64 protein-coding genes (2 of these 64 only partly in view) are annotated in these 51,604 nt (G+C 62.5%); 26 read left to right on the forward strand and 38 right to left on the reverse strand.

What is annotated here, in order from left to right; genetic code table 11:
• Window positions 1-103, forward strand: the final stretch of a protein-coding gene (locus ACTIGF_RS12775) for a DsbA family protein (protein ID WP_439637242.1). 626 nt of this gene lie to the left of the window's left edge; the window shows 103 of its 729 coding nt (coding positions 627-729); the start codon falls outside the window, past its left edge; the stop codon is at window positions 101-103.
• A gap of 94 nt (window positions 104-197) precedes the next feature.
• Entirely contained in the window at window positions 198-1,109 is a 912-nt protein-coding gene (locus ACTIGF_RS12780) for a hypothetical protein (protein WP_439637243.1), read from the forward strand.
• On the opposite strand, the gene ACTIGF_RS12785 is transcribed toward ACTIGF_RS12780, so the two are convergent.
• From ACTIGF_RS12785 to thiS, 3 genes are read right to left on the reverse strand one after another with little or no spacing between them, the layout of a single operon-like run.
• Window positions 1,110-1,538, reverse strand: coding sequence for a VOC family protein (locus ACTIGF_RS12785; protein WP_439637244.1), 429 nt, complete (start codon window positions 1,536-1,538; stop codon window positions 1,110-1,112).
• A 56-nt stretch (window positions 1,539-1,594) separates the two neighbouring features.
• Window positions 1,595-2,389 (reverse strand): thiazole synthase, encoded by a 795-nt coding sequence (locus tag ACTIGF_RS12790; protein ID WP_439637245.1) that lies wholly within the window; start codon window positions 2,387-2,389, stop codon window positions 1,595-1,597.
• Window positions 2,390-2,392: 3 nt separating this feature from the next.
• Window positions 2,393-2,602, reverse strand: a complete 210-nt coding sequence (gene thiS, locus ACTIGF_RS12795; protein WP_430430070.1) for a sulfur carrier protein ThiS — start codon at window positions 2,600-2,602, stop codon at window positions 2,393-2,395.
• A gap of 111 nt (window positions 2,603-2,713) precedes the next feature.
• Here thiS and aroQ point away from each other — a divergent pair, with 111 nt between their 5' ends.
• Genes aroQ through aat form a run of 4 tightly spaced genes read left to right on the forward strand, consistent with a single transcriptional unit; the run spans window position 2,714 to window position 5,714 of the window.
• Window positions 2,714-3,169, forward strand: a complete 456-nt coding sequence (gene aroQ / locus ACTIGF_RS12800; RefSeq protein WP_273019910.1) for a type II 3-dehydroquinate dehydratase — start codon at window positions 2,714-2,716, stop codon at window positions 3,167-3,169.
• A gap of 23 nt (window positions 3,170-3,192) precedes the next feature.
• Window positions 3,193-3,687 (forward strand): acetyl-CoA carboxylase biotin carboxyl carrier protein, encoded by a 495-nt coding sequence (gene accB, locus ACTIGF_RS12805; RefSeq protein ID WP_022699680.1) that lies wholly within the window; start codon window positions 3,193-3,195, stop codon window positions 3,685-3,687.
• Between the two features lie 10 nt (window positions 3,688-3,697).
• On the forward strand, window positions 3,698-5,047 hold the full coding sequence (accC, locus tag ACTIGF_RS12810; protein WP_375548894.1) for an acetyl-CoA carboxylase biotin carboxylase subunit: 1,350 nt from the start codon (window positions 3,698-3,700) through the stop codon (window positions 5,045-5,047).
• 16 nt (window positions 5,048-5,063) lie between these two features.
• Window positions 5,064-5,714: a leucyl/phenylalanyl-tRNA--protein transferase gene (gene aat, locus ACTIGF_RS12815; protein WP_439637246.1), complete on the forward strand. Its 651-nt coding sequence runs from the start codon at window positions 5,064-5,066 to the stop codon at window positions 5,712-5,714.
• Here aat and ACTIGF_RS12820 read toward each other — a convergent pair.
• Genes ACTIGF_RS12820 through ACTIGF_RS12830 form a run of 3 tightly spaced genes read right to left on the reverse strand, consistent with a single transcriptional unit; the run spans window position 5,681 to window position 7,089 of the window.
• On the reverse strand, window positions 5,681-6,142 hold the full coding sequence (locus tag ACTIGF_RS12820) for a DUF2155 domain-containing protein (protein ID WP_439637247.1): 462 nt from the start codon (window positions 6,140-6,142) through the stop codon (window positions 5,681-5,683). The genes aat and ACTIGF_RS12820 overlap by 34 nt on opposite strands.
• A gap of 56 nt (window positions 6,143-6,198) precedes the next feature.
• Window positions 6,199-6,672 carry an outer membrane lipid asymmetry maintenance protein MlaD gene (mlaD, locus tag ACTIGF_RS12825; protein WP_375548891.1) on the reverse strand — a complete coding sequence of 158 codons (474 nt, stop codon included), beginning with the start codon at window positions 6,670-6,672 and terminating at the stop codon, window positions 6,199-6,201.
• A gap of 3 nt (window positions 6,673-6,675) precedes the next feature.
• Window positions 6,676-7,089, reverse strand: coding sequence for an NADH:ubiquinone oxidoreductase subunit NDUFA12 (locus tag ACTIGF_RS12830; protein ID WP_439637248.1), 414 nt, complete (start codon window positions 7,087-7,089; stop codon window positions 6,676-6,678).
• Window positions 7,090-7,332: 243 nt separating this feature from the next.
• Between ACTIGF_RS12830 and ACTIGF_RS12835 the strand changes: the two genes are divergently transcribed.
• From ACTIGF_RS12835 to ACTIGF_RS12845, 3 genes are all read left to right on the forward strand, one after another.
• Window positions 7,333-9,933: a TSCPD domain-containing protein gene (locus ACTIGF_RS12835; RefSeq protein WP_439637249.1), complete on the forward strand. Its 2,601-nt coding sequence runs from the start codon at window positions 7,333-7,335 to the stop codon at window positions 9,931-9,933.
• Between the two features lie 54 nt (window positions 9,934-9,987).
• Window positions 9,988-10,479: a pentapeptide repeat-containing protein gene (locus ACTIGF_RS12840; protein ID WP_439637250.1), complete on the forward strand. Its 492-nt coding sequence runs from the start codon at window positions 9,988-9,990 to the stop codon at window positions 10,477-10,479.
• 67 nt (window positions 10,480-10,546) lie between these two features.
• Window positions 10,547-12,040 (forward strand): pentapeptide repeat-containing protein, encoded by a 1,494-nt coding sequence (locus ACTIGF_RS12845; RefSeq protein ID WP_439637251.1) that lies wholly within the window; start codon window positions 10,547-10,549, stop codon window positions 12,038-12,040.
• Between the two features lie 69 nt (window positions 12,041-12,109).
• Here the strand turns inward: ACTIGF_RS12845 and aspS are convergent, their stop codons facing one another.
• Window positions 12,110-13,927 (reverse strand): aspartate--tRNA ligase, encoded by a 1,818-nt coding sequence (gene aspS, locus ACTIGF_RS12850; RefSeq protein ID WP_439637252.1) that lies wholly within the window; start codon window positions 13,925-13,927, stop codon window positions 12,110-12,112.
• 150 nt (window positions 13,928-14,077) lie between these two features.
• Here aspS and ACTIGF_RS12855 point away from each other — a divergent pair, with 150 nt between their 5' ends.
• The 5 genes from ACTIGF_RS12855 (at window position 14,078) to rnd (ending at window position 19,039) form a co-directional block, all read left to right on the forward strand.
• Window positions 14,078-14,797, forward strand: coding sequence for a lysophospholipid acyltransferase family protein (locus tag ACTIGF_RS12855; RefSeq protein ID WP_439637253.1), 720 nt, complete (start codon window positions 14,078-14,080; stop codon window positions 14,795-14,797).
• 371 nt (window positions 14,798-15,168) lie between these two features.
• On the forward strand, window positions 15,169-15,783 hold the full coding sequence (locus ACTIGF_RS12860) for a TetR/AcrR family transcriptional regulator (protein WP_439637254.1): 615 nt from the start codon (window positions 15,169-15,171) through the stop codon (window positions 15,781-15,783).
• Window positions 15,784-15,820: 37 nt separating this feature from the next.
• On the forward strand, window positions 15,821-16,534 hold the full coding sequence (locus tag ACTIGF_RS12865; RefSeq protein WP_439637255.1) for a lysophospholipid acyltransferase family protein: 714 nt from the start codon (window positions 15,821-15,823) through the stop codon (window positions 16,532-16,534).
• Window positions 16,531-17,838, forward strand: a complete 1,308-nt coding sequence (locus tag ACTIGF_RS12870; protein ID WP_439637256.1) for an MFS transporter — start codon at window positions 16,531-16,533, stop codon at window positions 17,836-17,838. Before ACTIGF_RS12865 ends, ACTIGF_RS12870 begins: the two co-directional genes overlap by 4 nt.
• 46 nt (window positions 17,839-17,884) lie before the next feature.
• Window positions 17,885-19,039 (forward strand): ribonuclease D, encoded by a 1,155-nt coding sequence (gene rnd / locus ACTIGF_RS12875; RefSeq protein ID WP_439637257.1) that lies wholly within the window; start codon window positions 17,885-17,887, stop codon window positions 19,037-19,039.
• 909 nt (window positions 19,040-19,948) lie between these two features.
• Here the strand turns inward: rnd and ACTIGF_RS12880 are convergent.
• The 5 genes from ACTIGF_RS12880 to crcB form a co-directional block, all read right to left on the reverse strand.
• Complete coding sequence (locus ACTIGF_RS12880; protein WP_439637258.1) at window positions 19,949-21,481, reverse strand: acyl-CoA carboxylase subunit beta; 1,533 nt, start codon at window positions 21,479-21,481, stop codon at window positions 19,949-19,951.
• Window positions 21,482-21,728: 247 nt separating this feature from the next.
• Window positions 21,729-22,469 carry an ATP12 family chaperone protein gene (locus ACTIGF_RS12885; protein ID WP_439637259.1) on the reverse strand — a complete coding sequence of 247 codons (741 nt, stop codon included), beginning with the start codon at window positions 22,467-22,469 and terminating at the stop codon, window positions 21,729-21,731.
• Complete coding sequence (locus ACTIGF_RS12890) at window positions 22,466-23,155, reverse strand: HAD-IA family hydrolase (protein ID WP_439637260.1); 690 nt, start codon at window positions 23,153-23,155, stop codon at window positions 22,466-22,468. Before ACTIGF_RS12890 ends, ACTIGF_RS12885 begins: the two co-directional genes overlap by 4 nt.
• Complete coding sequence (locus ACTIGF_RS12895; protein WP_439637261.1) at window positions 23,152-24,129, reverse strand: RluA family pseudouridine synthase; 978 nt, start codon at window positions 24,127-24,129, stop codon at window positions 23,152-23,154. Before ACTIGF_RS12895 ends, ACTIGF_RS12890 begins: the two co-directional genes overlap by 4 nt.
• Window positions 24,126-24,512, reverse strand: a complete 387-nt coding sequence (gene crcB / locus ACTIGF_RS12900; RefSeq protein ID WP_439637262.1) for a fluoride efflux transporter CrcB — start codon at window positions 24,510-24,512, stop codon at window positions 24,126-24,128. The genes ACTIGF_RS12895 and crcB overlap by 4 nt, the downstream gene beginning before the upstream one ends.
• Window positions 24,513-24,610: 98 nt before the next feature.
• On the opposite strand from crcB, the gene ACTIGF_RS12905 reads away from it, so the two are divergent.
• On the forward strand, window positions 24,611-25,204 hold the full coding sequence (locus tag ACTIGF_RS12905) for a hypothetical protein (RefSeq protein ID WP_439637263.1): 594 nt from the start codon (window positions 24,611-24,613) through the stop codon (window positions 25,202-25,204).
• Here ACTIGF_RS12905 and ACTIGF_RS12910 read toward each other — a convergent pair.
• Window positions 25,201-26,517 (reverse strand): replication-associated recombination protein A, encoded by a 1,317-nt coding sequence (locus tag ACTIGF_RS12910; RefSeq protein ID WP_439637264.1) that lies wholly within the window; start codon window positions 26,515-26,517, stop codon window positions 25,201-25,203. The genes ACTIGF_RS12905 and ACTIGF_RS12910 overlap by 4 nt on opposite strands.
• Before the next feature lie 63 nt (window positions 26,518-26,580).
• On the opposite strand from ACTIGF_RS12910, the gene ACTIGF_RS12915 reads away from it, so the two are divergent.
• Entirely contained in the window at window positions 26,581-26,997 is a 417-nt protein-coding gene (locus tag ACTIGF_RS12915; RefSeq protein WP_439637265.1) for a VOC family protein, read from the forward strand.
• A 3-nt stretch (window positions 26,998-27,000) separates the two neighbouring features.
• Here ACTIGF_RS12915 and ACTIGF_RS12920 read toward each other — a convergent pair whose 3' ends face one another.
• Window positions 27,001-27,204 (reverse strand): hypothetical protein, encoded by a 204-nt coding sequence (locus ACTIGF_RS12920; protein WP_439637266.1) that lies wholly within the window; start codon window positions 27,202-27,204, stop codon window positions 27,001-27,003.
• A 106-nt stretch (window positions 27,205-27,310) separates the two neighbouring features.
• Here ACTIGF_RS12920 and ACTIGF_RS12925 point away from each other — a divergent pair, with 106 nt between their 5' ends.
• On the forward strand, window positions 27,311-27,685 hold the full coding sequence (locus tag ACTIGF_RS12925) for a 6-pyruvoyl trahydropterin synthase family protein (protein ID WP_439637267.1): 375 nt from the start codon (window positions 27,311-27,313) through the stop codon (window positions 27,683-27,685).
• 109 nt (window positions 27,686-27,794) lie between these two features.
• Here the strand turns inward: ACTIGF_RS12925 and ACTIGF_RS12930 are convergent, their stop codons facing one another.
• Entirely contained in the window at window positions 27,795-28,562 is a 768-nt protein-coding gene (locus tag ACTIGF_RS12930) for an SDR family oxidoreductase (RefSeq protein WP_439637268.1), read from the reverse strand.
• 96 nt (window positions 28,563-28,658) lie between these two features.
• Here ACTIGF_RS12930 and folB point away from each other — a divergent pair, with 96 nt between their 5' ends.
• From folB to ACTIGF_RS12955, 5 genes are all read left to right on the forward strand, one after another.
• The gene (gene folB / locus ACTIGF_RS12935; protein WP_439637269.1) at window positions 28,659-29,072 is read left to right on the forward strand and encodes a dihydroneopterin aldolase; all 414 of its coding nucleotides are present in this window, start codon (window positions 28,659-28,661) and stop codon (window positions 29,070-29,072) included.
• Window positions 29,073-29,103: 31 nt separating this feature from the next.
• Window positions 29,104-31,014, forward strand: coding sequence for an excinuclease ABC subunit UvrC (gene uvrC, locus ACTIGF_RS12940; RefSeq protein WP_439637270.1), 1,911 nt, complete (start codon window positions 29,104-29,106; stop codon window positions 31,012-31,014).
• Window positions 31,007-31,588 (forward strand): CDP-alcohol phosphatidyltransferase family protein, encoded by a 582-nt coding sequence (locus ACTIGF_RS12945; RefSeq protein ID WP_439637271.1) that lies wholly within the window; start codon window positions 31,007-31,009, stop codon window positions 31,586-31,588. The genes uvrC and ACTIGF_RS12945 overlap by 8 nt, the downstream gene beginning before the upstream one ends.
• A gap of 99 nt (window positions 31,589-31,687) precedes the next feature.
• Window positions 31,688-33,046, forward strand: a complete 1,359-nt coding sequence (locus ACTIGF_RS12950; protein WP_439637272.1) for a protoglobin domain-containing protein — start codon at window positions 31,688-31,690, stop codon at window positions 33,044-33,046.
• A gap of 107 nt (window positions 33,047-33,153) precedes the next feature.
• Complete coding sequence (locus ACTIGF_RS12955; protein ID WP_439637273.1) at window positions 33,154-34,557, forward strand: protoglobin domain-containing protein; 1,404 nt, start codon at window positions 33,154-33,156, stop codon at window positions 34,555-34,557.
• On the opposite strand, the gene xseA is transcribed toward ACTIGF_RS12955, so the two are convergent.
• Window positions 34,554-36,011 (reverse strand): exodeoxyribonuclease VII large subunit, encoded by a 1,458-nt coding sequence (gene xseA / locus ACTIGF_RS12960; protein ID WP_439637274.1) that lies wholly within the window; start codon window positions 36,009-36,011, stop codon window positions 34,554-34,556. The genes ACTIGF_RS12955 and xseA overlap by 4 nt on opposite strands.
• A gap of 134 nt (window positions 36,012-36,145) precedes the next feature.
• Here xseA and purD point away from each other — a divergent pair, with 134 nt between their 5' ends.
• Window positions 36,146-37,438 carry a phosphoribosylamine--glycine ligase gene (gene purD / locus ACTIGF_RS12965; protein WP_439637275.1) on the forward strand — a complete coding sequence of 431 codons (1,293 nt, stop codon included), beginning with the start codon at window positions 36,146-36,148 and terminating at the stop codon, window positions 37,436-37,438.
• An 8-nt stretch (window positions 37,439-37,446) separates the two neighbouring features.
• Window positions 37,447-37,962: a GNAT family N-acetyltransferase gene (locus ACTIGF_RS12970; RefSeq protein WP_439637276.1), complete on the forward strand. Its 516-nt coding sequence runs from the start codon at window positions 37,447-37,449 to the stop codon at window positions 37,960-37,962.
• Between the two features lie 4 nt (window positions 37,963-37,966).
• Here the strand turns inward: ACTIGF_RS12970 and ACTIGF_RS12975 are convergent, their stop codons facing one another.
• On the reverse strand, window positions 37,967-39,355 hold the full coding sequence (locus ACTIGF_RS12975; RefSeq protein WP_439637277.1) for a DegQ family serine endoprotease: 1,389 nt from the start codon (window positions 39,353-39,355) through the stop codon (window positions 37,967-37,969).
• Window positions 39,356-39,515: 160 nt separating this feature from the next.
• Here ACTIGF_RS12975 and ACTIGF_RS12980 point away from each other — a divergent pair, with 160 nt between their 5' ends.
• Complete coding sequence (locus ACTIGF_RS12980) at window positions 39,516-40,040, forward strand: YkvA family protein (RefSeq protein ID WP_439637278.1); 525 nt, start codon at window positions 39,516-39,518, stop codon at window positions 40,038-40,040.
• Here the strand turns inward: ACTIGF_RS12980 and ACTIGF_RS12985 are convergent.
• A complete protein-coding gene (locus ACTIGF_RS12985; protein WP_439637279.1) occupies window positions 40,029-40,763 on the reverse strand; it encodes a helix-turn-helix transcriptional regulator in 735 nt (244 codons plus the stop codon). The genes ACTIGF_RS12980 and ACTIGF_RS12985 overlap by 12 nt on opposite strands.
• 82 nt (window positions 40,764-40,845) lie before the next feature.
• On the opposite strand from ACTIGF_RS12985, the gene ACTIGF_RS12990 reads away from it, so the two are divergent.
• Entirely contained in the window at window positions 40,846-41,202 is a 357-nt protein-coding gene (locus tag ACTIGF_RS12990; RefSeq protein ID WP_439637280.1) for a VOC family protein, read from the forward strand.
• 89 nt (window positions 41,203-41,291) lie between these two features.
• Here ACTIGF_RS12990 and rplQ read toward each other — a convergent pair whose 3' ends face one another.
• From rplQ to rpsC, 20 genes are all read right to left on the reverse strand, one after another.
• Entirely contained in the window at window positions 41,292-41,711 is a 420-nt protein-coding gene (gene rplQ, locus ACTIGF_RS12995; protein ID WP_133723085.1) for a 50S ribosomal protein L17, read from the reverse strand.
• 47 nt (window positions 41,712-41,758) lie between these two features.
• A complete protein-coding gene (locus tag ACTIGF_RS13000) occupies window positions 41,759-42,778 on the reverse strand; it encodes a DNA-directed RNA polymerase subunit alpha (protein ID WP_107713697.1) in 1,020 nt (339 codons plus the stop codon).
• A gap of 93 nt (window positions 42,779-42,871) precedes the next feature.
• Window positions 42,872-43,261, reverse strand: coding sequence for a 30S ribosomal protein S11 (gene rpsK, locus ACTIGF_RS13005; protein WP_009801114.1), 390 nt, complete (start codon window positions 43,259-43,261; stop codon window positions 42,872-42,874).
• Window positions 43,262-43,273: 12 nt separating this feature from the next.
• Complete coding sequence (rpsM, locus tag ACTIGF_RS13010; protein WP_022699721.1) at window positions 43,274-43,642, reverse strand: 30S ribosomal protein S13; 369 nt, start codon at window positions 43,640-43,642, stop codon at window positions 43,274-43,276.
• Window positions 43,643-43,834: 192 nt separating this feature from the next.
• Window positions 43,835-44,398 carry an adenylate kinase gene (locus tag ACTIGF_RS13015; protein WP_439637281.1) on the reverse strand — a complete coding sequence of 188 codons (564 nt, stop codon included), beginning with the start codon at window positions 44,396-44,398 and terminating at the stop codon, window positions 43,835-43,837.
• Window positions 44,395-45,738, reverse strand: a complete 1,344-nt coding sequence (gene secY, locus ACTIGF_RS13020; protein ID WP_439637282.1) for a preprotein translocase subunit SecY — start codon at window positions 45,736-45,738, stop codon at window positions 44,395-44,397. Before secY ends, ACTIGF_RS13015 begins: the two co-directional genes overlap by 4 nt.
• Window positions 45,739-45,820: 82 nt before the next feature.
• A complete protein-coding gene (gene rplO, locus ACTIGF_RS13025) occupies window positions 45,821-46,303 on the reverse strand; it encodes a 50S ribosomal protein L15 (protein WP_022699724.1) in 483 nt (160 codons plus the stop codon).
• Between the two features lie 30 nt (window positions 46,304-46,333).
• Window positions 46,334-46,528 (reverse strand): 50S ribosomal protein L30, encoded by a 195-nt coding sequence (gene rpmD, locus ACTIGF_RS13030; protein ID WP_107712999.1) that lies wholly within the window; start codon window positions 46,526-46,528, stop codon window positions 46,334-46,336.
• A 9-nt stretch (window positions 46,529-46,537) separates the two neighbouring features.
• On the reverse strand, window positions 46,538-47,119 hold the full coding sequence (gene rpsE, locus ACTIGF_RS13035) for a 30S ribosomal protein S5 (RefSeq protein WP_107712998.1): 582 nt from the start codon (window positions 47,117-47,119) through the stop codon (window positions 46,538-46,540).
• Window positions 47,120-47,130: 11 nt separating this feature from the next.
• Window positions 47,131-47,484 carry a 50S ribosomal protein L18 gene (gene rplR / locus ACTIGF_RS13040; RefSeq protein ID WP_107712997.1) on the reverse strand — a complete coding sequence of 118 codons (354 nt, stop codon included), beginning with the start codon at window positions 47,482-47,484 and terminating at the stop codon, window positions 47,131-47,133.
• Window positions 47,485-47,495: 11 nt separating this feature from the next.
• Window positions 47,496-48,029 (reverse strand): 50S ribosomal protein L6, encoded by a 534-nt coding sequence (rplF, locus tag ACTIGF_RS13045; RefSeq protein WP_439637283.1) that lies wholly within the window; start codon window positions 48,027-48,029, stop codon window positions 47,496-47,498.
• 19 nt (window positions 48,030-48,048) lie between these two features.
• Complete coding sequence (gene rpsH, locus ACTIGF_RS13050) at window positions 48,049-48,447, reverse strand: 30S ribosomal protein S8 (protein ID WP_439637284.1); 399 nt, start codon at window positions 48,445-48,447, stop codon at window positions 48,049-48,051.
• Between the two features lie 11 nt (window positions 48,448-48,458).
• On the reverse strand, window positions 48,459-48,764 hold the full coding sequence (rpsN, locus tag ACTIGF_RS13055; RefSeq protein WP_022699730.1) for a 30S ribosomal protein S14: 306 nt from the start codon (window positions 48,762-48,764) through the stop codon (window positions 48,459-48,461).
• Between the two features lie 52 nt (window positions 48,765-48,816).
• A complete protein-coding gene (gene rplE / locus ACTIGF_RS13060; RefSeq protein ID WP_439637285.1) occupies window positions 48,817-49,377 on the reverse strand; it encodes a 50S ribosomal protein L5 in 561 nt (186 codons plus the stop codon).
• Window positions 49,370-49,684, reverse strand: coding sequence for a 50S ribosomal protein L24 (rplX, locus tag ACTIGF_RS13065; RefSeq protein WP_022699732.1), 315 nt, complete (start codon window positions 49,682-49,684; stop codon window positions 49,370-49,372). The genes rplE and rplX overlap by 8 nt, the downstream gene beginning before the upstream one ends.
• A gap of 2 nt (window positions 49,685-49,686) precedes the next feature.
• The gene (rplN, locus tag ACTIGF_RS13070; protein WP_022699733.1) at window positions 49,687-50,055 is read right to left on the reverse strand and encodes a 50S ribosomal protein L14; all 369 of its coding nucleotides are present in this window, start codon (window positions 50,053-50,055) and stop codon (window positions 49,687-49,689) included.
• Between the two features lie 42 nt (window positions 50,056-50,097).
• Complete coding sequence (rpsQ, locus tag ACTIGF_RS13075; RefSeq protein ID WP_022699734.1) at window positions 50,098-50,334, reverse strand: 30S ribosomal protein S17; 237 nt, start codon at window positions 50,332-50,334, stop codon at window positions 50,098-50,100.
• Between the two features lie 14 nt (window positions 50,335-50,348).
• Window positions 50,349-50,543 carry a 50S ribosomal protein L29 gene (gene rpmC / locus ACTIGF_RS13080; RefSeq protein ID WP_022699735.1) on the reverse strand — a complete coding sequence of 65 codons (195 nt, stop codon included), beginning with the start codon at window positions 50,541-50,543 and terminating at the stop codon, window positions 50,349-50,351.
• Between the two features lie 12 nt (window positions 50,544-50,555).
• Window positions 50,556-50,969 (reverse strand): 50S ribosomal protein L16, encoded by a 414-nt coding sequence (rplP, locus tag ACTIGF_RS13085; protein ID WP_009801130.1) that lies wholly within the window; start codon window positions 50,967-50,969, stop codon window positions 50,556-50,558.
• Window positions 50,970-50,990: 21 nt separating this feature from the next.
• Window positions 50,991-51,604, reverse strand: partial view of a 30S ribosomal protein S3 gene (rpsC, locus tag ACTIGF_RS13090; protein ID WP_022699736.1) — the 3' portion only. Its footprint extends 91 nt past the window's final position; the window shows 614 of its 705 coding nt (coding positions 92-705); its start codon lies beyond the right edge, outside the window — the gene reads right to left on this strand; it ends in the stop codon at window positions 50,991-50,993.

A 51,604-nucleotide genomic window follows, 5' to 3' on the forward strand; every position in this document is an offset into this window, starting at 1 on the left:
CGGCATCACCGGCACGCCCTTCTTCATTGTCGGCGAAACGGTCGTTCCCGGCGCCGATATCGACAGCCTCAACCGTCTGGTGAACGACGCGCTGTCGCGTTAAGCGTGATGACTGGCGGCGCCGGGACAAGTTCCGGCGCCGTTTACAGCTTGTTTTCCGCTTGTGGTTAATCATCCCCGTGAACCTGGAGGGGATGATGAAATACCTGACGATCCTGATGGCCGCCTGTGCGGCGCTGACCCTGACCGCTTGCGCCAGCCGCGACGCCGTTTCCGCGCGCCAGACGCCGCAGCCTCTGGACACGCAAACCCTCCGCGTCGACGCCGCCAGCCCCTTCTATCATCAGATGGCGCTTGGTCCGGTCACGGGAACGTCCCGGTTTTCCTGGTTTCTGCCCGAACCCAACCGCTCGATCCTGCGCCCGCGGTTTGAAGCCGCGCTGGAACAGGCCGGTCTCGCCGCGCCTGACCGTAATCAGGCGCGCTATGTCATCTCGCTGGATTTTGATCAGGTCCATGGCCCTGATTTCGGTTCGCACATGGATGCGGCCTTGCTGGGACGCGTCTGGATCGAAGACCGCCTGACCGGCCGGGTCATCCTGAACGAACCGGTGTCCGCCCGCCGCGAGGCCTATTGGCCGGGCGTGGACGAAGCGGGTTGGGCCACAGGCGAGTTCTGGCGCGTGTTCAACCTCTTTCCCTTTTTCTATGACAGCCCCTGGTTCAGCGTCGGCGCCCGATGGGACACCACGTATCCGCCTTATGCCGGACCAGAATGGATGCCGCTGGTGCCAATCCGTTTGCGCGAAACCGACACTGACCTGATGGTCGGCCCGTCAGGCCGGTCCTATGGAAGCTGGTCGGGGGCGGAGCGCGCCTGGCAAGTGAACGCCCTGGTCAGCGACGCCCTCGCCGCCGCGGTCATGCGCGGCATGGCGGATCGTGGAATGGTGCAAATCAGCCATGTCCTTCCCTGCATGGGCGGCACGGCCATGCGTGAGCATGAACAGGCCCTGCTCGCGCGCGGCGAACGCGTATCACGCCCGGTCTGCGCCGAGGTGCAGGACGATCTGCCGGTGGGCGCCGAAGCGCTGCGGCGGTCGCGCTGATCAGCAGGCGGGCGGCTCAGGCTTGATCCGTCCGTCCTCAAGGATCTGCCAGAACGGATTGTGCGCCACTTCCCAGGCATGACCATCCGGGTCGGCGAAATAGCCTGAATGCCCGCCCCAGAAGACGTCCTCTCCCGGTTTGAGCACAGCCCCGCCCAGCTGCGCGGCCTGATCAAGGATCGGCTGCACCTCATCCCGGCTACGCACATTATAGGCCAGTGCGACTCGCCCGTTCGGCGGGTTCTGACGCCCCATATCCGCGTCCAGCGCCTCGCCGCCGAACAAGCCCACGATCACGCCGTTCAGATCAAAGAAGACGATCTGATCGCTCTCGGACGGCAGTGCGGACCAGCCCATCCCCTCATAAAAGGCGCGAGCGCGTGCGAGATTTGAAACCCCGAGCGTAATCATAGAAATACGTTGTTCCATGGCATCCTCCCTATACCCGGACACCTTGGAACATTATGGGAACGCGCACAAGAGGATCAGATCAGTCCCGCCAGCGGGCTCGACGGATCGGCATAGCGCTTTTTCGGCATCCGCCCCGCCAGATAGGCGTCACGGCCCGCGATGACCGCGTGCTTCATGGCGCTGGCCATACGGATCGGGTCTTTCGCTTCGGCGATGGCGGTGTTCATCAAAATGCCGTCACACCCCAGCTCCATGCCCACCGCGGCGTCAGACGCCGTGCCGACGCCCGCATCCACGATCACCGGCACCTTGGCCTCTTCGATGATCAGGCGGATATTCACCGGGTTCTGGATGCCCAAGCCCGAGCCGATCGGCGCGCCCAAGGGCATGATCGCACAGGCGCCCGCCTCTTCCAGGCGCTTGGCGTAAACCGGGTCGTCAGAGCAATACACCATGACCTCGAAGCCTTCCTTGACCAGCATTTCGGTCGCCCGAAGGGTTTCGGCCATGTCGGGATAGAGGTGCTTGGGGTCTGAGAGCACTTCAAGCTTCACCAGATCCCAACCGCCCGCCTCGCGCGCCAGGCGCAGCGTCCGCACGGCGTCCTCGCCGGTGAAGCAACCGGCCGTGTTGGGCAGGAAGGTGTACTCTTTGGGATCAATGAAATCGACGAGCCGCGGCTGGCTGGGGTCGGACAAATTCACCCGGCGCACCGCCACCGTGATCATGTCTGCGCCTGAAGCGACCAGCGCCTGCGCGTTCTGCTCATAGGTCTTGTACTTGCCGGTGCCGATGATCAGGCGCGAGTTGAAGCTCCGTCCCGCCACGACCAGCGGGGCGTCGTCCTGTATCTGGGTCTGGGCCGTCATAGCTCACCCTCCTCCGACAAAATGCACGATTTCGAGTCGGTCGCCGGTCTCGATGCGAATCGCGTGGTAGCCGTCGCGCGGCGCGATTTCGAGATTGCGTTCCACAGCGACCTTGCGCGGATCGAGCTCAAGATGCTCCAGCAAGCCTTTCAGGCTTAAGCCTGAAGGGATTTGACGGCTTTCGCCGTTCAGCTCGACATTGATCTGGCTCATGACCTGCGTCCCACGCACGGGTTTGCTTGTTCACACCCCTATGAGGTCGTAGAACCAAGGCTGGCAGTCAAGGCGCGCTGGCGCCCTTCAGCCTGGCCGGAGTGAATAAAAGTGTCTGACCTCAAACCCGTCTTCGTGCTCAACGGCCCCAATCTCAATCTGCTGGGAACGCGCGAGCCTGAGATTTACGGAACCACCACCCTCGCTGATATCGAAGCGCTGTGCCGTCAGACGGCTGAGTCGCTGGGCGTCGGGCTGGTGTTTGAGCAGACCAATCATGAAGGCGCGCTGGTGGAGCTGATTCACACCGCCGGCGCCAAGGGCTCGGCCATCGTGATCAATCCCGCCGCCTACACCCATACCTCCATAGCGCTGCTGGACGCGATCAAAGGGGTGGACGCGCCCGCAATTGAGGTGCATCTGTCCCAGCCTGTTGCGCGAGAGGCCTTTCGTGCTGTCTCTTATGTGTCACTTGCCGCCGCTGGCACCATCAGCGGTTTAGGCGCGCGCGGCTATGAGCTGGGGATTAGAGCCGCTGTGCAACTGGCGCAGGCGCGTGCGAAATAATGACTAGAAAGGGTAGTAAACCTATGGCGTCCACCACGTCGAACCCGCAGGTCGATTCCAAGCTCGTGCGCGAGCTGGCCGATATTCTCAACGACACCGACCTTACCGAGATCGAAGTCGAAAAAGGCGAAATGCGTATCCGCGTCGCGCGCGAAATCACCGCTGCGCCCGCTGTTTACGCAACTCAGCCTGCTCCTGCGCCCATGGCTGCAGCTCCTGCGCCTGCGCCGGCTTCCGCACCGGAAGCGCCGGCTGCCGTCAGCGCCGCCGACGCGAAAAGCCATCCCGGCGCCGTGACCTCGCCCATGGTCGGCACGGTGTATCTGCGTCCCTCTCCTGAGGCGGACCAGTTCAAGAAAGCTGGCGACAGCGTGAAGGAAGGCGACACCATTTTGCTGGTCGAAGCCATGAAGACCTTCAACCCCATCACCGCGTCCAAATCGGGCACGCTCACCGAGCTTCTGGTCGATGACGCCCAACCGGTGGAATACGGCGAAGCCCTGTTCATCATCAGCTAGGCGGTCGCTCATGTTCGATAAAGTCCTTATCGCCAATCGCGGCGAGATCGCCTTGCGGGTCCATCGGGCCTGTAAGGAAATGGGCATCAAGACGGTGGCGGTTCACTCCGAAGCCGACGCCAACGCCATGCACGTCAAGCTAGCGGATGAAAGCGTCTGCATTGGTCCGCCGCCCGCGGGCCGGTCCTATCTCAACGTGCCCGCCATCATGGCCGCCGCCGAGATCACGGGCGCGCAGGCGATTCACCCCGGCTACGGCTTTCTGTCCGAGAACGCCCGCTTCGCCGAGATCGTGGAAGCGCACGGCCTGACCTTCATTGGTCCGACCGCAGACACGATCCGCCTGATGGGTGACAAGATCACCGCCAAGCAAGCGGCGGTCGACGCCGGCATTCCGGTCGTGCCGGGCTCTGACGGCGCGATCACCGATATGGATGAAGCGCGCAAGGTCGCCCTGAAAATCGGCTTCCCGGTGCTGATCAAGGCCGCCTCCGGCGGCGGCGGTCGCGGGATGAAAGTCGCCGAAAGCGAAGACAAGCTGGAAAGCGCGCTGCAGACGGCGTCCTCTGAAGCCCAGGCGGCTTTTGGCGACGGCGCGGTCTATATCGAGAAATATCTCGGTCAGCCGCGGCATATCGAGATCCAGGTCATCGCCGACACCCACGGCAATGTGGTGCATCTGGGCGAGCGCGACTGCTCGCTTCAGCGCCGTCACCAGAAAGTGCTCGAGGAAGCGCCCTCCGTCGCGCTCGACGAGGCGGCGCGCGCCAAGATCGGCAAGACCGTGACGGACGCTGTGAAAGCGATCGGCTATCGCGGCGCCGGCACGGTGGAGTTCCTCTATGAGAACGGCGAGTTCTATTTCATTGAAATGAACACCCGTCTCCAGGTGGAGCACCCGGTGACCGAAGCCATCACCCGCATCGACCTGGTGCGTGAGCAGATCCGCGTCGCCGCGGGCCATGAGCTGAGCTTCACCCAGGACGACATCAAGCTTGAAGGCTGGTCCATCGAGTGCCGCATCAATGCGGAGAACCCGGAAACCTTTACGCCCTCCCCGGGCACGGTGACCGAGTTCCATGCACCCGGCGGTCTGGGCGTGCGGCTCGATAGCGCGCTCTATACCGGCTACAAGATTCCGCCCTATTATGACTCCATGATCGGCAAGCTGATCGTGCACGGGCGTGATCGCGAAGAGGCCTTGCTGCGTCTCAAGCGCGCCCTGTCGGAAATGGTCGTGAGCGGTGTCGAAACAACGATTCCGTTGCATCTGGCGCTTCTGGAAGAACCCGCCTTCCTGACGGGGGATTACCATATCCGCTGGCTGGAAAGCTGGCTGGCCGAGCGTCAGGGCTCGTAAGCGCGGAGAATACGTCATGCGCGGCTTCGGCGTTGAGGAATTGCTGGCGTGCTATGCACGCGGGGTTTTCCCGATGGCGGAGTCGCGCAGTGACAGCCGCGTCTATCTGCTGGAGCCTGATGAGCGCGGCGTGATTCCGCTCGACGGCTTCCACATTCCCAAATCCTTGAAGAAAACCGTTCGGCGCGACGCCTTCGCGCTGACGGTCAATCGCTGTTTCGAGACGGTGGTGCGCAACTGCGCCGCGCCAGCGCCCGGTCGTGAGGACAGCTGGATCAACGACCAGATCCTGACCTTGTATCTGGACATGCACGCCGCCGGTCACGCCCATTCCATCGAAGCGTGGAAGGACGGCAAGCTGGCGGGCGGGCTCTACGGGGTCAGCCTGGGCGGCGCGTTCTTTGGCGAAAGCATGTTCTCGCGTGAGACGGACGCGTCAAAGGTGGCGCTGGTGTCCCTGGTCGCGCGATTGAACACTGGCGGCTATGCGCTGCTGGACACCCAGTTCAATACAGAGCACCTCAAGCGCTTTGGCGCGCAAACAATCTCACAAGAGCTGTATCGTGAGCGCCTGGATCAGGCGGTTGAGCTGGACGCTGACTTCTTCGCCCTGCCTGAGGGCGTGGCCGGCGATCAGCTTCTGCAATCAATCACCCAGACATCATAGACCGGATGCTCCAGCGCGTTGAGCGCCGGGTTGGATGCGAACATCCAGCCTGAGAACATCAGCTCCCCTTCCGCCTGAACGCCGAAACCGTCCGTGCGGCGGTCTTCAACCTCGACGAAGGCGAACACTTCCGGCGGCTCTTCCGGCGGACGCTTGCGGCAATACTGCACTGTGATCGACAAGGCGCCGAACTGGACAGCCTCGCCGATGGGGGCCTGAAAATCGCGCGTGCGGGCGGTGACCTTATCCAGGCCGCGCAACACCACCACAGAGCCTGGCTCGGAGGTCAGCTCCGGCGCTTCAGGGTCTTGCTGCGCACGCATCTGCGCGGAGGTCTGGTTCGACGAACCCTGTTCGGCCTCAACCGACTGCGCCAAAGCAGGCGCGCCAAGGCCGAGGGCTGCGATCAGGGAGGCTGAGACAATCATTGAGCGGATCATGGTCATCACTGTGTTAGGCGTTTGAGGCGAGACCAAGGCGCAGATCAGGACTCTGAACCGCCGGATCCGGACGAGCCGCGGTTCATCACCGCCTGGCCGATGAGGTCGAACATGTCCACGGCGCCCTGGGTGAAGGAAATCTCTTCGCCCGCTTGCAGCATGTCCACATCGCCGCCGGGTTCGATCTCGATGAACACGCCGCCGATAAGCCCCGCCGTGGCGATCTTGGCGGTGGAATCCGCCGGAATCTGGATCTCGCCATTCAACTCGAACACCGCTTCGGCGAAGTACGTTTCCTGATCGAGCCGCACCGTGGTGACCGTGCCCACAGGCACGCCAGCCACGCGCACATCTGCGCCGCGACTGAGATCGCCGACCGAGGAGAACCGGGCCGTCAGCGTATAGCCGTCAGACCCCGACCCATCATCAATCTGGCCTTGAGCGTAGATCAGGAAGGCGCCGGCGGTGACCAGCACAAGCAGACCCAGCACGGTTTCGAGAACGGCGCCGCCTCGCATGGGCTACTCCCCCGGTGTCCAGGATTCGTAATCAGCCGCTGTCGCCTGGCGCTGACGCGCCGAGCCGCCGATCAGGGATCCCGTGGGATGATAGGCGTGCAGCGTGCCGGTCATGTTGGGCTGGTGACCTTGCTCCCAATCCTTGCGCGGCAGAGGCGCATCGCTGGGAATTTCGTCAAAGGTGTGGTGCATCCAGCCGTGCCAGTCCGACGGCACGCGAGAGCCGTCAGCATAGCCGTTATAAACGACCCAGCGGCGCGTCTTGCCGTCTGCGCCCGTGCCGGCCTTGCGCTCTTGATAGTATTTGTTGCCGAACTCATCCTCGCCGACGAGTTCGCCGGAACGCCAGATCGTCCAGGCCGCGCCCGCAGACGCGCCGTTCCACCAGGTGAAGACTTTTGACAGCAGGCCAAGCATGGCGTGCTCCTTCGCAAAAAATACTTGTGACCGCTATATGCCCCTGCGCACCCTGTGGGTCCAGTCATGCACCCGCAATTGGGCGCCAATTGCCTGTTTTCTGCTCCGAAGAGTGGCATCGGGGACGCTGTGAGGGCCAGTTTTCCACGATCAGGTTAAGAGCCCCCTGTTCATGCTTCGACTCCGTCCCTGCTCCTCCGGTACCATCTGGGTGATTCGCGCGCCCGATTGGTAGGAGCCGTCATGAGCAATCCCCGCCGCCTGTCCCGAAACGGTGTTTCGCCGCTGGATGATTTCGCCTTTCAGAGCCGACAGGCGGACAATCCAGATCCTGACGCCATCGGAGAAGAGGCCGAGGTTCAACTTCTGACGCCCGAGGGGTGGGATACGCGCACGATCGCTGCGCTTGTGGCGCTCTGCGGCGCCCAGCCGGGCGAGCAGCTTCATGCCGGACATGTGCTCTCTGAGCTGACCGAATCGCTGGTGGAGGGTGACGCCGTCGAGCATGACGAGCTGCTCGCCAGCCTGCTGCATCGCGAAGCCGCCCCGGTCCCTGCGCTCTGGCGGGGTGAGAGCCTGCCGGCGTCTCAAGGCCATGCAACAATCGGCGCAGAAGGGCTGACCGAAGCGCTGCACGATCTCAACGCCGCAGAAATGGGTCAGGCCGCCGCCAATGTGGGCGCGCGCGTGCTGGCCGAACGTCTGGAAGCGGTGGCGCTGGCCTGCGTCAATTGCGACGGCGCGGACGATGAATGCTTTGACCCGCGCCGCAATCGCGCCCTGGCGCGCGCCGTGCGCGCCGCCCGTCGCGACGGCGCCCCGGATCCGATGATCGAGCGCGCCATCGCCCGTGCGCGACAAGGGCTGATCACGCCCGAGCAGGGCCTGTTCGCCACGCCGCCTGCCGCCGATCTTCCTGACGTGCAGCTCGAGGGGGCGTTTTTTGACGCGGTTGAAAGCGACGCTGCGCTGTCGGACGGACAAAGCGCGCGCCAGGTGATGACCCGGCTGGCGGAAGCGGTCTGGACCCATGGCAAGCCTGCGCTTCACTTCAAGGATCCCGAGCTCAGCGTCAGCCCCGCCATCGTACTCAACCTGGCCCGCTTCATCGATGGCCAAACCCTTGATGAGGACGGACTGGCCTATGCGGCGCGTCTGTGGGGCAAGGTCGCGGAACGTCAGAACGGCGCCTTGGTGATCGCCGGACTGGGCGCGGCCCTGACGGCCCTGTCCCTGGCCTATGACAGCGAAGCCGCCCGCGAACGCGCGCACCATGTTCTGACCATTCTGCGCAATGAATGCCCTGCGCCGGTGAGCCTTGAACGTCCCGAGGCGTTGGCGGCTGGATTTGTCGGCGCGGAATCAGTGGGCGTCCATCCCCCCGCAGCGCTCGACGCCCCCGGTGGTCGTCAGTTCGCCCAGTGCGTGAACGCGGCGCTCAGCGGCTTGTCCAAGCAAGAACAAACCATCGCCCGCCGCCATGCGCTGGGCGCAGGCGCGCTGGCGGGGCATTCCGCCCCCTGGATCACCCAGCTTGAAGCCGCAGGCGTCGACCAGGCCGGCTTCGCCCGGATCGACGCAGCCCTCAGCGACGGCGTGCCCCTGCGCTTTGCGATCAACCGCTGGAGCCTGGGCGCCGAAGTCGCGCGCCGCTGCGGGCTCAGCCCGGAACATTTTGACGAGGCCGGCCCGCGTCTTCTGGAAAAGCTCGGCGTGGATCCCCTCGAAGTGGTCGCCGCCGAACGCTATGTGCACGGCGCCGGTCGCCTGGATGACTGCGACACGCTGAGCCCTGAGCTGCGCGCCGTATTCGCAGACCCCGCCCCCGAGGCGCGGCTGGCGATGGCGGAAGCCTGTGAAGAAGCGCTTGAAGGCTCGGCCAGCCTGGAACTGGCCCTTCCCGGCTCGAGCTCGATTGAAGAGCTGAGCGCCCTGATCGTCTCCAGCGCGCGGCGCGGCCTGACAGGGCTGTCGATGCGACGCGAAGGCGATGCGCTCTATGACCTTTTGAACACCATCGAATATGAGACCGGCGATTCCGTGCGGCGCTCCGTCATCGCCGAAGAACGCGTGGTGGAACGCGTGGTGGAGAAATATGTCGAGCGCGCCGCCGAGCGCAAAAAGCTTCCCGATCGCCGCAAGGGCTATATCCAGAAATCCACCGTGGGCGGCCACAAGGTCTATCTGCACACTGGCGAGTTCGAGGATGGCGAGCTGGGCGAGATCTTCATCGACATGCACAAGGAAGGCGCGGCTTTCCGCTCGCTGATGAACAATTTCGCCATCGCCATCTCCATCGGCCTGCAATACGGCGTGCCGCTGGAAGAGTATGTGGACGCCTATCTGTTCACCCGGTTTGAACCGGCCGGCGCCGTGGGCGGCAATGATTCCATCAAGCACGCCAGCTCGATCCTCGATTACATCTTCCGCGAGCTGGCGGTGAGCTATCTGGGGCGTGAAGACCTCGCCCAGACAGACGCCCACCCCTATGATCCCGGCGGACTTGGCAATGGCGTCGAGCAAGAAAAGCTGGTGCGCGAAGCGGATCCCGCCAGTCTGATCTCCAAGGGCTTCTCACGCGGGCAATTGCCCGACAATGTGGTCATGCTGGGCAGCCGGTCCAAGCCGGAATCCCCTGACAGTCCTGCGGTCGGCACGGGGTTTGAGTTTGACCCCAAGCCCGCCTCTGGCGGCTCACATGCAGGCGGCGCCTCCGTGGAAAGGCTGGAAGAGCCTGCGGTGAACTATCACGGCGATCCCTGCCCGGAATGCGGCCACTTCACCGTGATTGAAAACGCAGGGCTTCTGGGCTGTGACGCCTGCGGCTGGGCGGGCAAGGTCTAGGGTTCAGGCCTGAAACTTGCGCAGGGCAGACCGGTAACAGACAAGGTGTGCGCCATGTTGAAACAGTTTCTTTGCGTCATTGGCCTGCTAGCAGCCCTGCCCGGCGGCGCTCTCGCCCAGAACGCCAGCGAAATCGCGCGCGTTCAGGCAGGCCAGTCCTGTCCGGGGTGCAATCTGTTCCAGGCGGATCTGAGCTATCTCGATCTGCCCCATATTGACGTGTCGGGCTCCCGCCTGCGTCAGGCGGATCTCAGCCTGGCCACGATGAACCATTCCAATTTCTCCCGGGCGAATCTGACGGTCTCCAATCTGTTCGGCGCCCGGTTCACCGGCGCCAGCTTCGCCTATGCCGATCTGAGCCAGACGACGGCGGCGGGCGCGTATTTCGGCGGCGCCGATTTCACGGGAGCGCGGCTGGATGGCGCGAACCTGTCCGGCGCCGAACTGGAAACTGCGCGCGGCCTGACCCAAGCCCAACTCAATACAGCGTGCGGCGACGCCAGCACGCGCTTGCCGACCGGATTGACGATTCCGTCTTGCCGATGAACAGGTTCACTGCATCTTACTGCGAATTTAGTCGCCCCGGATGCATAGGCGGATTACATCTAGAGGCATGCCATACCGCACTTTCATATTGGCTTTGGCCCTGAGCACCGGTTTGTCCGCCGCCGGACTGGCTGGCGAACCCCATCGCCGTCTCGTGATCGGCGGCGACTGTCCATCCTGTGATTTTGTCGACGCCAATCTGGCCGGCGCTCAAATGATCGGCGGCGACTTTTCCGGCGCGAACTTTTCAGACGCCCAGATTCTTGGCGCACAGCTGATCGACCTGAATCTGTCAGGCGCGAATTTCACCGACGCCACATTGTCAGAAGCCCGTTTGTCGAATGTCGAGCTGGATGGCGCCAATCTGGAAGACGCGCAGATGATGCGCCTGCGCGCGCATCAGGTCAGCCTGCGCGGCGCCAATCTGCGGGATGCGAATATGGAGGGCGGCGTCTATCTGCTCTCCGATCTCAGCGGCGCTAATCTGCGCAGCGCCAACCTGCCCGACACGGTCTTTCGGCAAGCCGACTTCAGCCAAGCCAATCTGCGTGACGCCAATCTGATGCGCGCCCACTTTTTCGGCGCACGCCTGCGCGGCGTGGACGGTCGCGGCGGCTTATTTCGCAATGTGATTTTTGAGAACACCGATCTGAGTTTCGCCGATCTGCGCGACACCCGGTTTTCAGATGCGCAATTCATCGCCGTCAATCTGTCCTCCACCGATCTGCGCGATGCGGAAGGTTTGACGGCGGACAATTTTCAGCATGTGTGCGGCGATGAGAATACGCGCCTGCCCTTTGACTACACGCTGACACGCTGCTCGGAGGATGGGAGCCTGATCTTCACCCTGCGTCGCAGTTCCGAGGCTGCAGTGCCACAGGTCACGAATCTGGAAAGCCAGCGCGCCGAACTGGAGCGCGCCAGCGCCGAGCTTGAAGCCGCAATCGCTGAAAGTGGTCAGATCACGCGCATGCGCGAACGTGAAATGGCGCTCGCCTTGCGCGAAGCGCTGACCGATCTGCGCCATGCGGCGCAGGACGTCACCATCCGCATCAATGAAAGCGAAAGCTCTGACAGCGTCGAAATGGCGATCGAACAGGCCACTGCGGAAGCGGTGCGCGACAGCCTGCGCGTCGCGGCTCGCGCTTTGGCGGAAGCTCAGGCCAATGGTGATCTCGATCAGATAGACTGGAGTTTCGACTTCCATCCGACCGAACTCGGCGACCGCATTCGTCTGATCCTGGAACAAAGCGGTCCAGCCCCCAAACCCGTCGCTCCGCCCATGACCCTGGACGGCGCGCCGCCTGCGCCCCCCAAGCATCCTGACCTGCGTTCACACGCCGAGCTGGCTGAAGTCGAAGCCCGCCGCATTGAACAGGCTGTTGAGCGAGCCAGGCGGCAGCAGGAAGCTGAACAGCGTCGAGCTGAGCAAGCTGCCGAACAGACGCGTCGCCAGCAAGAAGCCGCCCAACGCGCCGAAGAGCGCCGCCGCGAACGGAATGAGCGGAATGACCGTCCCCAGCCGCCACAACCACCACAGCCGCCTGAAAACGAAGACTAAAAAGCTTCAAACACAAAAACGGCGGGTCAATGACCCGCCGTTTTCGCATCTGCAGCAGAGGATGCCCCCTTAGCTGTCTTTCTTGGCCTCGGGCGTCACCGTCCGCAAATGCAATTCGCGCAGCTGGCGCATCTCGGCGGGGGCCGGCGCGTTCATCATCAGATCGCGCGCTTGCTGGTCTTTCGGGAACATCACGACTTCGCGCAAATTGTCCTGATCGGCCAGGATCATCACGATCCGGTCGACGCCCGGGGCGATGCCGCCGTGTGGCGGGGCGCCATAGCGGAAAGCGTTGAGCATGCCGCCGAAGGCCTCTTCCACGACGTCCTCGCCATAGCCGGCGAATTCAAACGCTTTCAGCATCACGTCCGGACGGTGGTTCCGGATCGCGCCTGACGACAGTTCGATGCCGTTACAGATGATGTCGTACTGCCAGGCCTTCATCCCAAGAAGCGTGTCATGATCGTCCTTGTCGAGCGCCATGAAGTCATCGGGATCCATTTGCGGCATGGAGAACGGGTTGTGGGAGAAGTCGACCTTCTTGTTGTCTTCATCCCATTCATACATCGGGAAGTCGACAACCCAGCAGAAGCGGAAAACGTTCTCTTCAAACAGGTTCAGCTCCTGGCCGACCACATTGCGGGCCTTGCCGGCGAAGCTGGCGAACGCAGACGGCTCGCCGGCCGCGAAGAACACCGCATCGCCTGCTTCAAGACCCAGCTGGGTGCGCAGCGCCTCGGTGCGTTCAGGGCCGATATTCTTGGCGATCGGGCCGGCGCCGGCCAGCGCGCCCTCTTCTTCACGCCAGAAGATATAGCCCAGCCCCGGCTGGCCTTCCTTCTGCGCCCAGGAATTCATCCGGTCACAGAACGCGCGGCTGCCGCCTTTCGGCGCCGGGATGGCCCAGACCTCGACCTTGGGGTTCTTCTCGATCATGCCCGCAAAGACCTTGAAGCCGGACCCGGCGAAATGCTCGGTGACGGATTCCATCTCGATCGGGTTGCGCAGATCAGGCTTGTCCGAGCCATATTTGCGCATGGCTTCGGCATAAGGGATGCGCGGGAAGGCTTCGTCAGGGACTTTGCGGTCGTCGGCGAATTCACGGAACAGACCGGCCAGGACCGGCTCCATCACGCCGAACACCTCGTCCTGGGTGACGAAGCTCATTTCCATGTCGAGCTGATAGAACTCGCCCGGCGCGCGGTCGGCGCGGGCGTCTTCGTCGCGGAAGCACGGCGCGATCTGGAAATAGCGGTCAAAGCCCGACACCATGATCAGCTGTTTGAACTGCTGCGGCGCCTGGGGCAGCGCATAGAACTGGCCCGGATGCAGACGGGACGGCACCAGAAAGTCACGCGCGCCTTCCGGCGAGGATGCGGTCAGGATCGGCGTCTGGTATTCGGTGAAGCCCTCATCGACCATGCGGCGACGCAAGGAGTCGATGATCTTCGAACGCAGCACGATGCGCTTGTGCAGGCTTTCCCGGCGCAGATCGATATAGCGGTGCTTGAGGCGCACTTCCTCTGACCAGTCCGGCTCGCCGAACACGGGCAGCGGCAGCTCTTCAGCGGCGGATTGAACCACAAGGTCTTCCACCAGCAATTCGATCTCGCCCGTCGGCAGGTTGGGATTGATCGTATCCTCAGAGCGCGCCACGACCTTGCCGGTCACGGTGACGACGCTTTCCGCGCGCATCCGTTCCAGGGTCGCGAAATTGGGATTATCAGGCTCCAGCACGCATTGGGTCAGACCGTAATGGTCGCGCAGGTCCACAAACAGCAGACCGCCATGGTCGCGCTTGCGGTGGATCCAGCCGGACAGTCGCGCAGTTTCGCCCATCTGGGCTTTGCGCAGCTCTCCGCAAGTATGGGTGCGATAAGCGTGCATGGAAAATCGTCCGTTTCAATTGGGCGGTCGAGAAGCGGTTGGAAAAGGAACGTTTGCACCTGCTCTGTCAAGACATGCAACAGAGTAAAGAGCGAAGCGCTGCACACGAAGCGCTTGTGAGACCGGGCGAACACATCAATTTTGACAGCCATGCGCGCCACGCTTTTTCATACCGGGTTCTGGACGCTGGCGGGATCGCTGGCCCTGACCTGCGCGCCGCTGCTGCTCTGGCCCGGCCGACAGGCGGCGGTCTGGGCGATCGGCGCCTTCTCGAAGCTGTTTCGCAACTGGCTGCACCTGTGCGGCGTGAAGCTCGAATATCGCGGGCTTGAGCATATTCCCTCAGATCAGCCCGTCATCTTCGCCGCCAAGCACCAATCGTATGGCGACGGGCTGTGTCATCTCGCCCGCGACCCCGCCCTCGCCTATGTGATCGGCGATCACATGCTGCGCTTTCCCTTGGTCGGGCTGTATCTGCAGCGCGCTGGCGCCGTGGTGGTGGACAATGATGCGGGCCGCCGCGCCAACGGCGCGCTTGATAACGGCGCGGCGCAGCTGACGCGCGATCAGCGCTCGGCCCTGATTTTTCCCGAAGGCGGTTTGACGCCGGTGGGCGGCGAGCGACGCTTTCGCAAAGGCGTGCACCGTCTGGCGCAGGCGCTGAATCGCCCCGTCATCCCCGTCGCCACCAATCTGGGCTGTTTCTGGCCCGAACAGGAAAAAGTGCTGCATCCCGGCACGGCGGTGATCGAGTTTCTGCCGCCCATGGCTGCGGATACCGACAGCCGCGCCTTTACCGGCGCGCTTCAACAGAGGGTTCAGGACCAGACACGGACTTTGGAAGCTGAAGCGCTGAGGAAGCGCTCCTGAGGCGCAAATCGGCACGACGCCGTCACCTCATGTGTTGTGCATGGATGTCAGGCACGCATTCACCCGCTCCGACGCGCGCCCAGCACCGCGCCTTTTCCATTGCCCACTTTCCCCTTCTTCCTTCTTCCTTCTTCCTTCTTCCTTCCTCCTTCCCCCTTCCTCCTTCCCCTTTCCCCTTTCCCCTTTCCCGCAGGCCATGCGAGGCTCAAACCAAAATGTGAGTGAACACTCACTCAGTGTTGACTCACCGCCTCGAGGCTGGCAGGGTGCGATTGTAAGTGAACGCTCACTCAGAGGCGTTGTCGCGCTGGAACGCGCCCGGCCTCTGGAGCATCAGCGCCAGGAGTTCAGGGCGCATCAAGGAGGATCCCATGGCGAATGACGCACTCCCCGGCGCCCCAGATCCCCGCGGCGTGACAGCTGTGGATGGCACCGCCAAGGCGCGCATTGAACGCGCCGCCCTGGTGCTGTTCGCCCAAAATGGCGTGGACGCGGTCTCCACCCGTGAGATCGCCAGCGCGGCGCAAGTGGCCGAGGGCTCGATCTACCGGCATTTCAAAAGCAAGGAAGTGCTGGCCGAAGCCCTGTTTGAGGCGATCCATTCGCGCCTGTTTGATCTGGTCGAGACCGCGCTGAGCGAAGCGGCCAACTTTGAAGACGCCGTCACGCGCGTGGTGGGCGTCTATTGTCAGGCCGCCGACGAAGACCCGGCGCTGTTTGAATACCATCTCATCCACATGTTCCGCTTTGGCCGCACAGATCGCGACGGACGCCCTGACCCGGTGACCCTGATCGCCCAGGCCATCGCCCGCGCCATGGACAATGGGGATTGCCCGCCGGGCGACCCCGAGCTGAAGGCCGCCATGGCGCTGGGTCTGGTCCTGCAGCCCGCCGCGCACCGCATGGCCCGGCGCCTGACAGGCCGGATGACAACCAATGCGCCGGCCCTGGCGCACGCCGCGCTGGCCGCCCTGAAAGCCGATTAAGCCCTTCTCTTCACCGACGTTTCAAGGAGGATGCGCCATGGTTCGCTCCACCGCCTATTTCGTCGCCTACTGGCTGATCACCGCCGTGTTCGCCCTCACCTGCTCGCTGCTGGCCCTGCTGCCGGGTCGCAAACCGCTTGCCTATGGCATCCAGCTGTATGGTTCGGCCCAGCGTGTGGCGCTGTTCTTCATCGCCGGGATCAGCATTGAAGTGCGCGGCAAGGATCGCCTGCCGCGCGAGCCCAGCGTCATCGCCGCCAAGCATCAAAGCTGGGGCGACGGCTTCGTGATGATTTCAGAGCTGGCCCAGCTCTCCTTCGTGGCGGGCGATCACCTGTACAAGTTTCCGCTGGTCGGCCGCATCCTCAACAAGCTCGGCGCAATCGTCCTGTCCAATGGCGGCGGAGACGAGGCTCGCACCCGGATGAACGACAGCCTGGACATGCTGCGACATGAGCGCCGCGACGTGCTGATCTATCCCGAAGGCCATCTGGCCGCGCCGGGCGAAAAACACGCCTATCGCAAAGGGGTGTGGCACCTCTACGCTGCACTGAACCGCCCTTGTACGCCCGTCGCCACCAATCTGGGGCTGGCGTGGAACCAGCAAGCCTTCAAGAAAACGCCGGGCCGCGCCGTTGTGGAGTTTCTCGACCCGATCGAGCCCGGCCTTGAGAAAGATGAGTTCATGGCGCGCCTTGAGGCCATGATTGAGGCGCGCACCGACGCGCTGCTGAAGGAGGGGCTGACATGAGCCTGAAAATCGTCTCGACCCTGATGACCCAGCGTCGCTTCCTGCCGCTCTGGATCGCCCAGACCCTGGGCGCGTTCAACGACAATTTGTTCCGCTATGCGCTGGTGGCGCTCGCCACCTATCAGGGCTGGACAGTGTTTGGCCTGGATAACGCCGTCATGGTGCCGCTCGCCGCCACCGCCTTCACCGTACCGATCTTCGCCTTTTCCGCCATCGCCGGTCAGGTGGCGGACCGATACGACCGCACCCGGATCATGCGCATCGCCAAATTCGCCGAGATCATCCTGATGATCCTGGCGGCGGTGGGCTTCCTGTTCCAGCTGCCGCTGGCCTTGCTGCTCACCCTGTTCCTGATGGGCGTGCAGTCGACCTTCTTCCTGCCGGCGCGCAATTCCGCCCTGCCCTCTCTCATGCAGCCCCAGGAATTGGTGCCCGCCAATGCGGCGCTCTCGGGCGCCATCAATGTCGCCATCCTGTCAGGCGCCATCGGCGGCACCTTGCTGGCCGGGCCGCACTGGGGGCCGCCGCTGATCAGCGCATTGCTGGTCGTGATGGCGGTGCTCGGCTGGATCGCCATGCGCCAGCAAACTCCGGCTCCGGGCGGCAATCCTGATCTGAAAGTGCGGTGGGGCGTTCTGGGAATCGTCTGGGAGACGCCGCGCATGCTCGGTCACGCCCTGCGTGCGCCCGACGTGCTGCGGCCGCTGCTGGGCGTCGCCTGGTTCTGGATGCTGGCGGCGGCGGTGATCACCGTTCTGCCGCTGTTCACCCGCGATGTTCTGGGCGCCGATGAAGGCGTGGTGGCGGTCTTCCAGCTGATTTTCACCATCGGCGCAGCGTTGGGCGCGGTGATCTGCGGCTCGCTGTCGAAATCCGGCGACGCGCTGCGCTTCTCCCTGATCGGCGCGATCATGCTGTCTGTCTTCCCCCTCGACATCGCGCTCTACACGCTGAGCCGTGCGCCGGGGCTTGAGCTGATCAACGCCGCCGACTTTCTGTCTGACCGCGAGAACTGGCGCATCGTGTTTGACCTGACCCTCTCAGCGGTGGGCGGCGGCCTGTTCCTGGTGCCGCTTCAGGCCATGGCGCAACGACGCGCCAAGGCGGAGATGCGCGGGCGCTTGCTGGCTGCGTCCGGCGTGCTCAACGGCCTTGGGGGCACGCTGGGCCCCTTGGTGCTCTTGGTGATCGGCGCGATGAGCGCGCCCTTGCAGACGGCCTTCGCCTGTGTGGCGCTGGGCTCTCTTGGGGCGGTGATCTTCATTGCAGGGCGCATGCTGGCGCGGCGAAAAAGCCCTCAGTGAGCTGAGGGCTCGCCAAACCGCTCTCTTCAGTATATTCGAGCGGGCCATGGAATGGATCGCCGATACTGAGTCCCTGGCCCAAGCGTGTGCGAAGCTGCGTGAAGCCGAGTTTGTCGCCGTAGACACCGAGTTTATGCGCGAGAGCACCTTCTGGCCGCAGCTGTGCCTGATACAGGCCGCTGGCGACGAGACCGAGGTGCTGATCGACCCGCTGGCCGAAGGGCTGAACCTGCAGCCCTTCTATGACCTTCTCAACGATCAGAGCGTCATCAAGGTGTTCCACGCCTGCCGGCAGGATCTGGAAATCTTCTTTCACGAAGGCGGCGGGCTGATCCCCAAACCGCTGTTTGACAGCCAGATCGCGGCGATGGCCGTGGGCCTGGGCGATTCCGTCTCTTACGACAATCTGGTGCGCGCGCTGGTGAAGGTGAATCTCGACAAGGGCTCGCGCTTCACCGACTGGTCGCGCCGCCCGCTGTCTGACAAGCAAAAGGAATATGCGCTCGCCGATGTGACCCATCTGCGCGACCTGTTCCCGATCCTGCGTGAGAAACTCGCCAAGAAGGGCCGCGAAGCCTGGCTGGCCGAGGAGATGAAAACCCTCACCGATCCCGCCACCTATCAGATGCACCCCGAGAACGCCTGGAAGCGTCTGAAACTGCGCAAGACCACCGCGAAATGGCTGGCGGGGCTGAAGGCCGCCGCCGAATGGCGCGAGACCGAAGCGCAGACCCGCGACATTCCCCGCTCACGCATCATCAAGGACGACGGCCTGTACGAGCTGGCGCACGCCGCCCCGACCTCGCTCGATGACCTGAAGAATTTGCGCGCCGTGCCCAAGGGCTTTGAACGCTCCAAGCCCGCCGAGCGCCTGATCGCGATCATGCAAGAAGCGCTGGCCGATCCCAAGGCCTATGCGCCCAAGGTGGACAAGCCTGAAGCCAGCCCGCCCAATCTGGGTCCGATCATCGAGATCCTGAAAGTCTTCCTCAAGGTCGTCTCCGAGCAGGAAGGCGTCGCCAGCCGGCTGATCGCCACCGTGCCCGATCTTGAAAAACTCGCCGCCGATGACGAAGCGGACATCCCCGCCCTCAAGGGCTGGCGCCGCGACGTGTTCGGCGCCGAAGCCCTGCGCCTCAAACGCGGCGAGATCGCCCTGGTGCTGGAAAACGGCAAGGTCGAAGCCGTCGAGCTGGAATAGCAGGTTCGCTGTGGGTCCCCGGGTCAAGCCCGAGGACCGAGATGTAAAGCCCGCTCTCGGCCTTCGGACTTGATCCGGAGGCCCATGGGCGGGTGCAGCGCTGCGCTTGGCCGGGGTTTCATTCCCTATGAATGTCATTCGCCGGTTTATCCGGCGAACCCATGCCGTGACCTGTGATCGCGCCTACCGGCATGGATCGGCCTCTCCCTCATCGTCATCCCGGACTTGATCCGGGATCTACGGACGGCGTCTCTGTGATCAGAACAAAGCGATTACGGTAGATCCCGGCTCGCTTCGCGTCCGGGATGACAGCACGCAAGCGCAAAGCCCCTCTCCCCCTTGAACAAGGGGGAGAGGTTGGGTGAGGGGGTGCGTTTCAGCTCGCTACAGTCTTGAAGGATCAAACGCTGCTCACCCCTCACCTGTCCTCTCCCCTCAAAGATGGGAGAGGGACGCGCACCAACGTTTGCGCCCTACACCTGAATTCACTGCATCCAGACACGCCAAAACGCCTCACGCCCAAAGGGCTGAGGGGCGAACGCAGGACAACCGGTCCGGCAGGGTCTGGAATGAAGTCTGGGTCGAGCGCCGATCCGGCTGTCCCAACATCTGGCGACGCCCTGTCACACCCAAGGCCTCCCCGACGGCCTAAGCCGCCCCTCCCCGTCCAACACCAGCGGTCGCGATCCGCCCTTCCACCGGGGAGAGCTGAAGGATAGCCGCGGTTTGGGTGGAGGAGGATAACTTCACCCTTACCTCTTTCCCGGCGCAGGCCGGGACCCAGAGATCATAAGGCGCTGCACATCCGGCTCTGGATCCCCGCCTGAGCGGGGAAAAAGATCGTGCAAATCCCAAACAAAAAACCCCGGTCCATGACCGGGGCTTTTCAACACTCAGTGAGACACCGCCCTAAAGCGGAATATTGTCGTGCTTTTTCCAGGGGTTGGTGAGTTCCTTGTTGCGCAGGGTGCGCAGGGCCTTGATCAGCCGGTGGCGGGTGTTGTGGGGCTGGATCACATCGTCGAGGAAACCGCGTGAGGCGGCCACGAACGGGTTCGCGAACCGGTCTTCGTATTCCTTGACATGATCGGCCATCTTGTCCGCGTCACCCAGATCCTTGCGGTGGATGATTTCCGCCGCGCCCTTGGCGCCCATCACCGCGATCTCGGCCGTCGGCCAGGCATAATTGATATCCCCGCGCAAATGCTTGGACGCCATCACGTCATAGGCGCCGCCATAGGCCTTGCGGGTGATGACGGTGAGTTTGGGCACGGTGGCTTCGGCATAGGCGAACAGCAGTTTCGCGCCATGCTTGATCAGCCCGCCATATTCCTGCTTCGTCCCCGGCAGGAAGCCCGGCACGTCCACAAAGGTGATCAGCGGAATTTCAAACGCGTCGCAGAAGCGCACAAAGCGCGCGGCCTTCTTGGAGGCGTCAATGTCGAGAACGCCGGCGAGGCTGAGCGGCTGGTTGGCGACAAAGCCCACGGTCTGGCCTTCCAGACGGCCAAAGCCCACCACGATATTGGTCGCGTAATCGGGCGCGATCTCGAAGAAATCGCCTTCATCGGCCACTTTGGCGATCAATTCCTTGATGTCATAGGGCTTGTTGGGGTTCGGCGGGACCAAAGTATCCAGGCTCGGCTCGGCGCGGTCCGGCGCGTCAAACACCTCCCGCACGGGCGGGTCTTCCCGGTTCGAAGCCGGCAGGAAATCGATCAGGCGACGCACCTGAACCAGCGCCTCGATATCGTTCTCGAACGCGCCTTCAGCCACGCCGGATTTCTTGGCGTGGACGGAGGCGCCGCCCAGCTCTTCATGGGTGACGATCTCGTTGGTGACGGTTTTCACCACGTCCGGCCCCGTCACATACATGTAGGAGGTGTCCTTCACCATGAAGATGAAGTCGGTGATGGCGGGCGAATAGACATCGCCGCCCGCGCACGGCCCCATGATGACGGAGATTTGCGGGATGACGCCCGACGCCAGCGTGTTGCGCTGGAAAATCTCGGCATAGCCGCCCAGCGCGTCCACGCCTTCCTGGATGCGGGCGCCGCCGGCGTCAAACAGGCCGATGATCGGCGCGCCGTTTTTCAGCGCGGCGTCCTGAACCTTGCAGATCTTGCGGGCGTGAGCCGCGGACAGAGAGCCGCCGAACACCGTGAAATCCTTGGCGAACACATAGACCAGACGGCCATTGATGGTGCCGGAGCCCGTGACCACGCCGTCACCGGGGATTTTCTTCTCGGCCATGCCGAATTCGGTGCAGTCATGTTCGACGAACATGTCGAACTCTTCAAAACTGCCCTCGTCCAGAAGCACGTCCAGGCGCTCGCGCGCGCTCAGCTTGCCCTTGTCATGCTGGGCCTTGATGCGGGCTTCGCCCCCGCCCATGCGGGCCGCTTCACGTTTCGCGTCGAGCTGTTCCAGGACGGCTTTCATCAGCCTTCACTCCCAAGTTTTTTTGTTCGTTATGAGCTAGCTAGCACCGGTCTGGCGATGGGCGCAAATTATGGGTGATGCAGCCTTGCTCAAGACTGAAGAAAGCGCCTCCCCTCTCCCCCTTGACCAAGGGGGAGAGGTCGGGTGAGGGGGTGCGTCTCAAACTGCCAGGTTTAAGCCGGATGAAACGCCCTACACCCCTCACCTAACCTCTCCCCTTAGGGAGGGGAGAGGGATAGCGTCTGCACTAGAGTCCCGCCTCATCGAGCGCCCGCATCACCGTCTCGCAGGCGATGAGATCGCGCTTGCGATTGGCGGCGGCCAGAGCGGCCTCTGAATCCTCGCCCCAGCGCTCGGTCTGGTAGTCGTCATCCACCCGCGCGGCGGTCCAGACGGCCTCGGCGTCCGCCTCGCCTTCCAGCAGCGCAAACGCCAGAATCGCCGAGCCGAGAATGGGCGTGACGCTGACCAGCGCCGTGAGCCGCAGATCGTCCTGGGCCAGCGCGCGGGCCTTCAGCGCCTCGATCGAGCCTTCGGGCTGCTCCAGCGCCAATACCGTCGCGGCGGCGTTGAGCGGTGCGTCCAGCGCCGTTTTCGACCATTCCAGATACGGATCCCACAATTCGGCCTGACGCGCGGCGAGGCCTGACTCGTCGGCGCGATGGCTCAAAAGGTCGGTGCGGCCGAAATTCGCCACTTCCTCCGCGGCGCCTTCGCGCACATCCGCAATCCGGTCGAGCGCCACATGCAGGATGCGCGTGATCGGCATGGTGAAGGGATCAATCACCGTTTCCTGCGCCGACCATTCCGCCGCCAGCGCCTGCGCCAGTGTTTCAGACGGCACTTGCAAGGCGCGTTTGGCGGGGGTTTTCACCGGGCGCCCGTCCAAAAGCACGGACCAGCCGCCCTCACCGGGCTGAAGGCTGACCTCTTTGTAGAACCGCTTGGGAAGTTCGCGGTTTTCCGCCTTGGCTTTCGACATGCTCATGCCGCGCTGTCTCCATGCTCTGCAAAGGCGTCGAGCGCCGCATTCAGGTGTTCAAATTCATCGTGGATGGAATGGGCGCCGCCCTCGGCGATCTCGTCATGGGTGTGAAAGCCCCAAGAAACGCCCAGCGCATGGGTTTTCGCCGCACGCGCCATCAACATGTCCCAGCTGGTGTCGCCGATCATCACGGTGCGCGACGCGTCGACCCCGGTTTCCTTCATCGCGTCCAGCACCATGCGTGGATCAGGCTTGCCCGCCCCGCCATCCACGGTCTGAAGCGTCTGGAAATGCTTGTGAAGGCCATGATGCTCAAACACGATATCCAGCCCGCGCCGCGCCTTGCCCGTGGCCACGCCCAGAAGCCAGCCTTCATCGGCCAGGCGTTCCACGGTTTCACGGGCGCCGTCATAGAGCGGCTCTGAAAAGCCGTCCTGGGCGCGCATCTCCACAAAGGCCTGCTTGTAGAAATTGGCGAGCTCGGGAATGCGCTCAGCGGGATAATCCGCGGGCGCCAGACGCAACACCGCTTCGGTCAGCTCCAGCCCGACGATCATGCGCACCTTGTCATAGGGGATCTCGCCCAGCCCGGCGCGGTCAAAGGCGCGGGTCATGGCGCGGTGGATCACTTCACGGCTGTCCACCAGCGTGCCGTCCACGTCAAAGACGGCGAGCTTGAGCGCGCTCATGTAAGCGCCTCTTCAACCAGCATCAGATTGTCGTCGGGGTTAAAGCCCAGCGCGTCGAAACTGTCGGCCATATGGCGCGGCAAATCCGCTTCCAGCACCAGAGGCGGCTGACCGTCGCGCGGAATCTCGATCTTGCGCGCATGCAGGTGCAGCTTGCGCGACAGGCCTTCAGGATCGGGATAATCGCACGGGTATTTGCCGTCGCCATAGATGGAATGCCCCAGGGCCTGCATGTGCACGCGCAGCTGGTGGGTGCGTCCGGTTTCGGGCCGCAGCACGACCCAGCTCACGCGCTGGCCGGCATTATCGGCCACGGCGTAACGGGTCAGCGCATGCTGGGCGCCCTCTTCGCCATGGTGGGCGCCGACCATCAGCTCACGATCGCCTTCGGTGGACTTCTTCATGAAGCCCTTGATCTCGCCCGCACGCGGTGTGGGCACGCCCAGGCAGACCGCCCAATAGGTCTTTTTCACATCGCGGGTCTGAAACAGGCGCGCCAGTGATTTGGCGCTTTGCGCGGTCTTGGCGACCACCATCACGCCGGAGGTGTCCTTATCGAGCCGGTGGACCAGGCGCGGTTTCTGATCGCCCTTGCCGAACGCCTGCAGCAGATGATCGAGATGCATCTTGATCTTGGAGCCGCCCTGCGCCGCCAGTCCTGGCGGTTTATTGAGCGCGATCAGATTCTTGTCCTGATAGATCACCAGGGATCGCGCGAAAGCGGCGTCATCGCGATTGATCGCGGGCGCTTCGCTCTGCTCGCCGGGTTCGGGCATGGGCGGAATGCGCACGGACTGGCCCGCGCTCAGGCGCTGACTGCCCTTGGCCCGGCCGCCCTCGACGCGGATCTGGCCCTTGCGCAGCAATTTCTCGATCATGCCATGGCTGACATGGGGGAAATGCTTCTTGAACCAGCGATCGAGACGCATCTCGTCTTCGTCGGCGGTCACGTCTTTGGTCTGAACTCCGCTCATGCGGCAAATACCTTTCGCGCCAGGATGAGTCCGGCGAACACGGCGACCATCGAGGCCATCAGCGTCCCGCCCGCATACATCGCGGCCATTACATAAGTCTTGCGCTCCACCATCACCATGACGTCGAGGGAGAAGGCGCTCATCGTCGTGAACGCGCCCAGAAACCCCACGCCCAGCGCATAGCGTAGCTCGGTGGCGTCCGGCCGCCCGGCCAGCGCCAGCCAGCCCACTAACAGGCCCATCATCAGGCAGCCCAACGCATTCACCGTGAAGGTGCCGTACGGCCATTCCGGCCCGATCAGCCGCAGTCCGGCCTGATTGACGAAATGCCGCGACACCGCGCCCAACGCGCCGCCCAGCGCTATGAGAAACACATGTTGCATGGGCGAGAGGGTTAGGCGCGTGAGCGCGCTGGCGCAAGGAATTGATGCTGGAGCCCATGAGCGATGGACACTCTCATTCGCAGAGATACACTTAGCTCATGTTGTTCTATCTCTTCGTCCATCGGCTTGAGAGTTTTCATCCCTCCAACCTACGCCGTTCTGGCACGCCAAAGGGTAGAGCGCCTGCACCTAAATATAATCGATGGCATGTGCTCAGTAATGATCCGAATCTTTGGCGCGCGATTCATAACGCCGGCGCAGTGAATTTCATTATCTCGTTCGCCGTAATTATTTTCGCTTTTGGCATTAGCCTCCATTATTATAAATTCTGGGGCTTGGTCAGTTTTGCAATTGCACCCCTCACCCTAGGCATCGTGCTGATCGCATCCACGTTGGATCAAATATTTTGGACCATTCAGCGCATGCATGATCTGGGGAAGTCCTGGGTTTGGGCAATAGCACCCCCTACCGGGCTCTTCAGCTTGGTAATTCTAAGCATCGTGGTCCCGCTGATCATAGGCATGCCGATCGCAATTCTCTTTTGCGCAATCGGTCTGCTCTTTATCGGCGTTCCGGTCTGGGCTTGGCATCAAAACCTGTTGAACCGTCCGGGCGCAACAGAAGCAAACCAGTATGGCCCCGCACCTGAACCTGTCCCGGCATTACAAGTTGATATGCACGCAAGCGCCTAACCCCCGCGCTTAGCCCGGTCCGCCCTCACAGCCCGAAACCGCTCCAGCCGTTCCAGCAAGGCCGCTTCCCGGCCTTGGGGTTTGGGCTCGTAGAAGGTCGGCGGCTTGCCCATCTCGGTGGGGAAATAGTTCTGGCCCGAGACGCCGCCTTCCACGTCATGGTCGTACTCATAGCCTTGGCCATAGCCCACCTCTTTCATGAGCTTGGTGGGGGCGTTGAGGATATGGGCGGGCGGCATCAGGGAGCCGGTGCCCTTGGCGGTGCGCAGGGCGGCCTTCCACGCAGCGTATACGGCGTTGGATTTGGGGGCGCAGGCGATGTGGACGACGGCCTGCGCCAGCGCCAAGTCGCCCTCCGGGCTGCCCAGAAACTCATAGACATCCTTGGCCGCCAGCGCGGCGTGCACGGCGCCGGGATCGGCGAGGCCAATCTCCTCATTGGCCATTCTGACAATCCGCCGCGCCAGATAGAGCGGGTCTTCACCGGCGCTGAGCATGCGCGCCAACCAGTAGAGCGCGGCGTCCGGGTCTGACCCGCGCACAGACTTATGCAGCGCCGAGATAAGGTTGTAGTGCTCCTCGCGATCCTTGTCGTAGACCGGGGCGCGCTTTTGCAGCACCGAGGACAGGTCCTTGAGATCAAGGGGCGTCTCGGGCTTCAGCGCGATCAGCTCTTCGGCGAGGTTGAGCATATAGCGCCCATCGCCATCAGCCATGGCGATCAGGCCTTCACGCGCGTCTTCGGTTAGGGGCAGCGTGGCCCCCTCCTCGGCCTCGGCGCGCTTGAGCAGTTTGTCGAGCGCCTCGGCGTCCAGCCGTTTGAGCACCATCACCTGACAGCGCGACAGGAGCGCGGCGTTCAGCTCGAAGCTGGGGTTCTCCGTGGTGGCGCCCACAAGGGTGATGATCCCTTCCTCGGCGACCGGCAAAAAGCCGTCCTGCTGGGCGCGGTTGAAGCGGTGGATCTCATCCACGAACAACAGCGTGCCTCGGCCCGCCTGACGCCGGGCGCGAGCGCGCTCAAAGGCTTTCTTGAGATCGGCGACGCCGGAGAACACCGCCGAGATGGCGTCAAACTCAAGCCCCGCCCGCTCGGCCAGCAGGCGCGCGATCGTGGTCTTGCCCACGCCGGGCGGCCCCCACAGGATCAGCGATGACAAACGCCCCTGCGCCAGCATGCGCCCGAGCGGGCCTTCCGGGCCCAGCACATGATCCTGCCCCACCACGTCTTCAAGCGTTTGCGGGCGCAAACGGTCGGCCAGCGGGCGCGGCGCTTCGGTCTCAAGACCAGCGGAAGAAAACAGATCACTCATGGGCGGGACTATGGGCTATGCTGGGGATTGTTCGCAAATGTTCTAGCCAGTGGAGCACGCGCCATGACCCAAGCGCCCGCCCGCCACTCTGTCGCGCCCTATCTGTCCGTCCGCAACGGCCTGGAGGCGATCAGGTTTTACGAGACCGCCTTCGGCGCCGAAGAAGCCGAGCGCTATGAGTTTGAGGGCAAGCTCGGCCACGCCGCCCTGCGCATCAATGGCGGGGTGATCTTCATGGCGGACGAATTTCCCGAACACGAGGCGATGACCGGCAATGTGGCGCCGCCGACGCTGGGCGACCGCACCACCTTCACCATCAGCCTGCAGGTGGATGACGCGGACGCCTGGCACGCTCGCGCCGTTGAGGCGGGCTGCACATCCATCCGCGATGTCACGGATGAATTCTTCGGCCGTCACGGCAAGGTACGCGACCCGTATGGCCATGTCTGGTCGCTGGTGACGCTGAAAGCGCGCGAATAGCGCTTAAGCGTCCGGGCCCACATTATAGTGGTTGCCCACCAGCATGACGGTCAGCAGACAGCCGGCGATGATGCTGGCGAAGCCGAACCAGGGTTCCCAGTGCACGATGTAGGTGAGAGCCAGGACGCCAAAGCCCGCCAGGATGGGCAGAGCCCACAGCACAAGCGTCAGCTTGGTGATCGAACGGGGCGTCGGGGCGTCTGACATGGGGCGGTCTTTCCAGCTGGACTGCGTCAAACCGCAGTCAAAGGTTCTCTTTTGGGTTCTGGGGCTGTATATGGCCCGGCTTGCTTGAACAAGAAACCCTGATCACATGGCCGATCTACATCTGGAAATCTCGAAGGACTTCACCTTCGACGCTGCGCACCATTTCGGGCACAAGGACGCCGATCATCCGTTCTCACGGATGCATGGCCATTCCTTCGCCGGAACCGTGACGCTGACCGGCCCCCGTGCGGCTGAAAGCGGCATGGTGCGCGATTTCTGGGAAATCGACGCCGAGATCAACAAGATCCGCGATCAGCTTGACCACCGCCTGCTCAATGATGTGGAAGGCCTCGAACACCCCTCGCTCGAAGCCATCGCCTTCTGGGTGTTCGAACGGCTCGAGAAGACCCTGCCGGGCCTGACCACCGTCGAGATCCGCCGCCCCAGCTGCGGCGAAAAGGCTGTGGTGCGCCGGGGTTAGCGCCTGCCAACTTCGCTTCACTGAGCATACCGAACCCGAAGGGTTCGCAAGCGCGACCGCGCGCCCGAAGCGAAGCGAGGATCGTCACGCCTCAAGGGCGTGCCCCCAATCACAGCGCCTCAAACACATCCCGGCTGAGCCTTGGGTCAAAATGCTGACCGCCATCCACGCACAGAGTCTGCCCCGAGACCGAGGGCGTGTTCACGAAGAAGCGCAGCGCCGCGACCAGATCCTCCGGCGTTGAGCCCGTCTTGAGCGGGGTGTCGTCATGCACCCGCTCGAACTCGGCTTCGGAATGATGCGCGCTCGGCAGCGTCAACCCCGGCGCGATGGCGTTCACCCGCACGTTCGGCGCCAGCGATTTCGCCAGCATCTCCGTCATGGTTTTCAGCGCAGCTTTCGAGAGCGTGTAGGAGAAGTAATCGGCGTTGAGATTAAAGAGCTTGTAGTCGAGCACGTTGACCACGCAGGCGCGCTTCAGCCCCTGCCCGGCCAGCGCCCGGGTCAACAGCGCCGGCGCCAGCGTGTTCGCTGTCATGTGCCGGTGAAAACTGTCCGCGCCCACATCCTCAAGCTGGTCCTGTTCAAACACCGAGGCGGAATTGACCAGCACGCCCACCGGCCCCAGCGCTTCATTGGCGCGGGCGATCAGCCCCGCCGCCTCTTCAGGCTGTGAGAGGTCTGCGCCCAGCGCGATGGCCCGAACGCCTGTCTGTGACAACTCGGCCCCCAGCGCCTCGGCCTCGTCTGACGAGCTGTTGTAATGAATGATCACATCATGGCCGTCCGCCGCCAGCGCCTCGATGAAGGCGCGGCCCAGGCGCTTGGCGCCGCCGGTGACCAGGGCGGCCGGTTTCTCGCAGGTGTGATCGCTCATGATAATCCTATCTGCACTCTGTCAGCCCTCAGCGGTTTGGCGCGCGGGCATTCCGGCTTATACCGCTGTCAGAGAGATGGATGTAGAGGCCGCCTTATGAAACTCGACGCTCTGGCTGCACAAAACGCCGCTAACCCCCGCCCCGATTTCAAGGGCGAACGGGTGAGCGTGCGCGTCAACCGCCTGCGCCTTGAGGCGGAAGTGGGCGTGTACGACTCAGAGCGCGGCCGCAAGCAGCCCCTGGAGATCAGCCTTGAAGCCGAAGTCGCGCCCGAGGCCACCCATCCCCAAGGCGCTTTGGGCGACGCGGTCAATTACGCCGCCATGGCCGAAACCGTGCGCCAGATCGTCGGCGCCGCCCATCACGATTTGCTGGAAGACCTGGCGCAGACCATCGCCGACACCCTGTTCACCGATCCGCGGGTCAAACGCCTCGATCTGACGCTCGACAAGCTGACGGCGCTGGAGGATGCGCAGAGCGTGGGCGTCACGCTCAGTCGCTGGCGCTGACGACTCAGCCCTTCGCGCCTATCTTAGGCCCATGGTCAAAGCCAATCGCCCCGACGCTCCGCCGCTTGATAAGTCTTCTGACGCTGGCCCCAAGCCTGCGCCGAAAGAGTATCGCACCGGTCCGGAGATTATCGCCGACTATGTAAAGAACCTGTCCCAGGGGCCGGGTGTCTACCGCATGTATGGCGCGGACGGCGAAGTCCTTTATGTGGGCAAGGCGAAAAAGCTCAAGAACCGGGTGTCGAGCTACGCCAAGTCCGGCGGGCACACCAATCGCATCGCCCTGATGATCTCGCTGACGCGATCCATGGAGTTCGTGCTCACGCGCACCGAGACCGAAGCGCTGCTGCTGGAAGCGAACCTGATCAAGCGTCTCAAGCCGCGTTTCAACATCCTGCTGCGCGACGACAAGAGCTTTCCCTACATCCTGATCCGGCGCGAGCATGAGAGCCCGCAGCTGGTGAAGCATCGTGGAGCCCGCAAGGCCAAGGGCGATTATTTCGGTCCCTTCGCCAGCGCCGGCGCAGTCAACAACACGCTGAACACGCTGCAAAAAGCGTTCGGCATCCGGACCTGCACGGACAGCACATATGAGGCTCGCACACGTCCCTGCATGCTCTACCAGATCAAGCGCTGCGCCGGACCGTGCGTCGATCTGGTCAGCCCGGCCGACTATGACGAGCTGGTGCGCGAAGCGAAGGACTTCCTGTCGGGACGCTCGAACGCCCTGCGTCAGCGGCTGCAGGACGAGATGACAGAAGCGTCGGAGACTCTTGATTTCGAGACCGCCGCCAAGCTGCGCGACCGCATCCGCGCCATCGCCGCGGTGACCAGCCAGCAAGACGTCAATCCCGATGGCGTTGAAGAGGCCGACGTGATCGCCCTGCACCAGGAGGGCGGCAAGACCTGCGTACAGATCTTCTTCTTCCGCGCCGGTCAGAACTGGGGCAATCGCTCCTTGTATCCAAAGCACGAAGCCGATGCGTCCACCGATGAAATCCTCGCCGCTTTCATCGCCCAGTTCTATGACGACAAACCGGCGCCGCGCCTGATCCTGACCGGCGAAGCCCCACAACAGGCCGAGCTGCTGGCCGAAGCGCTGAGCCTGCGCGCCGGACATTCCGTGGAGATCAAGACCCCGCTCCGCGGCTCGAAAAAAGCGCTGGTCGAGGCCGCGGAACGCAACGCCAAGGAAGCCCTCGGCCGAACGCTGGCGGAGAGCCAGTCCCAGGCCAAATTGCTGGACGGCGTGGCGAAAGTGTTTGAGCTCGACGAGCGGCCGGATCGCATCGAGGTCTATGACAACTCCCACATCCAGGGCACCAATGCGCTCGGCGCCATGATCGTGGCGGGGCCGGAGGGCTTTGATAAACAAAGCTATCGCCGCTTCAACATGAAGGGCGACGACGCGGCCACCAATGATGACTTCGCCATGATGAAGGCGATGATCCGGCGGCGTTTCACCCGCCTTCAGAAAGATCGCGAAGATGGCGCTCCTGTTCCCGACCTGATCCTGATCGACGGCGGCAAAGGCCAGCTTTCCTCGGTGATGGAGGTGATGGAAGAGCTGGGCGTCGACGATGTGGCGGTCGCCGCTGTCGCCAAAGGACCGGATCGGGATGCGGGGCGTGAAGTCTTCTACATGCCGGGCAAGCCCCCGATCCGCATGGCGATGAATGATCCGGTGCTCTACTACCTGCAGCGCATTCGCGACGAGGCGCACCGATTCGCCATTACCGGCCACCGGGCCAAACGCGCCAAGCAGATACGCGAGAATCCGCTGGACGACATCGCCGGCGTCGGCGCCAATCGCAAGAGCGCCCTATTGAAGCATTTCGGCTCGGCGAAAGCCGTCTCTCGCGCCAATCTGGCGGATCTGGAAGCGGTGGACGGCGTCTCAAAAGCCCTTGCCCGCAAAATCTACGAGCATTTCCATGAATAGCGCCCTCCGCCAGCTGCCGAACGCCCTCACCATCGCGCGCGCGGCCGCCGGGCCCATAGGCGCGGTCTTGCTGGTGCAAAGCTCTCAGGCGGTCGTGGAAAGCGATGCCGTGCGCCTGGGGCTCCTCGCCGTTCTGGTGTTCATCAGCGCCGCGCTGACCGATTGGCTGGACGGGTGGCTGGCGCGCCGGCTCAACGCGGAAAGCGCCCTAGGCGCCTTGCTCGATCCCATCGCGGACAAGTGTCTGGTGGGCGGCTATCTGATCGCCTATTGCGCGATCAGCGGGTTTGACGCCTATCTGGTTCTACCCGTTCTGGTCATCGTGGGACGCGATGTCGCGGTCACCGCCCTGCGCTTTCTCCGCCCCTCTCCCGGCACACTGCATGTAACCTTGATGGCGAAGACCAAGACCGCGCTGCAAATGGTTGTAACTGCAGCCCCTTTCGCCTTGATCATCATCGGTCTGCGCGACCCGGCCCTCTGGTATCATTACTGGATTGGCGCGGTCTGGTTTCTGGCGCTCCTGACGGCCTGGTCCGCCTGGCCCTACATCAAGGCTTCGCTGAGTAAGTGAACAGCATTCGACGCAGGGGTGAAGCAAGCCATTAACTACCTAAAATCGATTGTCTGTGCACGCCAACCGGGCGTGATTCACAGACAGTTGCAGGGCCCCATGTCCTATTCGATTGATTTCAAAGCTCGTATCGCCTTCATGAAAATCGAGGACGAAGAACGCCAGCTTCTTCGAAGTCTGAAACCTGTCATTGCGCGTGAATTCCCCGGAATTCTGAAAGCCTTCTATGAGCACCTCAAAGGCTGGCCCGAAATTTACGGCATGTTCGGCGGCGAAGCCGGCGTCAAACATGCCAGCGACAAGCAGCTCGAACACTGGCTGCGCATCGCCGACGCCAAGTTTGACGATGAATACGCCCAGTCCGTCACCGCAATCGGTAATGCGCACGCGCGACTGAAACTTCAGCCGCAATGGTATTTCGGCGCCTATAATTTCCTGATGATGGATCTGATCCGGGCCGTGCTTGATGAGCGCCGCAAACAAGGCGGCATCAACGGCTGGCGGGGACATGCGGAAGCGGCCCGCAAACGGGTCTCGGTTCTGGTCAAGGCCGTGATGCTGGACATGGAGCTGGTGCTGAGCGTCATCTATGAGCGTCAGAACGAAGAACGGCTGGAGATGTTTGATACGCTCGCCAACGAGATGGAGGCCCAGATCGGCGTCATCTCCGACACTCTGGCGAAAACCTCCACCCATCTGGCTGACAGCGCGCGCACCATGGCGAAGGACGCCGAGACCTCGTCTCAACAGGCCTCAACCGTCGCCGCCGCCGCCGAAGAAGCCACCGCCACGGCGCAGAGCGTGGCGGGCGCCTCATCAGAGCTGACCAAGGCCATCCAGGAAATCTCCTCCAGCGCCGGTGAAGCCGCAGACGGCTCCTCGAAAGCCGCCGAGCAGGCTGAACGCACTCGCGTCACCATGAACACGCTAGATGAAGCCGCCCAGAAAATCGGTGAGATCATCACACTCATCACGGGCGTCGCCGAGCAGACCAATCTGCTGGCTTTGAACGCCACCATCGAAGCCGCCCGTGCTGGAGACGCCGGCAAGGGCTTTGCCGTCGTGGCGAGCGAAGTGAAATCCCTCGCCGGTCAAACCGCCAAGGCGACTGACGAAATCTCTCAGCAGATCAATAACATACAGACAGTTGTGAAAAGCGCAGTCGAAGCGATCGAGGATGTCGCGCGCTCCGTTGACCGGGTGAACGGGGTCTCCACTTCGATCTCCGCTGCGGTTGAAGAGCAGAACGCAGCCACCGCCGAGATCAGCCGCAATACCGAACAGACCGCCCAGAGCGCCGGATCGGTCTCGCAAACCATTGTCGGCGTGCTGAGCAGCGTGCAGAGCACGGCGACCTCGGCGAAGGGGCTGGTGCAGTCTTCTGACGAGCTTGGGCAACAAGCTGCAAAACTTCGCCAAGATGTCGCGGAATTTCTGAACCGATTAAGAGCTGCTTAAACGACACGTCATTATTTGGAGCCAGCTGAAACAGTCGCTTTGAGGCGGCTGTTTCTTTTTGTTTTCTAAGGTTTTTACTGGTTCAACCGATGGCGAGTACTACAACTATGACTCAGAGCCACTCAGAATCTCGAGGGGCTTCGATCCAAGCCCCTATTATCCAGCCAGACGAACTCGAACACCGACTGTCGTTTCTCGATTTTACAGACAGCGACCATCAGACGCTCCGAGACTTGCGGCCGATCATTGAGCAGGCTTTGCCCGGCATTCTCGACCGGTTCTACGAAGACGTGCTGGACACGCCGGAAACAGCGGCGTTCTTTCCAAACACATCAATCCGCGAACACGCGCAGCAAAAACAGTTCGAGCACTGGATGGAAATCTGCAGCGGCCGGTTCGGGAAAGAGTATCTCGCCTCTGTCACGCGGATCGGCATGACGCATGCGCGGCTGGAGCTTGAACAACGCTGGTATTTCGCCGCGTATCAGAAAGTCATCAGCGGTTTGCTGCGGGCCTTGACGCAGCTGCGTCTCAAACAAGCGGGCCTGATGCGGCGCGGCGTCGGCGATCGGCTTGATACCGACGTGCAAGCCCTGACCAAGGCTGCATTCCTGGACATGGATCTGTGTCTGAGCACCATTGAAGCGGATACGCGTAATCGTCGTGACGCCGAGCGCCGACGCCTTGCGCAGGACTTTGAAACATCCGTCTCCACGATCGTCAGCGCGGTCTCAAACGCAGCGTCCGAACTGTCGGGGACGGCGCATTCCATGTCTGACAGCGCCCAGTCAGCGTCTTCACGATCTGAAACCGTGGCGGCGGCGGCGGAAGAAGCCAATGTCACCGCACAGATGGTGGCGTCATCGGCCGCTGAACTCGACGCTGCGATCCGAAAGATCGCCCAGAACGTCACCTTGTCCTCGAACACCGCACAGAACGCCCATGCCCAGGCGGAAGAGACCAGCGAGACGATGAGTCAGCTGAGCGCCGCAGCGGAGACCATCGGCGAGATCATCTCCCTGATCGAATCCGTCGCTGACCAGACAAACCTTCTGGCCCTGAACGCCACGATCGAAGCGGCGCGAGCCGGAGACGCCGGCAAGGGCTTCGCTGTCGTCGCCAGCGAGGTGAAAGCGCTGGCCAGTCAGACCGCGAGCGCCACAGAGCAGATCTCCCAGCAAATCTCTCACATCCAGACCGTGGTCGCCAAAGCCGTCTCCGCCATTCAGTCAGTCACCCGCTCCATTCAGCAGGTGAACGCGGTGAGCGTGGAGATTTCAACCGCAGTTGATGAACAAAGCCACGCCACGACAGAAATCAGCCGAACCACAGACCAGACCGCGAAAAGCGCAGGGTCTGTTTCAGAAGACATTTTGCTGGTTCAAAACGGCGCCGAGCAAACCAATTGCGCTGCGGCGTCCGTTGTTCAGGCGGCCGATTCTTTGGGGGGCCTCGCCAATCAGCTCCAGCAGGACATGTCGCACTTTCTGCTCAAGCTGAACGCCGCCTAGAACAGACTGCCCTGATCCGGATTGGCCGGGCGTTTTTTCGGCTTCGCCGCCGCTTTGGGTTTTGCAGATGCGACGGGTTTTGGCGCTGGGGCGGGCGCAGAGGGCGCGCCGTCAATCACCGCCCGGCGCTCGGCGTCGTTAAAGACCAACGACACCGCTTGACCGGCTGCAAGCGCCGCGCCCTGACGCACGAGCGCGCCGCTCTCGTCCTTGACCAGCGCAAAGCCGCGCTTGAGGACGGATTTGTGCGACAGGGATTCAAGCCGGGCGCCCAGGCCTGACAAGGTCCGCTCCTGGTCAGACAGTTCACGCCGGAACGCCTGGTCCAGACGCGCGCCCGCCTGATTGAACCGCTCGCCTTTCAGCGCCAGATCACGCCGGAGCGCTGCCGGGCGCATCTGAAGCGCGGCGGCCTGCAGACGGTTCTGCTTGCGCTCCAGCCCGGTCTGCGCCGCGCCATTGAGGCGGCTGGCGATGAAGTCGAGCTTTTGCGCATTCTCATTGAGCATCGCCTTGGGGCTGGGCAGCCCGCGTGAGGCGGATTTGAGATCGGCGGCCTTACGGTCGAGCCCGCGCACCAGAGCGCTCATCAAACGGGCGCTGGTGGTGGAGATGCGTTCGGCCAGCTCACGCCGGACCGGCACCGCGATCTCCGCCGCCCCGGTGGGCGTAGGCGCGCGGCGGTCCGAGGCATAGTCGATCAAGGTGGTGTCGGTTTCATGCCCCACAGCCGAGATCAAGGGGATGCGAGACGCCGCGGCGGCGCGCACCACGCTCTCCTCGTTAAAGCACCACAAATCCTCGATGGAGCCCCCGCCCCGCGCCACGATCAGCAAATCGGGCACAGGAACGGGCCCGCCCGGCGTGATGGCGTTGAAGCCCTCGATGGCGCGCGTGATCTGCTCGGCCGCCTTGTCGCCCTGCACCAGAACCGGCCAGAGCAGCACATGGGTGGGGAAGCGATCCTCCAGTCGATGCAGGATGTCGCGGATCACGGCGCCCGTGGGCGAGGTCACCACGCCGATCACGCGCGGCAGATAGGGCAGCGCCTGCTTGCGATCGGGCGCGAACAGGCCTTCAGCGGCCAGCGCCTTCTTGCGCGCCTCCAGCAGCGCCATCAGGGCGCCCTCGCCCGCGGGCTCCATGCGCTCGATGATCATCTGGTATTTCGAGCGCCCCGGGAAGGTCGAGAGCCGACCTTCGGCGATCACCTCCAACCCTTCTTCGGGTCGGAAATTGAGATGGGCGGCCACGCCCTTCCACATCACCGCGTCAATGACCGCCTTTTCGTCTTTCATGTCGAGATAGACATGGCCGGACTTGGCGACGGTCACGCGCCCCAACTCGCCACGCACCCGCACATGGTCATAGGCCTGCTCCACCGTGCGCTTGAGCGCGTTGGAGAGCTCGGAAACGGTGTATTCGGGCGTGTTGGAGGCGCTATCGTCAGTCATGGGCTCACCCTAGCTGCGGATTCGGACGGCGTGTACCGCTCAGGCGCCGTTGACGTGCGGGCTTCCCGAGGCCATTCAGCAGGCACCAAGGATATCGGGCGCAGCAATCGCGCCAATGACGGCAAGGGCGGCACATGAATATTCTCATCATCGGATCGGGCGGCCGTGAGCACGCTCTGGCCTGGAAAATCGCACAAAGCCCGCTGGTGGACACCGTCTGGTCCGCGCCGGGCAGCGTCGCCCTGGATCAGATCGGTCCGTGCTTTGACGTCCAGCCCGATGACCTTGAAGGCCTGCAGGCGCTTGTATTGCAACTGGAGCCGGATTTGATCGTCATTGGTCCCGAAGCGCCCTTGGCGCTCGGCGCGGCGGACATGCTGCGCGCGCGCGGATTTGACGTGTTCGGCCCCAACAAGGAACCTGCGCAACTGGAAGCCTCCAAAGGCTTTTCCAAGGATCTGATGGCGAAGCTGGGCGTGCCGACCGCCGCCTATGGCCGCTTCACGGATGCAAATAAAGCCAAGGCCTTTCTGGACACGCTGGACGCGCCTTACGTGCTCAAGGCCGATGGCCTGGCCGCCGGCAAGGGCGTGGTGATCGCCCCCACGCTGGAGGAGGCCAAAGCCGAAGCCGAAGACATGCTGTCGGGCAAGTTCGGCGACGCCTCGGCCGAACTGGTCATCGAGGAGTTCATGCATGGCGAGGAAGCCAGCGTCTTCGTGCTGACCGATGGCGTGAACCGCATCACCCTGCCCGCCTGTCAGGATCACAAGCGCCTTCTGGATCATGACGAAGGCCCCAATACCGGCGGCATGGGCGCGTACTGCCCCGCCCCGGTGATGACGCCCGAACTGATGGCGCAAGTGGATGAAGAGATCGCCGCGCCCATGCTCGACGGTCTCAACCAGGCCGGACACCCCTATCAGGGCGTGCTGTACATCGGTTTGATGATCACCCCAGAAGGCCCCAAAGTGGTCGAGTTCAATGTCCGCTTCGGCGATCCGGAGTGCCAGGTTCTCATGGCGTCCATGCAGGACGACATCGTGCCGGTGCTCCTGGCCTGTGCGACGGGCGGCATGCCCGAACGCGATTTCCAGTCCCTGCTGCCGGCTGCGGATCAGGCCCTTCCGGCTGCGACTGTTGTGCTGGCGACCAGCGGCTATCCCGGCGCCTACGCCAAAGGCTCGGTGATCCAGAACGTCAAAGCCGCGGGCGAGATCGACGGCGTCACCGTGTTTCACGCCGGAACCGGAACCAATGACGATGGCGACCTGATCGCCACGGGCGGCCGGGTGCTCAATGTGACCGCCGTTGGCGATGACCTGAAACAAGCCGTAGAGCGGTGCTACAAGGCCGTGGACATGATTGACTGGCCCGAAGGCGTCTGTCGCCGCGACATCGCCTGGCGAGCCCTCAACCGCGAGTAAGGCACACTATGGATGCGACCCGGATCACGATCAGCACGCCCGAGGACCAGGACGCGCTTCTGGCGCTCTATCCGCGCGCCTTTCCCGATGAAGATCTGACAGGCCTGGTCGCGGCCCTGCTGTCTCATCCCGACATCTTGTCGCTGACCGCCTGGACAGGGCTCAGCATTTCAGGTCACGCCGCGCTGACCCGATGCGCCGTCACAGGCAGCGATGCGCGCGTGGCGCTATTGGGTCCGCTGTGCGTGGCGCCGGACGCGCAGCGCCAGGGGCTGGGCGGCGCTCTGATTGAAGAGGCGGCCCATCAACTGAAAGCTGAAGGCGTGAGCGCAATGCTGGTGCTGGGCGATCCCGATTATTACGCCTTGCGCGGCTTTGATCAGGTCAGCCCGGTCGAGCCGCCCTATCCGCTCAATCCGGACTGGCGTGAGGCCTGGCGGATGAGAGCGCTGACGGACGGCGCGCCAGAGCGCGGGACCTTGCAGGTCCCCGCGCCCTGGGCGGATGCGGCGTTGTGGTCCTGAGCTCTTAAAGCGACAGTGTGCGCGAGAAGCGTTCACCCTGACGTTCGATCTCAACGGGCCAGGTTTTCTCGCCGTCCAGCTCACGCAGGATGCGGTTGAGATCAATCAGCGTTTCGACCCGCTCGTCATTGATTGAGAGAATGCGGTCCCCCGCGCGAAAGCCGAAATAGGCCGCGGCGGAGCGGCGCGACACGCCAGAAACCAGAACTCCGTTCAGGAACGGATCAATCCCGTTCTCCTCGTTAAAGGCGGGGCTGAGCTGGACCAGTTCGGCGCCGTGAAACGGGTTCTCACCGGAAATCTCCATCCGCGCGCCTTCGATCGCGCCCGGCGCGGGTTCCGCCTCCACAGTCAGCACCCGTTCGCGCCCATTGCGCAGCACGGTCAGCGCCGCGCTATCGCCGATCATTCGGGTCGCAAAGCGGAACCGGGCGCCGATCTCGTCATTGACCTCGACGTCGTCCACAGCAATCACCACATCGCCCTGTTCAAGCCCGGCGCGATCCGCGGCGCCGCCCTCCCACAGATCGGCGACGATCGCGCCGCGCGGACGGTCCAGCCCCAGAGAGCTGGCGAGATCCTGCGTGACGGGCTGCAAGCGGGCGCCCAGCCAGGGCCGGATGATCTCGCCATCCACAAGCGCGGCCTCGACCACGGTGCGCACCATTTCAGAGGGAATGGCGAAGCCGATGCCGTTCGAGCCGCCCGAGCGTGAGAAAATGGCGGTGTTCACGCCAATCAGCTGGCCGTCCATGTCCACCAGCGCGCCGCCGGAATTGCCCGGGTTCACCGCAGCATCGGTCTGAATGAAGAAGGCGTAGTCGGAAATGCCCACATCCGTGCGCGCCAGGGCCGAGACGATGCCGCTGGTCACCGTCTGGCCCACGCCGAACGGATTGCCGATGGCGAGCACCAGATCGCCCACTTCGCTATCACCAGCGTCATCATACGGCAGGACCGGCAAGGCCTCGTCTGTGCTGATCTTGAGAACGGCGAGGTCCGTACGCTCGTCCGCCAGCAGCAACTCCGCTTCAAACTCGCGCCGGTCTGACAGCACCACCCGCAGATCCTGGGCGCCCTGAACCACGTGGTTGTTGGTGACGATGACGCCGCTGGCGTCCACGATCACGCCCGACCCCAGTGAGTTCACCTCGCGCTCTCGAACTTGCGGACCGAAAAAACGCTCAAAAAAGGGATCGCCGGCGAAGGGCGTGCGTTGAGCAATGACCCGGCGCGAATAGACATTCACCACCGCGGGCGCCGCCTGGCGCACCACGGGTGCAAACGACAGCTGAACCTGAGCCTGTGTCTCTGGAACAGCCCGTTCTTGCGCAGAAACGGGCGCGATGAGAGCGGCGCTCGCTGCAAGCGCGAGGGACAGGGTTCGGATCATGGAGCAATCTCCTTGGGGCAAGCCTGTAATGACGAAGCAAATGTCCGACCGATGTAAGGTGGCGGACCGGGCCTGAACAGAGGCTGAGCGATTACGATTTCGCAAGTTCGACACACATCTCGTCAGAAACCGGGTTACACTGCTCAGGAAGGGAAACGTCATGCGCAACACAATCAACCGCCTGATTTTCCGCCGCGGGAAGGGTGAAAAGGCGCTGTCCAAGATTCAGCGCAAGGCCGAGGCGGCCTATACGCCGCTCTACCGTGAAGGCCGCACCCCGGCGCTAGACCGAGCCGAAGAGCTCGCGCGCCAGAGGGTCGCCGAAGCCGCGGAGAAGACTGAGGCTGAATTTGAGCACGATGAAGCCAAGGTCGAAGCCGGCTTCTGGCCCAAGGTTCAACGCGTCGCCCGGCAAATCCCGTTTCTCGAGGATCTTGTCGCCGCCTATTACGCCATGCGTGACCCCGACACGCCGCTTCAGGTGCGCGCCGCCCTCGCCCTGGGCCTGCTCTACTTTTTGTGGATCTTCGACATCATTCCCGATTTTCTCGGCTTCGTCGGATACGCCGATGACGGCACCGTGCTGACCACCATCATCTTGCAAGTGGGCGGCGCGATCACGGACGCCCATCGCGCCAAGGCGCGCGAGGCTTTGGGCATGGCCACGCCTCAGTCAGACCCGTAAATCCTCACCGTTCCAGATATGCGTGAACTCATCGAGCGGGCGCAGCCTGAACCGTGTACCGGTCAGGCTGGCGCTCAGTATGCGATCACAACGGAATGTGCGCGGCTCGCTTCTGAGATGATCGAAGGCGATGACGTACCAGACCGGATATTTCAACAGCAGGTAGTGTGGCTCTATCTGGCGTTCTGACACCTCCAGGTCTTCGCGTTGATAGCGAATGTCGAGCCGCTCCTTGTCCATGAAGGCCTGATGCAACGCCTTGATCACCAGGTCAGGCGGCGGCGATGCGCTCACCTGTACGTAAGTCGATGCGGTCACCCCCACGAGAATCCTCGATTTCAGGGCCTCCACCCGCTCGCGTTTGTCCGCAGAGAAGGACGCAATGAGTTGCCGCCTCACACTCTCAAGGCTCGCCAGAAAGATCGGCGAGCCCATTTTCTGAGCGACTTCGATGCCAATGAGAAGGTCGACCGCTTCAGCGTAAGCGAGATTCAGCCGCCCCACGCCCCATCGGCGGTCAAGCCGCACGCCTCCCCCTCGCCCGCGATCCGCCTCGACAGGCAGCCCTTGTTCACGCAAGAGCGCCAGATCACGCGCCAGTGTGCGCTCGCTGACGCCAAGCTGCCTTGCCAGATCCTTGATGATGCAGAACGGCTCGGCCTTCAGCTGCGCGGTCAGCCGCTCAAGCCGTTGCAGGCGATTGGATGAATTTGACCGGGGCATGGAACTAATACGCCATAAAATGTCATATTTGCCAATAGCGTCGCGTCTCACCCAACCCTTCGCGTGCTCAGGAGAGACAAACGTGCAAATGAACTATTTCGTAGCCGGAACGAACAACATGGCTGCCGCCATCGCGTTTTACGATCAGATCTTTAGCCATTTCGGCGTGGCCCAGGCTGCGCGGACCGAGCGGATGACATATTGGCTGGGCGATGGATTTGCTTTCGCCGTGGCGGAGCCGTTTGATGGAGAACCCGCCTCCCATGGGAACGGAACCATGATCGGCTTTAATGTCGGCGCGCCTGATCAGGTTGATGCGATCCACAGGAAAGCGGTTGAACTGGGCGGTGTTGACGCCGGTCAGCCCGGACAACGCGGGCCGTTCTATTCCGCTTATGTCCGCGATCTCGACAACAACAAGATCTGTTTCTCGGCCTAGTCGCATCGTCAGACAGATAGGCTCTCGGCAACGAAAAAGGGCCGCATCCAGCAGGATGCGGCCCTCAATACGTCTGGAAGCTTGAAGACCTAGTCTTCTGCAGCCTCGGTCGCCTCTTCGCGCGCACGGTCGGCGGCGCCTTTGGCGGACGGATCGCGGTCAACCAGCTCGATCACGGCCATCGGGGCGTTGTCGCCATGACGGAAGCCGGCTTTCAGAACGCGGGTGTAGCCACCCTGGCGTTCCTGATAGCGCGGGCCGAGGGCTTCAAACAGCTTGGCCACCTGATCCTTGTTGCGGATCTTGGAGATCGCCTGACGGCGAGCGTGCAGATCACCGCGTTTAGCCAGGGTGATGAGCTTGTCCATGATCGGCTTGAGCTCTTTGGCCTTCGGCAGGGTGGTGACGATTTGTTCGTGCTCGATCAGCGACGCGGCCATGTTGGCGAACATGGCGCGACGGTGGGTCGAGGTGCGGTTAAGCTTGCGGTGGGCGACGCCATGACGCATCGGTGTTCTCCTTCAATCCCGGTTAGGGACGCCTCGCGGCGCGCCTCCTAGATTTGATCCTCATATTTTTTGGCGAGATCTTCGATGTTCTCCGGCGGCCAGTTCGGCGCGTCCATGCCCAGATGCAAACCCATCTGTGCGAGAACTTCCTTGATCTCGTTGAGCGATTTGCGACCGAAGTTCGGGGTGCGGAGCATTTCCGCCTCGGACTTCTGAATGAGGTCGCCGATATAGACGATGTTGTCGTTCTTCAGGCAATTCGCCGAACGCACGGACAGTTCCAGCTCGTCCACCTTTTTGAGGAGGGCCGGGTTGAAGTCCAGCTCGGGTTTGTCGTCTTCCGCCGCACGGGCTTCGGACGGCTCTTCGAAGTTCACGAAGATCTGGAACTGGTCCTGCAAGATGCGCGCAGCATAAGCCACGGCGTCTTCAGGGGTCACAGCGCCGTTGGTTTCGACTTCCAGGATCAGCTTGTCATAGTCGAGCACCTGACCTTCACGCGTGTTCTCCACGCGATAGGCCACGCGCTTGACCGGGCTGTACAGCGCATCCACGCCGATGAGGCCGATCGGGGCGTCTTCGGGACGGTTGCGGTCAGCCGGGACATAGCCCTTGCCGGTGTTCACGGTCAGGACCATGCGCACGTCCGCATCCTCGTCGAGGGTGCAGATGACGTGATCCTTGTTGATGATCTCGACGTCGGCGGTCTCTTCGATGTCAGCGGCGGTCACTTCGCCCGGGCCCTGCTTTTTCAGGGTCAGACGCTTGGGACCTTCGCCATGCATGCGCAGAGCGACCTGCTTGAGGTTCAGGATGATGTCGGTGACATCTTCCCGCACGCCCTTGATGGACGAGAACTCGTGCAGCACGGAATCAATCTGCACGGCCGTGATCGACGCGCCCTGCAGCGAGGACAGCAGAATACGGCGCAGCGCATTGCCCAGAGTCATCCCGAAGCCGCGCTCGAGCGGCTCAGCAATGATTTTGGCTTGGCGCACCGGATCAAAGCCAGGTTGAATTTCCGGCTTCATCGGGCGGATCAGTTCCTGCCAGTTCTTCTCAATCACGGACATCACCCCTTCAGGCGTGCGGCGCGACAGTCGAGGGGACTGCGCGCCGGACCAAAGTCGTCAATCAACGCAAATCGGCGTCGATTGAATTTAGACGCGGCGGCGCTTCGGCGGACGGCAGCCATTGTGCGGAATCGAGGTCACGTCGTGGATCGTCGTGATCGTGAAACCGACAGACTGCAGCGCACGCAGCGCAGACTCACGGCCCGAACCCGGACCAGAGACTTTCACTTCCAGCGTCTTCACACCGTGCTCTTGCGCTTTACGGCCTGCATCTTCAGCAGCAACCTGCGCAGCGTACGGCGTGGATTTACGCGAGCCCTTGAACCCCATGGCGCCAGCCGAAGACCAGGAAATCGCATTTCCCTGCGCATCGGTGATGGTGATCATGGTGTTGTTGAAGCTGGCGTTCACGTGTGCGACGCCGGCCGTGATATTCTTGCGCTCGCGGCGGCGGACGCGGGACGGTTCTTTTGCCATTACCCTGCTTCCTTACTTCTTCTTGCCGGCGATCGGCTTGGCCGGGCCTTTACGGGTGCGCGCATTGGTGTGCGTGCGCTGACCGCGGACCGGAAGGCCGCGGCGATGACGCAGACCACGATAGCAACCCAGGTCCATCAGACGCTTTACATTCACCGCAACTTCGCGGCGCAGATCGCCTTCAACGGTGTAGCCACCGTCGATGGCTTCACGGATCTGCAAAATTTCTGCGTCGGTGAGCTGGCTCACACGTTTTTCGGCGGGAATTCCCACCTTGTCACAAATTTCCGTCGCCATAGCCGGGCCGATGCCGTGGATATAGCGCAGCGCGATCGTGACGCGCTTGTTAGTCGGAATGTTGACGCCGGCGATACGTGCCACGACGCTCTCCTTGTCTCATCAGCCTTCGCACAGAAGACGGCGAAAGAGCGCAACCGGTATGGCGGCGCTTGTTTCGACATCTGCCCCTGCGAGCGAAGGGCGCTTATTATAGGCGCTCACCCATCACGTCAACCGCGAGAGGAAGCCACCCGTCCTGTTTTTCCAGACCATGCTGATCTGGAAGCTGCTCTTTTATTGGCCGAGCGCAGCTGCAATGCGTGCAGCAACCTCGTCCATCTCGCCCATGCCGTCCACATCAGACAGTTTGCCCTGCCCCTCATAATAGGGAATCAGCGGCGCGGTCTGGGCGTTATAATTCTCAAGCCGCACTTTGAACGCCTCGACGGTGTCGTCGGCGCGGCCCTCTTCAGCGGCGCGTTTTTCCATACGCGTCACCAGCTCGTCCTGGTCAACCACCAGCCGCAAGACCGTGTCGATCTGCGTGCCGCGTGATTGCAAGAGCTCGTCCAGCGCTTCGGCCTGAGCCACGGTGCGCGGGAAACCGTCGAAAATGGCGCCGCCGGCGATATCAGCTTCCGGCAGACGTTCCTCGATCAGTGCGATGACGACATCGTCGGAAACCAGGTCGCCCCGGTCCATGATTCCTTTGACCTTGCGGCCAAGTTCGGTGCCAGCTGCGATAGAGGCGCGCAGCATGTCGCCAGTGGACAGCTGAAGCCATCCGTAGTCAGCGACCAGACGTTTGGCTTGCGTGCCCTTGCCCGCGCCAGGCGGGCCGAACATGACCAGGTTCATCTCTTGCGCCCCTTCAGCTTGGTCTTCTTGATCAGGCCTTCATACTGGTGGGCCAGCAGATGGGACTGGATCTGACCAACCGTATCAAGCGTCACCGATACGACGATCAGCAGAGACGTGCCGCCGATGTAGAACGGGATGCCGGAAACTTGCGCTTTCAGGAACTCGGGCAAAACACAGACAATGGTCAAATACGCGGCCCCGATAACGGTCAGGCGCGAGAGCACATAGTCGAGATATTCCGCAGTTCGCTTGCCCGGACGGATGCCCGGCAGAAAGCCGCCATACTTCTTCAGATTGTCCGCCGTCTCTTCAGGATTGAAGACCAGCGAGGTGTAGAAGAAGGTGAAGAAGATGATGAGCGAGGCATAGAACGCCAGGAACAGAGGCTGACCCGGGCCCAGAAGCGCGACGATGGTCGTCATCCATTCCGGTCCTGTGGTGGAGAAGCCCGCCACAGTCGCCGGCAGCAACAGCAGTGAAGAGGCGAAGATCGCCGGGATCACGCCAGCCGTGTTCAGCTTGAGAGGCAGGAAGCTTGATTCGCCGCCCATCATGCGGTTGCCCACCTGACGCTTTGGATACTGGATCAGAAGCCGACGCTGGCTGCGTTCCATGAACACCACAAAGCCCAGGACCACGATGATGCCGACCAGCATGGCGATGATCACGCCGCCCGGAATGGCGCCCGAGGCGCCCTGTTGCAGCGCATTGACCAGCGCGCGGGGCAACTCGGCCACAATGCCGGCGAAGATGATCAGGGACACGCCGTTACCCACGCCGCGCGCAGTGATCTGCTCACCCAGCCACAGCAGGAACATGGTGCCGCCCACAAGCGTGGTGACGGTTGTGATCAGGAAGAACGGTCCGGGATTGATGGCGATGGAGGCGCCGTCGGTCACGGTCTGCATGCCGATGGCGATGGCGAACGCCTGGGCGCCGGCCAGAACCACGGTCAGATACCGGGTGTATTGGTTGATCTGCTTGCGACCCGCCTCACCGCCATCTTTTTTCAGGCGCTCAAGCGACGGCACGGTGGCCGACATGAGCTGCATGATGATCGATGCGGAGATATAGGGCATCACGTTCAGCGCGAAGATCGCCATGCGCTCCACGGCGCCGCCGGACATCATGTTGAACATGCCCAGCACGCCCTGGCTTTGCTGCTGGAAGGCCAGCGCAAATTGCGAGGGGTCGATGCCCGGCACAGGCACAAACGTGCCGATACGGTAGATGACCAGGACCAGGAGCGTGAACAGAATGCGCTTCTGCAGCTCCTTCGCTTGGGCGAACGCCCCGAAATTCATGTTCTGGGCGAGCTGTTCAGCGGCTGACGCCATATCGGTCGGATGCTCCCTGAGAAAGCCCTCAAAGCGCGGAGGGACCGCTTCCAGTTAGGAAGCGGTCCGTCTCAACGCTAGCTTATTCGGACTGGTCTTTGGCGGATTTGGCGGTGACGGTGACTTTACCGCCGGCCTTTTCCACAGCTTCGATCGCCGGCTTGGAGCCGCCAGCAACCGTCAGGTCCAGTTTCGCGGTCAGTTCGCCGCCGCCAATCACCCGCACGCCGTCCTTGGCGCGGCGAATGACGCCAGCTTTGATCAGAGCGGCGGCGTCGACAGGCGCTTTCGCGTCCAGCTTGCCGGCGTCCACAGCCGTTTGCAGGCGGCCCAGGGTCACTTCAGCGAACGCCAAACGGTTCGGCTTGTTAAAGCCGCGCTTGGGCAGACGTTGATAGAGCGGCATCTGACCGCCCTCAAAGCCCTTGATGGCGACACCCGAGCGGGACTTCTGGCCTTTAACGCCGCGTCCGCCGGTTTTGCCTTTGCCAGAGCCGATGCCACGGCCGACACGCGTACGCGATTTGGTCGCGCCGTCGTTATCGCGCAGTTCATTCAAGCGCATCGTTTCTCTCCTTGGTGAGAGGGCGCGGGATTAACCGCGCTCCTCCACGATCTCAACCATGTGGGCGACCTTGCGGATCATGCCCCGAACGGACGGGGTGTCCTCAAGCTCGCGCTCGCGGCCGATCCGGCCCAGGCCGAGACCCTTGAGGGTCGCGCCTTGGTCCTTCGGACGGCGGATGGGGCTGCCGGTTTGGCGCACCACCAGGGTTTTTTGTTCAGCCATGCGTCCCTCCTAGGATTCGATGGCTTCAGGTGAGCTGGCGCCATCTTGGCGACGCTCAACCAGATCAGCGACCTTGATGCCACGTTTGGCGGCCACCGAACGCGGGCTGTTCTGGGCCTTGAGAGCCTCGAACGTTGCGCGAACCATGTTGTACGGGTTGGACGAACCGGTCGATTTGGCGACCACGTCCTGAACGCCGAGCGATTCCAGCACCGCACGCATCGGACCGCCGGCGATGACGCCGGTGCCCGGAGGGGCGGAACGCAGGATCACCTTGCCGGCGCCCCAACGACCTTTTGCATCATGGTGCAGGGTGCGGCCTTCACGCAGCGGCACGCGCACCATCATCTTCTTGGCTTCTTCGGTCGCCTTGCGGATGGCTTCAGGCACTTCACGCGCCTTGCCCTGTCCAAAGCCGACACGGCCCTTCTGGTCGCCGACCACCGCGAGAGCGGCGAACTGGAAGTTCCGGCCGCCTTTCACGGTTTTGGCGACGCGGTTGATCTGGACCAGCTTGTCGACCAGTTCCGGTTCGCCGTTATCGTCGTCCCGGCGGCGGCGATCGCGGCCGCGATTGTCTTCTCGTGCCATGCGTTCGCTCCTTAGAAGTTCAGACCGCCCTCGCGAGCGGCGTCTGCGAGCGCTTTAACACGCCCGTGGAAGATGTAACCGCCGCGGTCGAACACCACGTCGATCAGACCTTTTTCCTTCGCCCGTTCTGCGACGCGCTTGCCGACTTCGGCAGCCGCTTCGACACCGTTCGAAGAGATCTTGGAATCTTTCTCCAAAGTGGAGGCCGACACCAGGGTCACGCCGTTCGCATCATCGATGATCTGGGCGTAAATATTCTTTGAGGAACGGAACACCGACAAACGCGGTCGTCCATTGCCCATTTTGCGGAGCCGGGTGCGCGTGCGCTGAGCGCGGCGCCGCATGGTTTCTGCAGCATTTTTCATCGCCTGGCCCCTTACTTCTTCTTGCCTTCCTTACGACGGACATATTCGTCGGAATACTTCACGCCCTTGCCTTTGTAAGGCTCGGGCGGACGGAATTCACGAATTTCCGCCGCGGTCTGACCCACGGTTTGGGCGTCAGCGCCCTCAATGGTGATCTCAGTCGGTTTCGGCGTCGCAATTTTAACGCCGGCGCGCGGCGTGTAGATCACGTCGTGCGAAAAACCGAGCGAAAGCTTGAGATCCGTGCCCTGCATTTGGGCGCGGTAACCAACACCGACCAGCTCAAGGTTCTTGGTGAAGCCCTGAGTGACGCCCTGCACCATGTTTTTGATGCGGGCGCGCGCGGTGCCGTACATGGCTTTCGCGAATTTCGTTCCGTCAGCCATTTCGACCGTAATGGCGTTGTCCTCTTGCTTGAGACGCACGCATGCGGGCGCATCGAAGCTGAGTTCGCCTTTCGGGCCTTTGACCGACACCTGGCCGCCATTGACGTTGGCGGTGACCCCTGCGGGGATTTCGACAGGCAGTTTGCCTAGACGCGACATAGTTCTAGCCTCCCTGTCTCTAGCTGACGTGGCAAAGGATTTCGCCGCCGACGTTCTTGGAGCGCGCCAGTGCATCGCTCATAACGCCTTGCGGAGTCGAAATGATTGCAATGCCCAGACCGTTCATGACGAGCGGCAGGTCGCGCACCTTGCGGTATTCGCGACGGCCCGGCTTGGACACGCGTTTAATGTCGGAGATCACCGGCTGGCCTTCATGGTATTTCAGTTCGATTTCGAACTGTTTGAAGCCTTTGGCGTCGGTGGTCTCGGTGTAACCGCGGATGAAGCCCTCTTCCAGGAGCACTTCGAGCACGCGGCCGCGAAGCTTGGAAGACGGAGTCACCACATTGGTCCGCTTGCGCATCAGCGCGTTACGGATGCGGGTCAGCATATCGCCGAGAGGATCGTTCACGGACATCTAAATCCCTCCTACCAGCTCGACTTGACCATGCCCGGGATAAGCCCGTGGCTGGCCAGCTGACGCAGCGCAATACGCGACATCTTGAGCTTGCGGTAATAAGCGCGCGGGCGACCGGTCACCTGGCATCGGTTGCGGATGCGGGTCGGCGCCGAGTTGCGCGGCAACGAGGCCAGTTTCAGCTGCGCAGCAAAGCGCTCTTCCACCGGCTTGTCCGTGTCACGTGCGATCGCCTTCAGCGCTTCACGCTTGGCAGCGAAACGCTGAGCCAGGCGTTGGCGCTTGAGATTGCGTTCGACTGCACTCTTCTTAGCCATTCAGTTTATCTCCTCGCGTGCGAGACCCTCACGGTCCCGCTCTCCTGCTGCGTTAGTTCGAAAACGGAAAATCGAACTCGGCCAGCAGGGCCTTCGCTTCTTCATTGGTGTTGGCCGTGGTGCAGACGACGATGTCCATACCGCGGATTTTCTCGACCTTGTCGTAATCGATCTCGGGGAACACGATATGCTCTTTCAAGCCCATCGCGTAGTTGCCCCGGCCGTCAAAGCTCTTGCCGTTCAGCCCGCGGAAGTCACGGACGCGCGGCAGAGCGATGGTCACCAGACGATCAAGGAATTCGAACATGCGATCCTTGCGAAGGGTGACTTTGGCGCCAATCATCTGATCTTCGCGCAGCTTGAAGCCGGCGATGGAGTTCTTGGCGATCGTGCCGACCGGCTTCTGGCCGGCGATAGCTTCGAGATCTGCGAGCGCGCCGCGGATTTTCTTGGAATCCTGAGCCGCCTCGCCGACGCCCATGTTGATCACGACCTTATCCAGGCGCGGGATCATCATTTCATTCGCGTAACCGAACTTTTCCTTCAGAGTCGCGCGGATTTCCTCGCGATACTTCGTCTTCAGGCGCGGTTCGTATGTAGCAACGTCAGCCATCGATCACCTCACCGGATTTCTTGGCCACGCGTACTTTCTTGCCGTCTTCGATCTTGAAGCCCACACGGGTGGCTTCACCAGATTTCGGATCGGCCAGAGCCACGTTGGACACGTGGATGGACGCGTTTTTCTCAACAATACCGCCCGGGGCCGTTTGGGTCGCGCGCTGGTGGCGCTTGACCACGTTGACGCCCGACACCACCACACGATCTTCCTTGGGAAGAACCTGGGTGACCTCGCCGGTCTTACCTTTGTCGCGACCGGTCAGAACAATGACCTTGTCGCCTTTTTTGATCTTCGCAGCCATGGTTACAGGACCTCCGGCGCGAGGGAGACGATCTTCATGTGGCTCTTGGCGCGCAGTTCGCGAGGAACCGGGCCGAAGATCCGGGTGCCGACCGGCTCGTTGTTGGTGTTCAAGATCACAGCCGCGTTGCCGTCGAAACGGATGACGCTGCCGTCGCGACGCTTGATGTCGCGAGCGGTGCGCACGACGACGGCCTTGCGGACGTCACCCTTCTTAACGCGGCCCTTGGGCGTGGCTTCCTTGACCGAGACGACAATGATGTCGCCAACGCCTGCGTAGCGGCGTTTCGCGCCGCCCAGTACTTTGATGCACTGCACGCGGCGGGCCCCGGAATTGTCGGCCACGTCCAGATTAGTTTGCATCTGGATCATCGCTAATCCTCCGTTATCAGTGGATCATCCACCGGGCCAGGCTTACGCCTGCTCGGAGACGATCTCCCACCGCTTCAGCTTCGACTTCGGCGAGCACTCCTGGATTTGGACGCGCTCACCCACTTTGATCGCGCCCGACTCGTCGTGGGCGTGATATTTCTTCGTACGGCGCACGGTTTTACGCAGCAGGGGGTGCAGGAAGGTGCGCTCTACGCGCACGATCACGGTTTTTTCCTGCTTGTCGCTCACCACGACGCCTTGAAGGATGCGCTTCGGCATGGACCCAAGCCCCCTTAATTTTCAAGCGCGCGGCGACGCTGATCCGTTTTAACCCGGGCGATATCCCGGCGGATCTGCATAAAGCGCGCAGTGTTTTCCAGCTGGCCGGTAGCCTGTTGGAAACGCAGGTTGAACTGTTCTTTTTTCAGCTTGAGGAGTTCGTCCTGAAGCTGATCGTCGCTAAACGCGCGGACGTCTTCGGCTTTCATTCTTCCCTCCTCTTACTCACCCGGACGGGTGACGACTTTGGTCTTGATCGGAAGCTTGGCCGCGCCGAGGCGCAGGGCTTCACGGGCGACATCATCCGGAACACCGTCGATCTCGAAGATGATCCGGCCAGGCTTGACTTTGGCCACCCAGTATTCGGGTGAGCCTTTACCTTTACCCATCCGGACTTCGGTCGGCTTCTTGGAGACCGGCAGATCCGGGAAAACCCGGATCCAGACGCGACCAGCCCGTTTCATGTGACGGGTGATGGCGCGACGGGTCGCCTCGATTTGACGGGCGGTGATCCGCTCCGGCTCAACCGCTTTCAGGCCATAGGACCCAAAGGTCAGCGTAAAGCCGCCCTTGGCCTGACCGTGAATGCGGCCTTTGTGCGCCTTGCGGAATTTGGTGCGCTTCGGCTGAAGCATGGTTCTACTCCCTCGTTCCGCTTACGCCGCTTGACGGCCAGAGCGTGCGCGCTGCTCGCCAGAGTCGAGCATGCGGCGCTCTTGCGCCATCGGGTCATGTTCCATGATCTCGCCTTTGTAGATCCAGACCTTGATGCCGATGATGCCCATCGCGGTCTTGGCTTCAGCGAAACCATAGTCGATGTCCGCACGCAGGGTGTGCAGCGGAACCGAACCTTCAGAATACTTTTCAACGCGCGCGATCTCGGCGCCGCCGAGACGGCCGCCGCACATGATCTTGCAACCCAGTGCGCCCATGCGCATGGCGGTCTGCAGAGAGCGCTTCATGGCGCGGCGGAAAGCCACGCGGCGCTCGAGCTGCTGAGCCACGCTCTCGGCGACCAGGGTCGCGTCGACTTCCGGCTTGCGCACTTCGACCAGGTTGAGGAAGACTTCCCCGTCAACCATTTTCGAGACCTTGCGGCGCAGCTTTTCGATGTCCGCACCTTTTTTGCCGATCACGACACCCGGACGCGCCGTGTAGATCGTGATGCGGCATTTCTTGTGCGGGCGCTCGATGATGATGCGCGACACGGACGCGTTCTTGAGTTCCTTTTTCAGGAAGTCGCGAATGCGCAGATCTTCGTGCAGCAGGT

The sequence above is a fragment of the Oceanicaulis sp. genome (assembly GCF_051859625.1).
GTDB lineage: Bacteria > Pseudomonadota > Alphaproteobacteria > Caulobacterales > Maricaulaceae > Oceanicaulis.

Excerpts from the sequence above, each read along its gene's own strand:
- ACTIGF_RS12915 (WP_439637265.1), top strand. The coding sequence starts at position 26,581 with ATGACCCAAGCGCCCGCCCGCCACTCTGTCGCGCCCTATCTGTCCGTC.
- ACTIGF_RS12855 (WP_439637253.1), top strand. The coding sequence starts at position 14,078 with ATGCGCGCCACGCTTTTTCATACCGGGTTCTGGACGCTGGCGGGATCG.
- ACTIGF_RS12835 (WP_439637249.1), top strand. The coding sequence starts at position 7,333 with ATGAGCAATCCCCGCCGCCTGTCCCGAAACGGTGTTTCGCCGCTGGAT.
- accB (WP_022699680.1), top strand. The coding sequence starts at position 3,193 with ATGGCGTCCACCACGTCGAACCCGCAGGTCGATTCCAAGCTCGTGCGC.
- ACTIGF_RS12830 (WP_439637248.1), bottom strand. The coding sequence starts at position 7,089 with ATGCTTGGCCTGCTGTCAAAAGTCTTCACCTGGTGGAACGGCGCGTCT.
- ACTIGF_RS12945 (WP_439637271.1), top strand. The coding sequence starts at position 31,007 with ATGAATAGCGCCCTCCGCCAGCTGCCGAACGCCCTCACCATCGCGCGC.
- crcB (WP_439637262.1), bottom strand. The coding sequence starts at position 24,512 with ATGCAACATGTGTTTCTCATAGCGCTGGGCGGCGCGTTGGGCGCGGTG.
- uvrC (WP_439637270.1), top strand. The coding sequence starts at position 29,104 with ATGGTCAAAGCCAATCGCCCCGACGCTCCGCCGCTTGATAAGTCTTCT.
- rpmC (WP_022699735.1), bottom strand. The coding sequence starts at position 50,543 with ATGAAAGCCGAAGACGTCCGCGCGTTTAGCGACGATCAGCTTCAGGAC.
- ACTIGF_RS12845 (WP_439637251.1), top strand. The coding sequence starts at position 10,547 with ATGCCATACCGCACTTTCATATTGGCTTTGGCCCTGAGCACCGGTTTG.
- ACTIGF_RS12905 (WP_439637263.1), top strand. The coding sequence starts at position 24,611 with ATGTTGTTCTATCTCTTCGTCCATCGGCTTGAGAGTTTTCATCCCTCC.
- rpsH (WP_439637284.1), bottom strand. The coding sequence starts at position 48,447 with ATGTCCGTGAACGATCCTCTCGGCGATATGCTGACCCGCATCCGTAAC.
- ACTIGF_RS12955 (WP_439637273.1), top strand. The coding sequence starts at position 33,154 with ATGACTCAGAGCCACTCAGAATCTCGAGGGGCTTCGATCCAAGCCCCT.
- ACTIGF_RS12870 (WP_439637256.1), top strand. The coding sequence starts at position 16,531 with ATGAGCCTGAAAATCGTCTCGACCCTGATGACCCAGCGTCGCTTCCTG.
- xseA (WP_439637274.1), bottom strand. The coding sequence starts at position 36,011 with ATGACTGACGATAGCGCCTCCAACACGCCCGAATACACCGTTTCCGAG.
- ACTIGF_RS12880 (WP_439637258.1), bottom strand. The coding sequence starts at position 21,481 with ATGAAAGCCGTCCTGGAACAGCTCGACGCGAAACGTGAAGCGGCCCGC.
- rnd (WP_439637257.1), top strand. The coding sequence starts at position 17,885 with ATGGAATGGATCGCCGATACTGAGTCCCTGGCCCAAGCGTGTGCGAAG.
- ACTIGF_RS12885 (WP_439637259.1), bottom strand. The coding sequence starts at position 22,469 with ATGAGCATGTCGAAAGCCAAGGCGGAAAACCGCGAACTTCCCAAGCGG.
- ACTIGF_RS12925 (WP_439637267.1), top strand. The coding sequence starts at position 27,311 with ATGGCCGATCTACATCTGGAAATCTCGAAGGACTTCACCTTCGACGCT.
- ACTIGF_RS12865 (WP_439637255.1), top strand. The coding sequence starts at position 15,821 with ATGGTTCGCTCCACCGCCTATTTCGTCGCCTACTGGCTGATCACCGCC.
- rpsQ (WP_022699734.1), bottom strand. The coding sequence starts at position 50,334 with ATGCCGAAGCGCATCCTTCAAGGCGTCGTGGTGAGCGACAAGCAGGAA.
- rplX (WP_022699732.1), bottom strand. The coding sequence starts at position 49,684 with ATGGCTGCGAAGATCAAAAAAGGCGACAAGGTCATTGTTCTGACCGGT.
- ACTIGF_RS12920 (WP_439637266.1), bottom strand. The coding sequence starts at position 27,204 with ATGTCAGACGCCCCGACGCCCCGTTCGATCACCAAGCTGACGCTTGTG.
- ACTIGF_RS12980 (WP_439637278.1), top strand. The coding sequence starts at position 39,516 with ATGCGCAACACAATCAACCGCCTGATTTTCCGCCGCGGGAAGGGTGAA.
- rplO (WP_022699724.1), bottom strand. The coding sequence starts at position 46,303 with ATGCGCTTGAATGAACTGCGCGATAACGACGGCGCGACCAAATCGCGT.
- rplE (WP_439637285.1), bottom strand. The coding sequence starts at position 49,377 with ATGGCTGACGTTGCTACATACGAACCGCGCCTGAAGACGAAGTATCGC.
- thiS (WP_430430070.1), bottom strand. The coding sequence starts at position 2,602 with ATGAGCCAGATCAATGTCGAGCTGAACGGCGAAAGCCGTCAAATCCCT.
- mlaD (WP_375548891.1), bottom strand. The coding sequence starts at position 6,672 with ATGCGAGGCGGCGCCGTTCTCGAAACCGTGCTGGGTCTGCTTGTGCTG.
- purD (WP_439637275.1), top strand. The coding sequence starts at position 36,146 with ATGAATATTCTCATCATCGGATCGGGCGGCCGTGAGCACGCTCTGGCC.
- ACTIGF_RS12985 (WP_439637279.1), bottom strand. The coding sequence starts at position 40,763 with ATGCCCCGGTCAAATTCATCCAATCGCCTGCAACGGCTTGAGCGGCTG.
- ACTIGF_RS12780 (WP_439637243.1), top strand. The coding sequence starts at position 198 with ATGAAATACCTGACGATCCTGATGGCCGCCTGTGCGGCGCTGACCCTG.
- ACTIGF_RS12790 (WP_439637245.1), bottom strand. The coding sequence starts at position 2,389 with ATGACGGCCCAGACCCAGATACAGGACGACGCCCCGCTGGTCGTGGCG.
- rplR (WP_107712997.1), bottom strand. The coding sequence starts at position 47,484 with ATGAAAAATGCTGCAGAAACCATGCGGCGCCGCGCTCAGCGCACGCGC.
- ACTIGF_RS12950 (WP_439637272.1), top strand. The coding sequence starts at position 31,688 with ATGTCCTATTCGATTGATTTCAAAGCTCGTATCGCCTTCATGAAAATC.
- ACTIGF_RS12860 (WP_439637254.1), top strand. The coding sequence starts at position 15,169 with ATGGCGAATGACGCACTCCCCGGCGCCCCAGATCCCCGCGGCGTGACA.
- rpsK (WP_009801114.1), bottom strand. The coding sequence starts at position 43,261 with ATGGCAAAAGAACCGTCCCGCGTCCGCCGCCGCGAGCGCAAGAATATC.
- rplP (WP_009801130.1), bottom strand. The coding sequence starts at position 50,969 with ATGCTTCAGCCGAAGCGCACCAAATTCCGCAAGGCGCACAAAGGCCGC.
- aspS (WP_439637252.1), bottom strand. The coding sequence starts at position 13,927 with ATGCACGCTTATCGCACCCATACTTGCGGAGAGCTGCGCAAAGCCCAG.
- ACTIGF_RS12785 (WP_439637244.1), bottom strand. The coding sequence starts at position 1,538 with ATGGAACAACGTATTTCTATGATTACGCTCGGGGTTTCAAATCTCGCA.
- rplF (WP_439637283.1), bottom strand. The coding sequence starts at position 48,029 with ATGTCGCGTCTAGGCAAACTGCCTGTCGAAATCCCCGCAGGGGTCACC.
- rpsE (WP_107712998.1), bottom strand. The coding sequence starts at position 47,119 with ATGGCACGAGAAGACAATCGCGGCCGCGATCGCCGCCGCCGGGACGAC.
- ACTIGF_RS12890 (WP_439637260.1), bottom strand. The coding sequence starts at position 23,155 with ATGAGCGCGCTCAAGCTCGCCGTCTTTGACGTGGACGGCACGCTGGTG.
- ACTIGF_RS12975 (WP_439637277.1), bottom strand. The coding sequence starts at position 39,355 with ATGATCCGAACCCTGTCCCTCGCGCTTGCAGCGAGCGCCGCTCTCATC.
- ACTIGF_RS12840 (WP_439637250.1), top strand. The coding sequence starts at position 9,988 with ATGTTGAAACAGTTTCTTTGCGTCATTGGCCTGCTAGCAGCCCTGCCC.
- secY (WP_439637282.1), bottom strand. The coding sequence starts at position 45,738 with ATGGCGTCAGCCGCTGAACAGCTCGCCCAGAACATGAATTTCGGGGCG.
- rplQ (WP_133723085.1), bottom strand. The coding sequence starts at position 41,711 with ATGCGTCATGGCGTCGCCCACCGCAAGCTTAACCGCACCTCGACCCAC.
- ACTIGF_RS12970 (WP_439637276.1), top strand. The coding sequence starts at position 37,447 with ATGGATGCGACCCGGATCACGATCAGCACGCCCGAGGACCAGGACGCG.
- folB (WP_439637269.1), top strand. The coding sequence starts at position 28,659 with ATGAAACTCGACGCTCTGGCTGCACAAAACGCCGCTAACCCCCGCCCC.
- rpsN (WP_022699730.1), bottom strand. The coding sequence starts at position 48,764 with ATGGCTAAGAAGAGTGCAGTCGAACGCAATCTCAAGCGCCAACGCCTG.
- ACTIGF_RS12930 (WP_439637268.1), bottom strand. The coding sequence starts at position 28,562 with ATGAGCGATCACACCTGCGAGAAACCGGCCGCCCTGGTCACCGGCGGC.
- aat (WP_439637246.1), top strand. The coding sequence starts at position 5,064 with ATGCGCGGCTTCGGCGTTGAGGAATTGCTGGCGTGCTATGCACGCGGG.
- ACTIGF_RS13015 (WP_439637281.1), bottom strand. The coding sequence starts at position 44,398 with ATGAACCTGGTCATGTTCGGCCCGCCTGGCGCGGGCAAGGGCACGCAA.
- ACTIGF_RS12820 (WP_439637247.1), bottom strand. The coding sequence starts at position 6,142 with ATGATTGTCTCAGCCTCCCTGATCGCAGCCCTCGGCCTTGGCGCGCCT.
- accC (WP_375548894.1), top strand. The coding sequence starts at position 3,698 with ATGTTCGATAAAGTCCTTATCGCCAATCGCGGCGAGATCGCCTTGCGG.
- ACTIGF_RS12895 (WP_439637261.1), bottom strand. The coding sequence starts at position 24,129 with ATGAGCGGAGTTCAGACCAAAGACGTGACCGCCGACGAAGACGAGATG.
- rpmD (WP_107712999.1), bottom strand. The coding sequence starts at position 46,528 with ATGGCTGAACAAAAAACCCTGGTGGTGCGCCAAACCGGCAGCCCCATC.
- ACTIGF_RS12910 (WP_439637264.1), bottom strand. The coding sequence starts at position 26,517 with ATGAGTGATCTGTTTTCTTCCGCTGGTCTTGAGACCGAAGCGCCGCGC.
- rplN (WP_022699733.1), bottom strand. The coding sequence starts at position 50,055 with ATGATCCAGATGCAAACTAATCTGGACGTGGCCGACAATTCCGGGGCC.